Origin of the sequence: Penaeicola halotolerans (genome assembly GCF_016464625.1) — a bacterium.
Taxonomy (GTDB): domain Bacteria; phylum Bacteroidota; class Bacteroidia; order Cytophagales; family Cyclobacteriaceae; genus Penaeicola; species Penaeicola halotolerans.
Window position 1 is genome coordinate 403,700 of the sequence record NZ_JAEAGO010000003.1, and the last position, 57,671, is coordinate 461,370.

The window sequence follows — 57,671 nt, forward strand, 5'->3', positions numbered from 1 at the left end:
AACTAAGTTTTTCTGCTGCAAACTTCGGCTCCAACTCTCCTTGCTGATAGACTTTAGCATCATATGACCAATCTCCACTAGGGACTTCTTCTTTGTAAGCAGCCTTCAGAGATCTGACAATACTTTGCAGATCCACATCCACCTTAAAGTCTATGACATCATTGACCTTGACAGTATGCTCTTCAGAGATGTAAGACCAGTCTCCAGTCTTTTTACCGTTTTTGTAAGTACCTCTCACTTCAAACTTGTTGAAGATATTCTGATCTAATGAGTCAGCTTTTTTACTTTTAAAGATGAAATCTCCATCCAAAATACGGTCTCCATTTTTGGCTTCTATGTATTGAAAGGTAGCTGTTCCTTCTCTCCCATCTTTCCATTGATAAGGACCAGAAAAGGTCTTCTTGCTCTGTGAAAAAGCAGGATTTAAACCTGATACAAAGTGGATTAAAACCAAACTAACTAATATACTCCTGAATCTGTAAGTAGAATTTTTCATATCCATCGAGGTTAGATGCGCAATAATTGTTCAAAAAGACGTATTCCTGTCTATATATTCAATAGAATATTGCAAATATACTAAAAAGCTAAAGCCTCAACAGCTCATAAATGTTTATGACCGCTCATACCAAAAAGAAAACTCCACAAGTTGAAGAGTTTTCCCTCAACCTGTGGAGTCCTTTATTCCTCAATGTGGGTAACTAGTACCCAAGTGTCTTCAGCATAGAATCTGACGTCTGCTCTGGTGCAAAGAGCCAATGTTTGATCGTACCATCTGCTTCTCGATCAATGATCACATGCTTAGGTGCAGGGATCAAGCAGTGCTGTATCCCACCATAGCCTCCGAGCGATTCTTGATAAGCTCCTGTATGAAAAAATCCAATGTACTGCTTTTGTTTCTCTTCTATTTTAGGCAAAAAGACCTCATAGTTATGAGCTTCTGAGTTGTAATAGTCCATACTGTCACAAGTCAGTCCACCCAAACTTATCTTGTGGTATTCGTTTTCCCAGTTATTCACTGCGAGCATGATATACTTTTGGTTAAGACCCCATACGTCAGGCAAGTTGGTGATGAATGAACCATCTATCATATACCAGAGCTCTTTGTCATTTTGAAGCTTCTCATCCAAGATTGAGTAGATGATCGCACCGCTTTCTCCTACTGTATAAGAACCAAACTCAGTGATGATATCTGGTGTATCCGTATGATTTTTATCGCAGATCCACTTGATGTTCTTGATGATTTCCTCCGCCATGTAGTCATAGTCGTAGTCAAAAAACATATTGGTCTTGATCGGAAATCCACCACCAATATCCATCGTGTCTAGCGTAGGACAAACCTTCTTCAACTCACAGTACTTAGAGATGAATCTACTCAACTCACTCCAGTAGTATCCCGTATCTTTGATGCCTGAGTTGATAAAGAAGTGAAGCATCTTAAGCGTCACATTTGGATTATTCTTGATCTTCTCTTCATAGAGAGGCAAGATATCATTGTATCTCACTCCTAGTCTAGAAGTATAAAACCCAAACTTTGGCTCCTCATCTGCTGCTATTCTGATACCTACCTGAAAGGGCACTTTGACATTTTCAAGGTAGTAATCTAGTTCATTGAGATTGTCTAAAACTGGTGTACAATTGACAAAACCATCATTGAGCAACTCAGTGATGTATTGCTTATAAAGCTCTCTTTTGAAACCGTTACAAACAATCTTAGTCTCTTTAGTGATCAGTCCTCTTGCTTCAAGATTTCTAATAATGGGAATGTCATAAGAAGAAGAAGTCTCTATATGTATATCGTTTTGAAGTGCCTTTTCCATCACAAAAGAAAAATGTGAAGACTTGGTGCAGTAGCAGTACGTGTATGAACCTTCATACTTATGCTTCTTCATTGCATTGTTAAAAATGCGTTTGGCGTTTTGTATATTCTCACTAATCTTAGGCAAGTAAGTGAGCTTCAAAGGCGTACCATAAGTCTGGATAATATCCATCAAATTGACGTCATTGAAGTGCAACTCATTGTTTACTAATTTGAATTCTTTAGTAGGAAAATCGAAAGTTTGATTAATTAGATCGATGTATCTATTCATTCTTTGCCTAAGTTGTTTATTTGTGTTTTTAATGCGAAAATTGCATAAATAATTCATTAACCCAAATATGAGAGATATAAAGTTAGTAGAAGTAAGGTCTGAAATCGCTGCAGGGACACGTGGAGCCAGTCTAGGAGTGGATGCGCTCAAGATCGCAAGTTTGGATAAGAAATCGAATTATTTTACGCGCTTTGACCCAATCAGTGTCAAAGATGAAAACAATCGCTTGTTTCAAGGAATCAAAAATCCTACAGCAAAATATATAGATGGAGTATATGAAATGGTGAATCGCGTAGCTGAGACAGTCAAGTCTCTTCGCGCTGAGCGATTGTTTCCTATAGTATTGGCTGGCGATCACTCTACCGCTGCTGGTACCATCATCGGTATCAAAGCGGCTCATCCTAATAAGAAACTTGGTGTCATCTGGATAGATGCTCATGCTGATTTGCATACGCCCTATACTACACCTTCTGGCAATATGCACGGCATGCCTTTAGCCATGTGCATTGCTACAGACAACCTTGACTGCCAAGTGAACAAGCCAAATGATGATACAGTAGCTTACTGGAATAAAATCAAAAATATCGGTATAGAAGGCCCTAAAATAGATCCAAAAGACATTGTCTTCATCTCCGTAAGAGATACTGAAACTCCTGAAGATCATCTGATTAAAAAATATGGTATCCGCAACTTTCCTACACAGGAAGTGCGTGAGAAAGGTATCCAACAGATTTCCAAAGAAGCATTAGAAGTGCTTAAAGACTGCGATCAAATCTATATCTCATTTGATGTAGACAGTCTAGACACGGAGATCTCCGTAGGGACGGGTACACCAGTGCCAGGTGGACTCACTGTAGAAGAAGCCATTTCGCTCAATACCGAACTCATCAAAGACAAGCGCGTCTGCTGCTGGGAGATCGTAGAGGTCAATCCAACACTAGATACAGAAAATACCATGGCCGAAAATGCATTTGATGTATTAGAAGCTACGACAGCCTCATTGATTGCTAATTTTTAAGAAACCAAAATAGATGAATATACAAGAATCGTTACAAATCAGCATACAAGAAGCTCTTCAAGCACTATACAGTGTATCGCTTCCTCTAGAAGAGATCGCACTTCAATCTACCAAAAAAGAGTTTGAAGGAAGCTTCACATTTGTAACTTTCTCGCTGGCCAAAATTTCCAAGAAAAACCCTGAACTCACAGCCCAAGAGATCGGTGAATACCTTGTAAAAAATAATGAACTTATAGAAGGCTTTAATGTAGTCAAAGGCTTTCTCAACTTAGTCATCAAGGGACAAGCTTGGCTAGCGTTATTCAATGAAATCTATGCAAATGATCAGTTTGGTACCTATAAGTCCAATGGCCAAAAAGTCATCGTAGAGTACTCCTCTCCAAATACTAACAAGCCACTCCACTTAGGACATTTGAGAAATAATTTCCTAGGGTACGCTGTGGCACAAATCCTAAAGGCTAATGGCTATCATGTAGATATGGTCAACCTAGTCAATGATCGCGGTATTCATATCTGTAAATCAATGGTAGCTTACCTAAAAATGGGAAATGGAGAAACGCCCGAACAAGCTGGTATCAAAGGAGATCATTTGGCAGGCAAATATTACGTGCTTTTTGATAAAGCTTATAAAGAAGAAATCGCACAACTCATGGCTTCTGGTAAAACAGAAGAAGAAGCTAAAAAACAAGCTCCTCTCATCTTAGAGGCACAGGAAATGCTACTCAAGTGGGAAGCAAATGATCCTGCTACGGTAGACCTATGGAAAAAGATGAATGGATGGGTCTATGAGGGCTTCGATGCTACTTATAAAAGTATGGGCGTTAGCTTTGATAAGTTCTACTATGAATCTGACACCTATTTATTAGGTAAAGATATCGTAGAAGAAGGGCTCTCAAAAGGAGTATTTTTCAAAAAAGAAAACAACTCTGTCTGGGCTGATCTCAGTGCGGAAGGTTTAGATGAGAAACTTGTCTTAAGAGGGGATGGTACCTCCGTTTACATCACACAAGACTTAGGAACAGCAGATCTGAAATACTCTGATTTTGGTTTTGATAAGTCTGTCTATGTAGTCGGCAACGAGCAAGACTATCACTTTGATGTGCTTTTTAAGATCCTCAAAAAACTGGGCAGACCCTATGCAGATGGACTATATCACCTCTCTTATGGTATGGTAGATCTACCAAGTGGTAAAATGAAGTCAAGAGAGGGTACGGTAGTAGATGCAGATGACCTAATCCAAGAGATGATCGATACAGCTGCTAAGCAGACCGAGGAACTTGGAAAGATCGAAGGCTTCACTCCTGAGCAGGCAGCTGAGCTTTACAGAACTTTAGGACTAGGTGCACTGAAATACTTCTTGCTCAAAGTAGATCCTAAAAAGCGCATGCTATTCAATCCTCAAGAGTCTATCGAGTTTCAGGGAAATACTGGTCCTTTTATCCAATACACTCATGCCAGGATCTCTGCTATATTGAGAAAGGCACAGCAAATAGGCGCTGCTGGAGATTTCAGTCAGTTGGGAAATATCAACCCTGTCGAACAGGAAGTGATCGCTATGCTCAGTCTTTATCCAGCTAAAATCAAAGAAGCTGCTGAAGCTTATGCCCCATCGATCATCGCCAATTACGTATATGATCTAGCCAAAGAATATAACCGCTTCTATGCTGAAGTGGCGATCTTCAATGAGCAAGATAGTCAGGCACTTGCCTTTAGAATTGCACTTTCTCAAAAGGTGGCACAAACAATTCAAAAAGGAATGCGTTTACTCGGTATCAATTCACCTGAAAGAATGTAATCAAACTTTACACACTATGAAATTAACAATCATCGCACTATCAATCTTCGCTACAGTGGTAGCAGGATTTACAACCCAAAATGATATGGAAGAAAACGGTAAGTCATTCTACGACTACAAGGTAAATACCATCGATGGTAAAGAAGTGAGCCTAAGCCAATACAAAGGCAAAAAAGTATTAGTTGTCAATGTAGCTTCTAAATGCGGTTATACCCCTCAGTATGCAGACCTTCAAAAATTGCACGAGACTTATGGCAAAGATGTCACCATTCTCGCCTTCCCTGCCAACAACTTTGGTGGTCAGGAGCCGGGTTCAAATGAAGATATCCAAGAGTTTTGTGAGTCAAACTATGGTGTGAAATTCCAGATGTTTGAGAAAATCTCTGTAAAAGGGGTAGACAAGCACCCTCTTTACAGATGGCTATCAGATAAGTCGCTTAACGGTTCTAACGACCAAGAGCCTAGCTGGAACTTCTGCAAATACTTAATCGATGAAAATGGAAAATTGGTGAAATTTTTCCCTTCAAGAGTAAATCCAATGGACGAAGAAATCATATCTTTGATCAAAGCTTAAGAAAACCCTTGGATTCGTATTCATCTAATAAAAAAGAAGCCTGGTTGGAAGCAATCAGGCTTCGTACTTTACCCCTAGCCTTGTCCTGCATAGGTATGGGAAGTTTTTTAGCCGCCTATGATGGGCACTTTAGTCTGCCTATTTTGATCTTGGCGGCCATTACTACCATTTCTCTTCAGATACTTTCTAATCTCGCCAATGACTATGGAGACACTATCCATGGCGCAGACTCTGCCGAGCGGGAAGGACCTAAGCGCGCTGTGCAAAGCGGTGCGATCACATCGGCAGAAATGAAGCGTGCTATTATTATCCTTGCCATTGTTTCGCTTCTTTCTGGTATCGCACTGATCTGGTTGGCTTTAGGTGATCAGTGGTACTTGGCCTTATTATTTTTAGGTTTCGGATTAGCCAGTATTTGGGCAGCCATCACCTATACCGCAGGTAAAAATCCTTATGGCTACATGGGATTAGGCGATATTTCAGTTTTCATATTCTTTGGATTACTAGGCGTGGGTGGTACATATTTCTTGCATGCTGGCAGCATCACTTGGGATTTCATCCTTCCAGCTGTAAGTTGCGGACTTTTTGCCACAGGAGTACTCAATCTCAATAATATCAGAGACATCACTTCTGATATCAAAGCAGGTAAAAGGTCTATTCCAGTCAGACTAGGACGATCAAAAGCCATCATCTATCATTGGACTTTATTAGCATTAGGATTTGGTGCTGCATGTTGGTTTGTGGCATTAAATCAAGCCTCTCTTTTTAGCTGGTTATTTGTATTCAGCGCACCACTCTTTTTGATCAATGCCAGAGCAGTAGCTATCCATCAGACAGCCAGCACACTAGACCCATTTCTCAAACAGTTAGCGATTAGTACACTTTTGTTTGTCTTGCTTTTTGGAATAGGAATTCTCCTATAATTTTTCTAAATTTTAGGTGTTAAGCGATTGCTTCTAACCTAAAACAATATCTTATGAAAACGATCCTAGTGCCCACAGACTTCTCAGAAGAAGCTCATCATGCTACCCACGTAGCTGCACAATTAGCCAAGGCATCTGATGCTAAGCTAAAGGTAATTCACATCATAGAGATCCCTACAGGTTCTTCATTCAATACCATTGGGGAAGTAGATGCAAGTTCATTTATGCTAGACCGCATCATGATCTCTCGACTAGTAGAAGTCCGAAAAGAAAAGCTCAAAGAGCTTGAAAAATCCAGCGTTTTCAGAGGGGTGAAGGTTGAAAGTGAAATCATTTTTGGAAATCCATATGCTGGTATCTCCAAAGAAATCGCTAAAATAAAAGCTAATCTAGTCATCATGGGATCAAAGGGCTCATCAGGAATTGAGGAAGTACTCATAGGGTCAAATACTGAGAAAATCGTTCGCCAAGCCCTCTGCCCAGTCCTGACCATCAAAAAAGATGTTTCTATCAAGAAGCTTAAAAATATCGTTTTTGCTACGAATTTTTCTGAGGAAGTAAAGGGTGTCACCAAAGAAATCAAAAAGTTGCAAGAAATATTAGGCGCTAAGATCCATCTAGTAAAGATCAATACTCCTAATAGCTTTGAAACCGAAAGAGAAGTAAAAAAAGCAGCCCAAGTATTTATCAAAACCCATCAAATCTCCAATACTCAAGTACATATCTACAATGCCCTCAGTGAAGAGGATGGCATCATCCATTTTGCAGAAGATTATAAGATGGATATGATCGCTATGGCTACCCATGGACGAACAGGCTTTATGCATCTGCTAAGTGGCAGCATAGCAGAGGATGTAGTCAATCATGCGCAGCGACCTGTGTGGACGATGACGATCAAAAAATAAAAGAATCTTACACCTTCATTCAATCTACCCTACGTGAAGGTTTTTTCATTTGCTTCCCTTATTTTTGATTCATGGCAAAAGGTAAAAACAATGACTGGAAGAAAAGAGATGGTGTTGTCTACTCTACCAGTGATGATTTTGAGTTCAACTTAGGAGAGGATGATATCACAGAGACGCTTCCTCCGCAACAACAAAACTTAAAGGTATCTTTAGATAAGAAATCAAGGGGAGGCAAAGTTGTTACGCTGATATCGGGCTTTGTAGGAACAGATCCTGATCTTCAAGATCTAGGAAAAACCTTGAAAAATAAATGTGGAGTAGGTGGATCCGCTAAAGATGCTGAAATATTGATCCAAGGTGACCAAAGAGATAAAGTCTTACAGCTATTGCTAAATATGGGCTATAAAGCCAAAAAGGCTGGTGGTTAAAACAAAAAAAGTCGAGGATATCCTCGACTTTTTTATGGCTATTATCCTATGGATTATCTAGCGAAAGCACCTACAGTAAGGTAAGTAGTAAGATCTGTTGTACTTAGGTCTTGTGTTGGATCGTGAACTACAAAGAAACCAGCATATGTCTCAGTCAACTGATCAAAAGAGAATGATGAAAGGCTAGTTTGTGAAGCAGTTGCACCATTACCATTGATCATAGCTACCAAAACCTCTTGATTTGGCGTCTCATTGTAAGGAGTTCCATTTGGAGTAGTTGCTGGATCGGCACCATCGTGAGCGTGAACCATGTACATACGACCTTGTAGTGTGTTGTTAAGCGTCACAGTTACGTTAGTAGTACCATTAGCTTGCTCGCTTAGCGTGATAGAAGCGCTGAAGTTAGATGGGTGATCTCCACTATATGCAGTACCTTCACCTACTTGACCTGTATTGAATGCATAGTTGAATGTCTCAGTACGGAGCATTGGCTCATCGTCATCATCATTACATGCCATAAATACTGTAGCAGAAGCGATCATCAAAGCAACTGCAAAAAGCGATTTCATTTTTTGTGTCATTGTTTTCATTGTACTTTTAGTTTGATTTATTTGTGATCATATACGAAGCCCCTATTAAGCTTGGATCTAGTAGACTAAAAAAATATGACGAAAGAAGAAAAGATATACTATACTCCAAAGCAGGAACTCGCCAATGTACTATCACATGGTATAGGCATTCTTTTTTGCTGGATAGCTTTGCCTATACTATATAGTCTAGCTGCTCAAAAAAGTGTAAGTGATTTCACTTGGCTCACGATAGTCGTTTATGGTGTGTCTTTGATGCTAGTTTATATCAACTCCACCGTTTATCATGCTTTAGTTAATAAACAAACTAAAGCTGTCTTCCAAAAACTAGATCATATAAGCATCTATTTATTGATCGCTGGGACTACCTCCTACTTTGTCTATCACTACGCTCCAAAAAACACTGCCTTCATATTCATAGGCGTACAATGGCTTTTGGTACTTGGTGGCATCATTTTTAAAATATTTCTAACAGGTAAGTTCAAATACCTCTCTACCTTCATCTATCTAGCGCTTGGCTTGATGGTCATCGTGATTATCAGACCTATGTATGCCAATCTAACAGCTGACGTACTTTTTTGGATAGTTTCAGGAGGATTTTGCTATGTAGGTGGCACTTATTTTTATCTATCCAAGCGATACTATTATCAGCATGCAATTTGGCATCTCTTTGTCTTGGGTGGAAGCATCTCTCACTATATAGCCATGCTATACTCACTTAGATATCTATACCCTTAAGTCCTTACATTGATTTTTTGAAACAATTGCTTGTTGGCTCGGTTTCAATAATTAAATTTGTACATCTAATGAGCTATCTATTATCAAATATCGAATTCTCACTTTTTGCAGCACCACAAGTGTCTGTAGCTCATCATGCATGCCATCATTCCTCTTGATAGAGGAATCCATTTTACATATCGCCCCAAGCGGTCTTTGTCATATTTAGACCCTATATTTACAGCCTTTAAGCTGTTAACTCATCATTAATTATAGAAATTATTTATCCTAATGGACAATATTATCAGAATAGCAGTACAGAAATCTGGCAGGCTAAGTGACGATTCACTTAGCTTAATCAAAGAATGCGGCATCAAATTTTACAATGGTACTGGCAAACTAAAATCAACTGCTACCAACTTCCCCATAGAGTTTTTATTCCTCAGAGATGATGACATCCCTGGCTATGTAGCAGATGGTGTAGCCGATATCGGTATAGTAGGTGAAAATGAAATGGTCGAAAAAGACAAGCAAGTGACAGTGGTCAAAAAGCTGGGCTTTTCTAAATGCAGACTATCTCTTGCCATCCCAAAATCAAAGCACTATCAAAATCTTCAGGACTTTCAAGGAGCCAGTATCGCCACCTCTTACCCGAAGATCTTGCAGCAGTTTCTTGATAAAAATAAAATCAAAGCTGACATACATGAGATCAGTGGCTCTGTAGAAATCGCCCCTAGTATAGGTCTAGCAGATGCCATCTGTGATATAGTCAGCTCAGGATCTACGCTCATGATGAATGGGCTCAAAGAAGTAGAAGAGATCTTCAAATCTGAAGCAGTACTGATCAGCCATCAAAACCTCAGTACCGAAAAGCAAGATATCTTAGAGAGATTGCTCTTTAGAATCAATGCCGTACAAACAGGTAAAAACAACAAATACTTGTTGCTCAATGCCCCAAATGACTCACTACAGGAGATCGTGTCACTCATCCCAGGCATGAAAAGCCCAACGATTTTACCTTTGGCAGAAGAAGGCTGGAGCTCAGTGCACGCAGTAGTCAATGAAGATCGCTTCTGGGAAGTAATCGAAAACTTACGCGCAGCAGGTGCACAAGGAATCTTAGTAGTACCTATCGAAAAAATGGTCATCTGATAATCCCTGAACATGAAAATTATCAACAATCCAAAGAAAACTGAGTGGGAGTCTATACTGAAACGCCCTACCCAAGAGCTCAAAACGATTGAAAAAATCGTGAAACCGATCATGAAAAAGGTGAAAAGACAAGGGGACAAAGCCTTGAGAAAATTCGCTTTAGAGTATGATCATGTCGAGCTTAAAGAGCTATTGGTTAGTAGAGAGGAAATAAAGGCTGCCACTAATCAAATCAGTGAAGAGCTCAAACAAGCTATCCAAGTAGCCAAACAAAATATAGAAACCTTTCATGCAGCTCAAGTTCAAGACTTACTCACTGTAGAAGTCATGCCAGGAGTGACTTGTATGCGCAAGAGCGTTCCTATCCAAAAAGTGGGTCTCTATGTACCAGGTGGCACTGCCCCGCTTTTTTCTACAGTATTGATGCTGGGCATTCCAGCCAACATTGCTGGCTGTGAAGAGATCGTACTTTGCACACCTCCTAATAGAGAGGGGAAGATCCATCCTGCTATCCTCTATACAGCTGATCTGATCGGTATAGACCGTATCGTCAAGGTAGGTGGTGCACAAGCAGTCGCTGCGATGGCCTATGGCACAGAGAGTGTCCCTGCGGTCTACAAAATCTTTGGTCCTGGCAATCAATATGTGACAGCAGCCAAACAACTCGTCAGCCAAAAAGGAACAGCAATAGACATGCCTGCAGGCCCCTCTGAAGTACTTGTCTATGCTGATGCCAGTGCTATTCCAGCATTTGTGGCTGCAGACCTTCTATCACAAGCTGAGCATGGTGTAGACAGTCAAGTAGTACTGGTAGCCAGTGGTGAAAAAGTAGCTGAGAAAATAATGGCTGAAGTCAATACGCAAGTGGCACTTCTCCCAAGAAAAGAAATTGCTAAAAAAGCCTTAGAAAATAGCATAGCCATCGTGCTAAGTGACCAAGAGAAAGCTCTCTTACTCATCAATGAGTATGGCCCAGAACACTTGATTCTATCCGTAGAAAATGTAGATGAGGTCAGTCAGAGAATCATTAATGCTGGATCAGTCTTTATGGGTAACTATACGCCTGAATCTGCTGGTGACTATGCTTCTGGCACTAATCACACATTGCCAACCAACGGCTATGCGAAGTCTTACTCTGGTGTTTCTTTAGATAGCTTTGTGAAAAAGATCACCTATCAAAAAATCACCGCTGAGGGCATCAGATCGCTCGGTCCTACAGTAGAAATCATGGCAGCTAACGAGCTACTGGAAGCCCACAAGCAAGCCGTAACTGTAAGATTAAACTATCTAAAGAATAACAGCTAAGCGATGTTTGAACTACAGAAATTACTCAGACCACACATAGCTGCCATCAAGCCATACTCATCTGCCAGAGACGAATATTCTGGAAGTGATGGCGTGTTTTTAGATGCCAATGAAAACCCTTTTGGCTCTATCACACAGGAAGCCTTTAATAGATATCCTGATCCTTATCAAAGTGCCTTAAAAGTTGAAATAGCTAAAATTAAAAATGTCTCTCCGCAGCAGATCTTCTTGGGCAACGGAAGTGATGAAGCTATTGATTTATTATTCAGAGCATTTTGTAGACCTAGTATCGATGAAGTAATCATCCTGCCTCCTACTTATGGCATGTATGAAGTCAGTGCCAACATCAATGATGTCAAACTGAAAAAAGTAAATCTTACTGCAGATTTTCAAATAGACCTGAATGGAATCTTAGAGGCCATCTCAGCAAATACTAAGATCATTTTTTTCTGCTCTCCAAACAACCCTAGCGGTAATAAACTAAAGAGACAGGACATGCTTAGCATCTTAGCGCAGTTTGAGGGTTTGGTAGTCGTAGATGAAGCCTACATCGACTTCTCTGATGAGCCTAGCTTCACTACAGAGCTGGCAAAGTACCCAAACTTGCTAGTCATGCAGACATTTTCTAAAGCTTGGGGCTTGGCTTCATTAAGACTTGGGATGGCTTTTGCTTCAGTGGAAATTATCAAAATTTTAAACTTGATCAAACCACCCTACAATATCAGTGGATTGACGCAAGAGACTGTTTTGGCAGCTATCGGCAACGTCAGCGCCAAAGATCAAATGGTGAAATCACTTTTAGTAGAAAGAGCGAACCTACAAGAGTCGCTTGCTGCTATAAGCTATGTGCAGAAGATCTATCCTTCTGATGCGAATTTTCTATTGGTCAAAATGAAAGATGCTAGGAAAGTATATGAATATCTGATAGACCATCTGATCATCGTACGTGACCGCTCAAAAGTAGTGCTTTGTGATGACTGTCTCCGAATCTCAGTAGGAACTCCCGCTGAGAATCAACATTTGATTCAGATCATGAAAAAATTTCAAGCGTAAATAACAAAGGCTGATATTTAAATCAGCCTTTATTGTTTTAATAGTACATCTTACGCCTTTTCTTGATAAATATTGCTCTGAAGCTCTGCCCAGTAAGGGAAGAAATCCCTCCTATTAAGCCCCCTACCAAAAATGTAAGACCATAAATCACTGCCTGGTTTTGCCCTGGAAAAAGTAGTGCAATCTTATCTACTAACAAATCTCCATTGCTTGAGGCAACAAAAAAAGCTAGCAATACCCAAAGAATACCCACAGCGACAAATCCACTAATGAAAGCTGTAAAACCTTTGGTATCCATGATCAACCCTATTACCAAAGCTGAGACCATCAGAATCCAAAATGGATACATGTAGGTAAGAAAATAGCCTAAAATCAAAATCAATAATCCTTGATAAACTCCCTTATTCATTGCTCTCAGGTTTTATGATGGTCGTAAAAATAATTTTATCTTCTTGCTCACTAGGAGTGTGTAAAAACAAAGCTTCAAAGTATTTGCCTGCAGCCCAGTCTTCGATCATATTGTCATAATATTTACTCCCAGGATTCCCCGACTGGCCACCTGGATAAATGCCATAAGCCTTGACTTTATCACCTAACTCTACGATCATTCTCCATGAAGCACCATGTCTTCTAGAGTTAGCATTCACGATTCCTTTATTACCACCTACACGCACACCTTTTTTACTCAAAGGTTCTAACATGAGTAGATGCTGTATATAAGTATCCTTATATGTCGCCCAATCATAAGTGTCACTTCCTTGTTTTGACTTCCATTCTTCAATGGCTTCATTTGCTCCTAAGAAGGCAAATCTTACTAAGTCCATTCCGGTCTCTACTGTAGCAGTGCTATCGATATCAAAATACTGATTTAAGGAATCAGTCTGAAGCATCTGTATCGTCTGATAGCTATTTGGATATCTGACAGGTACCTCCATTGCTCTAAATTCATCCCAAACTGACCTATAAAAACCATCAAACCAAAGCTCAAATACAGTAGCCGCCTCAGCCTCTATCTCATTTCTGAAGTCCCAGTTATCCATTAGTCTCAATACATCAGCATACTTCGCGACTAGTGGTGTATCCATTTTGACCATACGAAGCATCATAGGCAATGCCTCAGCAGCCATCAGGTTGTAATTGTCATTTTGCAGTTTCATCATATCCTCGACAGTGATACTGTCTGAGCTAGTCAGTACTTGATCGATCCGCCTATTGCGGTAGTGCTCAAAGGTATGATCATAGTAATAATATGGGTAATTTTCATCCGTAGGATGCTGATTGGCAGAGGTAACAAAGCCTCGCTCTGGATTGAGCACATAAGCATTATGCTCAAAAGGAATATAAGCCTTCCATTCGTATGCAGGATCAGCCCCATCCATGAGAAACTTACCTTGCTCCTCCCATTTCACTGCAAATTTGCCTTGAACTGTCAAAGCGATATCTCCTTCATGACTAGCAAAGACAAAGTTTTGCGCTGGAGCAGTATAGCTTTGAAGTGCTGCTCTATAGTCAGCCAGATTATTGGCTCTATTGAGTTTTAGAAAAGTCTTTTGTTGATTACCTCCTTGATGACCGATCCACTTGAGGGCATAGTTGATTCGCTGCCCTTCACCTTTAAAGTTACGATCATAGACTACAGGCCCATGGTGGGTGTAGACTACCGTGTCATAAAAAGTCTCTCCTCCTTTGACCTTGATCTCTTCTATGCGCTTTTGTGTTTTTAGCCACTTGCCATCATACTTATACTCATCATGACTATCATCTTTAAAAGTAATGGCATACCAGTCTCTCACATCTCTTGTAGCATTAGTGACTCCCCAAGCCGTAGAGTCATTGAATCCTATGATCACACCCAAAGCACCAGGCAAAGTCGCCCCATAGGCATTGACATCTGGGGAGTTGAGTTGCATGACATACCAGATAGAAGGTAAGTTCAAACCTAAGTGTGGGTCATTTGCTAAAATAGGCTTGCCTGATTTGGTCTTAGTACCAGATACCGCCCAGTTATTAGATCCATTTTGCGGATGTGGTTTTTGGATCACCTCTCCTGTCTCAGAAAGCGGCCAAATGATATTTTCAGGTTTTTCTACTGTCACTGCTTCAAAATCCCACTCAGTACCATTCGGAATGACAGGCGAACTATCTTTAGGAAATTCTGGAAAAAGGAAATCGAACTGCTCTTTACCGATTTGCATGAGCAGATTGGTGTTCTCAAGATCTACATCACTACCAGCTAGCATATCCGCCATGTATTGTAAAAGCAAAGCAGTCTTTAGTAGCGTCCAAGGTTCAGGTTTGTAGCCTATGAGTTTATATTCTACCGGCAGATCTTTCATGGATAACTGCGCTATGTAGTCATTGATACCTCGTGTGTAAGCCTCCAACCATTTCAGAGATTCAGCATCTTCTTCCATGGTCTTTAGCACGTTTTCAGCTCCAAACACTAAGCCTTTACGTCTTTGTAGTTGATCAAATGGAATAGCTCGAGCTCCTGCTACTTCCGAAACTCTACCAGCAGCAGCAAAGGTCTGAAATTCCATTTGCCAAAGGCGATGCTTTGCTGTGATGTAGCCTTGTGTGTAGTAGAGATCCTCATTGTTTTGAGCAAAAAGGTGAGGAATCAACTGCCCGTCATATCGCACGACCACAGGACTTTTGACACCTGGAAGTTCTATTTCACCTTTGATGATATCTGTCTCGGCTGAAGTATTTTGCCAGAAGCCATGCCTTGGATCGAGGAAATATCCCAGTGGAGGAATTTGCCCTATTGGTCTACTTAAAAAATAATAGCATGCACTAAAAAGTGCCAAGCAGATAATCAGTTTTATAAATTTCATCGATGATCAGTTTGGAGTCTGTTTTCAACTGATGAAATATAAGTAAAATTCGATAAATAAAAACCAAATAATGTATAAGTATAGGCTATCTGTGGATAAATGAATAGGCTAATTAACCACAGAAATGATCTCAAGAAATGACTTTCGGTTTGTGATCTGGCTTAGCATAACTCAACCTAGCGATCTTTTCTACCCTATGGTATCCATCCAGACCAGAACAAGTGATCGTTCCTAGTGTCCCCAAATCAATAAAGCCATCCTCGCCAATCGCATTTTCCTGGACATACAACTCCCTGATAGCCCCGATCATGAGGATCGTCCCATTGATCTCCAGATCTTTGCGATCAACCCATTCTAAACCTATCTGAAGCGGACTTCCTTTGACATAAGGCGCTATGAAGTCATCTTTATACTCTTCCTCTAATCCACACGCAGCAAACTCTGATACGTCCCATCTAGCACTTGTGTGATGTGCCTCTTGGTAGAAACCTTCAGTTATATGATTGAGGGTGAAGTATTTTGTTTCAAGGATATTTTCGAGTGTTCCTCTCTCCACTGTGTGCGGTCTAAAGAGAACACCCACTAGCGGAGGATTGGCTCCAATATGAAACACTTGACTGAAAATCGCCAAATTAGTCACTCCCTCCTTACTAATAGTACCTAAGAGATTGACACTCTTATAGCCACTCAAACAGTTGATCAGATTTCTTCTAAAAAATGTATCTAAAACAGGGAAATCTTGTTCCGTAAAATGCTTCATATCAACTTTCAATGGCTTCATCTATGCTATTGCAGTATCTAATATCTAATTGTCCAATGATATTATCAGGAAACTCCTTCAGGATTTGATCTTTGGCAATCATGACAGTCTTCTCAAACCATGGCTCATCTGGAAGGATTTTTCTGTGTGTCTTGACACCATGCTCCATCATTTGCTTTTTCCAGATGATAAAATACCATTCCATAGAAGGCTGATGGAATGCTCTCAAAGCTCGTTTGTCAAAAATAAACTTTGTATATCCTCCACCTTTTACTAAGTCAATCATCTGCATGAAAGTCTTCTTAAACTCATCGATAGGAATATAATCTGCCGTCAGTTCGCAGATCACTATACCCAAAGATGGCTCGTGATAGATCTTCGCATACAAACTCTCTGCATATAAGGTCAAGCTGTAATTAGTCGAAAGTGTATTCATGATGGTTTTTGATTGACTGATTAGTGAAAAGTTTTTCTACCCTTATTTTTATCATCTTCCATTTTATGATTGAGATTTTTCATCTCCTCTTCTATCTTAGAAGCATACTGTATGGTAGTTTTCATCATATCTTGCTGAGCAGATATCTGTTCTTGCAATCGTAAGAGTTCTTGGTTCATCTGAGCTATTTTCTGCTCGTATTCTTCTTTGAGTCGCTTCTTCTCCAGCTCAGCCTTTTTCAGCTCTTCCCTAAATATCAAAAATGACTCAGGCGGGGTCTTCATACTTATTCATTTTTACATACATATTCATAACCTTTAGATAATTGAAAGGTTTGCAATCCTTATTCAAAAAAATGAATTTTCTCACAAAAAAAGGCACCCATAGGGCACCTTTTTCGTCTATAAATGGTTTGGTTAAATTTTCTTATCCTCTCACTACAGACATCCCACCATCTAGATGAAATATCTGACCTGTGATCCAGCTGGCTTGATCTGATAATAAGTAAGTCGCCATGGATGCAATCTCCTCTGATGTGCCAACCCTGCCAAGCGGATGTCTTTTATCAGAAGCTTCTTTGCGCTCTGGCGTAGAAAGTAGCTGAGCAGCCAGTGGCGTATCAGTGAGAGATGGTGCGATGGCATTCACTCTGATATTGCTCGCTACCCACTCAGCAGCAAGTGATCTTGTAAGTCCTTCTATAGCCCCTTTTGCCATAGCTACTGAAGCATGAAAAGTCATTCCACTCTGAACGGCTACCGTACTGAATAACACTACAGATCCGTTTTTTCCTTTTTTCAAAGGCTTCAAAGCTGCCTGAAGTATCTTAGTCGCACCTAGCACATTGACTTCAAAATCATGTTGAAAATCCTCTTGACTAAGTCGCTGAAATGGCTTCAAGTTGATAGTACCTGGACAATAAACAACCCCATGAAGCTCCTCTGGCAATCCATCTATCTCAGAAAAGTCACTAGTAATATCCAAGTTGATATGATGGGCACCTTCTGGAGATTCATCTCTTCTAGAAGCAGTATAAACTTCATGACCAGCAGCAATCAACTGCTCAGCCACAACTTTACCTATACCAGAACTAGCACCTACAACTAATATATTCTTTGACATGCTATCTTAGTATTTTGTTTCTAATGATAGATAATTCAAAAATTCCTTCTTGACATCTTCATTTTGAAACTTTCCACTAAAGTGAGAAGTCACTGTAGCACTATTTACATCTTGTATACCTCTCGAAGAAACACACATGTGCTTAGCATCGATGACGATGGCTACATTATCTGTACCTAAGGCTTCTTTAAGTTCATTAGCGATTTGTACAGTCAAACGCTCCTGCACCTGTGGGCGCTTGGCATAATATTGTACAATCCTATTGAGTTTAGAGAGTCCTATTACACTACCATTGCTGATGTACGCTACGTGCGCTTTACCATAAATCGGCACAAAGTGATGCTCACAATTAGAGAAGAAAGTAATGTCTTTCTCTACAAGCATTTCATTGTACTTGTATTTATTTTCAAACAGTTTCATGGCAGGCTTATTCTTTGGATTCAATCCACTGAATATCTCCTTTACATACATTTTGGCTACTCGGTGTGGCGTGCCTTTTAAGCTGTCATCAGTCAGGTCAAGGCCTAAGATGTTCATGATCTCTTTAAAATGTTTTTGAATCATCTCGATCTTCAAATCATCATCCATCTCGAAAGCATCTTCTCTGAGAGGTGTATTGATAGAAGATAGAATGTGCTCATCACCCATCGCATCAAAAGCTTCGTTTGCGAGTTTCTTAGTTTCCACTGCCTGAGTATTCAACGTAATTTCTCTCTGTTTCATATAGGGTTACAGTTAGTTCAAATTTTTGGTCAATGACCTTTCTTAAAATATTCCAAATAACCACAGAGATGTTCTCTGCGGAGGGGTTGAGATCACGAAATTCATCTGTATCTAGGTTTAAATTTTTATGATCAAATTTATCTAATACATGTTTCTTGATCGTATCACTGAGGACTTTCATATCATATACATAGCCCGTTTCAGGATCTACTTCACCAGTCAGCTTGACGATCAACTCATAATTATGACCATGAAAGTTCGGATTATTGCACTTACCAAAAACAGCTGCATTCTTATCTGCGGACCATTTGGGGTTATTTAATCGGTGAGCTGCATTGAAGTGCTCTTTTCTAAAAACGGATACTTTCATTTACTTTTTTGTGTTCGAAACTTAAACAAAACAATGACCAAAATTAATTCCTTCAAAGCTATTTTGCGAATTCAACATATTTCAAACAATGACTTTTTTATATTTGTTTAATATTTGTAAAAAATTATTAAACAAAATACATAAATGACTGACAACGTTGATGTTGCTGTGATTGGAAGTGGAATGGGTGCCCTGTCAGCCGCTGCACTTTTAGCCCAAAGAGGATTGAAGGTACACATTTTTGAGCAAAATTATTTGCCCGGAGGCTGTACGAGTGCTTACTGGCGTAAGGGATTTGTGTTTGAAGCGGGAGCTACTACCCTCGTTGGATTGGATGAAGGCATGCCACTCCGTCAAGTTTTAGACCGTACAGGAATCTCGCTTCCTGCCAAACAATTAACACTTCCTATGCAAGTGCACCTTTCAAATGGGCAAGTCATCAATAGATACCAAGACCTAGAACAATGGATCCAAGAAGCAGAGCGAGTCTTCGGACCAAAAAATCAACGCGCATTTTGGGAGTTTTGCTATCGCGTCAGTCAGTTTGTCTGGGATACATCTGTGAAGCAAGTACACTTCCCTCCCAGCTCGATCAAAGATCTACTCAAATCAGCTCAGAGAGCTAGCCTGAAGCAGGTCAACTATGCTAGATACGCGCTATTTTCCATGAAGTGGCTTTTAGAAAAATATGACTTGCTAGAAAATCAGACTTTTGTGGATTTTGTAGACGAGCAGTTACTCATCACTGCGCAAAATCAACATCCAGAAGTCAATGTCCTATTTGGCGCTACGGCCTTATGCTATACCAATTATGGTAATTATTATTTAGATGGCGGACTGATCTCTCTAGTGCAGCCATTTGTAGATTATGTGGAAGCAAAAGGAGGTAAACTTCACCTAAGAACAGGCGTTAAAAATGTAGCTAATACAGCTAAAAACTATCTTATCACTACAGATAAGGGGGATCAGTACAGTGCCGAATATGTCATCTCTGGCATACCGATCAATAATACACTTCCACTTTTTGAAGGTAATTGGAAAGGGAAATTAGAAAAGAAACTCATGGTTTCCGAGCAGCTTAACTCTGCCTTTCAAATGGGAATAGGCTTCAAACCGCATCGTGAATTTGAAGCCCTTCATCATCAGATCCATCTAGACAAACCTCTAGCCGAGACTGGTTCTCATAGCATATTTATTAGCTTAAGTGACCCTGATGATACTTCTAGGAGCGATGAACCTGGCTTGAGAGTCATGTCGATCAGTACGCACGTGCCCAATCCTAGCAAACGCATCATAGACAATGAAAAAGTAGCACAAGAGATCTTGAAAAAGCTCTTTGAAGATGACATCCTTTTACCCGAAAATATCATCTATCAGCACCATAGCGGACCAAAATCTTGGCAAAAGTGGACAGGCAGGGCTTTTGGATTTGTGGGAGGCTATCCACAGTTCAGACATATCAAGCCTTGGCAAATGCTCGATGCTAGACTAGACGGACACAAAGCCTATATCTGTGGTGATACGACCTATCCTGGACAAGGCATCCCAGGCGTAACCCTCAGTGGACTGATTGCTTTTGAAAAACTCAAGTCTGATTGGCTCTAAAGCATATTGAATCGTATATTGAAGTGTAGGATTCTTTGAAATAAAGTAGAAAGAAGTTATGTTCGTTTTGCACTGAAAGACTAAGCATATGCCTAAATCTACTAAGCCGAAAAGAAAACTCGATGGCAACCTTTTGATCAGTTTAGCCGCTATTTTTTTGAGTGCTGGCACGCTTTTCATTTTGATCTACCAATCAAATGTTATCAGCAAACAATTTGATTTACAAAAGAAACAACAACTTGCCTCAAGCTATCCTTATTTGATGCTAGCTAGTGGCTATAATAATGGAGATAGCTATCGAGTATTTTTTATCAATCAAGGACTTGGCCCAGCTTTTATCAAAGAGATAAGTATCACTTATAAGGACTCCCTTTATAAGGATTATGACTATATAACTTTCCTCAATGAGCATCTCGGCAAAAAAGACTTCCCTCATAACATAGGCGAATATGCTGATATAGTAAGTGGTTTGGCTATACCTGCTGGTGAAGAATTTACTCTTTTAGAAATCATTCGAGACCCAGAAGTAAAAAGCCAAAACGATATTATTTCATCTAATGAAGTGAGACTAAAAGTAGTCTATAAGTCCGTTTATGATGAAGAGTGGGTGATCGATGGACTTTTTGATATCCCTACTAAGATCAAGGAGATGGAAGACTAATGTTCAAAACACTACTTCAATCTATTTATGATCTCTTCAAATAAATCAAACCATTTGATCAAAGACGAGATACTTGAGATTCAATATATCTCAGGCAATGGTGCTTGGACTTATCATCTCATCATCCCTCATACCAAAGATATCAAAGGAAAGTGGGGCGATATCAAGGTTTCTGGCAGCATCGATGGCTATGTGATCGACTCTAAAAATCTCGCTCCTACCAAAAATGCTGATAAGATACTTGCCATCAATGGCACTATTCGCAAAGCTATCGGAAAGACAGGTGGAGATAAAGTTACTGTGACTTTGACACTAGATCAGCCAACAGAAGAGGCGCTCGAAGAGGACTACATCAGGATCAGTTTTGAAGAGGCGCAGGTCTTGGATCAATTTGAAGTACTTAGTCAGCATGAACAACAAAGTATCCGAGAGCAAATCACTTCACTGACAAGCGAAGAAGCCCAAGTTGAAAAAATTCTTCATTATATCAATTGGCTACAAAGCAAAAGCCTCTGAAATTCAGAGGCTTTTTGTACGATTTACTATTTATTTCAAATTAATATTCTGGTACTTTCTACCGAGCTCCCATGACTCCTTCAGCATGATGAGAAACTCACGCATATGGTGTAGCGGGATGAGATTTGGTCCATCACTTAATGCCTTTGATGGATCAGGATGTGTCTCTATGAAAAAGCCATCGATCCCTGTAGCCGCAGCCGCTCTCGCTAAAAATGGTGCAAACTCACGCTGACCTCCTGAGGTACCTCCAGCACCACCAGGCTGTTGCACACTATGCGTGATATCAAACACGACAGGAGCATATTGACGCATAGTAGGCAAAGCACGCATATCTACTACTAGATTATGATAGCCTAGCGTAAAACCACGCTCTGTCAAGCATACATTGTCGTTTCCAGTGGACTTGACCTTTTTGACCGCATACTGCATGTCCTCTGGCGCCATAAACTGCCCACGCTTGACCTTCACTGATTTGCCACTCTCTCCTGCTGCCAAAAGCAGATCTGTCTGACGACAAAGGAATGCAGGGATTTGAATCACATCGACCACCTCTGCTACATCTTTGACTTGATAGCTCTCATGCACATCCGTTACCAATGGTACAGAGAGTTCACGACCTACACGCTGCAAGACTTCGAGGGACTTATCCATCCCGATACTTCTAAAAGACCCCGCTGAAGTACGATTAGCCTTGTCAAAAGAAGCTTTGAACACATACTCGATCCCTAGCTCATCTGCTAGTGCCTTGACAGTAGCCCCGATCTCGCTACAGATTTCATAACTCTCCACGGCACATGGCCCGGCAAACAACACCATCTTTTCTGCACCCAACTTAATGTTTGGCGTGAGCTGTATGGCTTTTTCAAACTTGTCCATTAAATATCTTTGGTTTTGATGATGTCTATAAATTTGTTTTGAGCTGAAAGAATCAAATCCGCTACCTCTCTCACTGCTCCTTCTCCACCTTTGACCTGCGTCACTAAGTGAGCTTCTCTGCGTACATAGCTCAAGGCATCCACTGGTGCACAAGCTAGTCCACACTGCCGCATGATATCTAGATCTATGATATCATCTCCTATGTAGGCAATCTCGTGAGCAGCTAATTGATAAGTCGCTTGCACTTCATGCAGCTGGGCCAGTTTATCCTTCAGCCCATGATAGTGGAAATCCATTTTGAGTTCCTCACAGCGTTTCTTCACCACTTCTGAATCTCTACCAGTCAGTACGCCCACGATGATCCCGCTGCGTTTGAGATGACTAATGATCTGTCCGTCCTTTACGTTGAAACGCTTGTACTCAACAAAGTCATTGTCATAGATGATCCCCCCGTCTGTCATCACGCCATCTACATCCATCACGAGAGCTCGGATGGCTTTGGCCCTACTGACCTGATCAGGAGTATATTGATCTAATATTTCTTTCATTATTTCTTGGTCTTTTTACCCCAAGTGATCTGATAGAGGTCTGTTCTACGCTGCTCAAGGTTACGTACGCTACCTTGCATACGCTGCTTCATGAGGAGTTCTAGATCGACATCTGCGATCAGTGTAGTCTCCGTATTGGCAGAAGCCTCTGCTACGATGGCATCATGAGGAAATGAAAAATCTGATGGAGAAAATACAGCTGCTTGAGAGTACTGAATATCCATATTTTCTACCTTTGGCAAGTTACCTACCGAACCTGAAATCGCCACATAGCACTCATTTTCAATAGCCCTTGCTTTAGCACAAGTACTTACACGCAAGAAGGCATTCTTAGTATCTGTCCAAAAAGGCACAAAAAGAATATCCATGTTTTGCTCGGCTAGCAATCTGCCTAGCTCTGGGAATTCCACATCATAGCAAATCAAGATACCGATCTTACCAGCATCCGTGTCAAATGTGCTGATCTTGTTTCCACCCTGCATACCCCAGTAGAGTGCTTCATCTGGTGTCACATGTAGTTTATATTGCTTCTCATAAGTACCATCTCTACGACAGAGATAACTCACATTTCGGAGCTTTTGCCCATCATACTCAGGCATAGAGCCTGCGATGATATTGACATTGTAAGAAAGTGCCAGCTCCACCATAGCGTCTTTGATCTCCTCTGTGTAGTCTGATAGTGCACGTACTGCATCTGAAGCACCCATGTCGTTGAACTGCGCCATCAGGGGGGCATTGAAAAACTCTGGGAACATACAGAAGTCAGAATTATAGCCTGCTACGGTATCTACAAAAAACTCTACCTGTTGCATCAAATCGGCTACTGATACGGTCCTACGCATCTTCCACTGGACGATCCCAAGTCGAACAACCGACTTTTTGTTACCAATGAGCTTTTCATCCTTTTCGTAATAGATATTGATCCACTCGAGCAAGGTCGCATACGAGCGAGAGTCGGTATCCTCAGGCAAGTACTTGGTGATGACCTTACGTACGTGAAATTCATTGGCCAACTGAAAGGACAAAACAGGATCGTAAATTTCCTTATTCTTGACGAGTTCGATGTATTTTCTAGGGGTCAACTGATCTGCATACTTGCTATAGCCTGGGATCCTACCTCCTGCGATGATCGCTCGGAGGTTAAGGTTTTCACACAGCTCTTTGCGGGCATCATAGAGTCTTCGACCGAGACGCATGCCTCTATAGTCTGGATGAACAAATACATCTGTTCCATAAAGTGTCTCTCCTTCATAGTCGTGAGTATCAAATTGCCCATTGCCCGTGATCTCATCATAAGTATGGTTATCTCCAAACTTATCATATTTCACGATCAAGCTGAGCGCTGCAGCGACCACCTTGCCATTATCTTCTATACAAATTTGTCCCTCAGGAAAGGCATTCAGTTGCTTCTTAAACTCTTGCTTGGTCCAGGCGCCTAAGTCCGAATAGATGGCGGTCATGATCTCTTTGATGTCTTGATAGTCAGCCAAGCGACAATTTCTCAGCTTTAGTCGATGCTCTAATTCCTGATTTAAACTCATGCAATGATTTTTTTTCGAAGGACAAAAATACCAATTTTTAAGCAGAAATCCTGATAGATCTCTCGCTTAAGGATATAATAACAACGGGTAAGTAGCAGAAAACATCCCCTAGCGGACATTCTCTCTTGCCTATCATGAGCAAAGCTATTAACCTAGCATCATAGCTTGAATAGATTTTAATCTAGAATTTTATTTTTAATTCATCAGCACACTCGCTATTTTACGCCCCAATTTGAAAATAACCTAAAAACAAATCATAATGGAGAACTTAATGTACATTTTGCCACTATTTGGCGTGGCAGGATTGCTGTACATGGGCTACTTAGCCACATGGGTCAACAAGCAAGATGCTGGAGATGATAAAATGCAGGGAATCGCGAAAAGCATCCAAGAAGGTGCTATGGCTTTCCTCAAAGCTGAATACCGCATCCTAGCGATATTCGTAGTGATCGCATCTATTGCTTTATTTGCCATTTCTCAAGTCGTAGCTACTTCACACTGGATGATCGTCATCGCCTTTGTGATTGGAGCACTTTTCTCAGCGCTAGCAGGTAATATCGGAATGCGCATCGCGACTAAATCAAACGTCAGAACAACACAAGCAGCCAAAACTAGTCTTCCACAAGCCCTCAATGTCTCTTTCAAAGGCGGTACTGTCATGGGTCTAGGAGTAGCTGGACTAGCCGTGCTTGGATTGAGCTTATTTTTCATCCTCTTCGTAGGCATGTTCATCAAGTCAGAAGCTTCTTTCTACATGGAAATGACCATCGCCCTAGAAGCCTTGGCGGGTTTCTCTTTAGGTGCTGAATCTATCGCGCTTTTCGCACGTGTAGGCGGTGGTATCTATACCAAAGCAGCAGACGTAGGTGCCGACCTAGTAGGTAAAGTAGAAGCAGGTATCCCAGAGGATGACCCTAGAAACCCTGCAACTATCGCGGATAACGTAGGTGACAACGTAGGAGACGTAGCCGGTATGGGAGCTGACCTTTTTGGTTCTTATGTGGCCACAGTACTCGCTTCGATGGTACTCGGTAACTACATCATTAAAGACATGTCTGAGACACTCGGCACACAGTACACAGATGCCTTCAACAATATGGGACCTATCGTCCTTCCCTTGGTGATCGCAGGCGTGGGAATCATCGCTTCGATCATTGGTACTTTCTTCGTTCGAATCAAAAATAACGAAGCCAAAGAAGCGCAAGTGCAAAGTGCGCTTAACCTAGGCAACTATGTATCATTAGCCTTGACAGTCGTTGCTTGCTGGTTTTTGATAAAATGGATGCTTCCTGAGACTATCTATATGAACTTCTTCGGAGAGGGTATCCTTGAGATCCCAAGCATGAACGTCTTCTATGCGACATTAGTCGGTTTGACAGTGGGACTTTTGATCTCTGCTTTCACAGAGTATTATACTGCTTTGGGTAAAAAGCCAGTACTTAACATCGTACAAAACTCATCTACGGGTGCTGCTACCAACATCATTGCTGGTTTGGCGACAGGGATGATCTCTACTTTTTCTTCTGTACTTCTATTTGCAGCAGCGATCTGGGGGTCTTATGAACTTGCCGGTTTCTATGGAGTAGCGATCGCAGCTTCTGCCATGATGGCCACGACTGCTATGCAATTGGCTATTGATGCCTTTGGCCCTATCGCGGATAATGCTGGTGGTATCGCTGAGATGAGTGAACTGCCTAAAGAAGTGAGAAGCAGAACAGACGTATTGGACTCTGTAGGAAACACCACTGCCGCAGTTGGTAAAGGCTTTGCCATCGCTTCTGCTGCCTTGACAGCTTTGGCCCTATTTGCAGCTTATGTGACATTCACAGGCATAGATGGGATCAACATCTTCAAAGCAGACGTACTAGCAGCCCTCTTCATCGGAGGTATGATCCCAGTAGTTTTCTCTGCGCTAGCCATGCAGTCAGTAGGTAAGGCTGCTATGGACATGGTAAATGAAGTGAGAAGACAGTTTAGAGAAATCCCAGGTATCTTAGAAGGAACAGGCAAGCCAGAATATGGCAAATGCGTAGACATCTCTACTAAGGCAGCCTTGAGAGAAATGATGCTCCCAGGAGCCATGACGATCATCACTCCTATCATCATTGGATTTGTGATGGGTGCAGAAGCACTCGGTGCCTATATGGCTGGTGTAGCAGTATCAGGAGTACTCTGGGCGATCTTTCAAAACAACGCAGGGGGTGCTTGGGACAATGCTAAGAAATCATTTGAAGCTGGTGTCATGATCAATGGCGAGATGACTTTCAAAGGTTCTGATGCGCACAAAGCAGCTGTAACAGGTGATACAGTAGGTGACCCTTTCAAAGACACTTCTGGACCATCGATGAACATCCTCATCAAGCTTACTTGTCTCGTAGGACTCGTGATCGCTCCGATCTTAGGAGAGATGAGCGGCAATGGCCATGCGGAAACACCAGCCCCAGAAGCCAAACAAATCACAGTGGAGGCACCAGACGAAGCCCTCAGCCTTCAAACAGTCAAATAATACCAAAGGCTGTCTCGATTGAGACAGCCTTTTTTCTTTCCCTTTTTTTATTATCAATCTATTTTTGAATCATCCTCCGTTTGTAACCTCAATCGTAGAGACGTCCATTTATGGCGTCTCTTTTATATACAATCTTCCTTCATTTGCAACGTCATCCTACCTTCGGCAGGCAAGTGCGAGGGCTTGACCCGAAGCAATCCAGATCATTATTACCCTATCATTTATCCTACCCACCTCATGATCATAATGCTCTCTCAGCGACAATTTTGCCCTATCAGACCAAACAACCCGTTTCACATTATTAAATTTCACCAATTTTCAGACTCCTTTTCCAAGTCATCAATAGAGGAAGGTTTATCTCCTGAAGGGAGGCCCGCGGGGAGGAAGGTTACCGTACTAGATGCACAATGACCTACTTAAGCAAGTATAAAAAGAATTGGGCAACCAAAAAATCCAATTGATTTGAACATGGTGTCTTTGGAACTATGCGAAATTTGATAGGGTTGTGATGCTTATCTAACAATTAATGTTGGTAAATACTATCACTAAAACTAAAAAAATATGTTTAACGTATAGAAATACCAACACGCCTATTTTTAAATGTCAGGAAATGCTTATCTTTGTTGGTAAATACAAGCATAAAGCTTTATAAATACACATAGCGATGGTAAAAGCCAACAAACACTACACTCAAATGTCCGATGGTGCTATTGTGGCACAAATAGGTGGTTTTATCAAACATACAAGAGTCCAACAAAGTAAAACACAAGCGCAACTGGCAGAGATGTCTGGCCTAAATCGCTGGACTTTAAGTCAAATAGAAAATGGTGAATCTATAACACTGTCAAGTCTCATACAAATACTCAGAGCGTTAGATTGTCTTCACGTACTAGATGGGTTTAATTACTCTAACGAAATAAGCCCGCTAGAATATGCTAAACTTAAAAAAAAGCAAACCAAAGAGCGCGTAAGGAATAAGACCAAAGATCAAGAGGATAAAGAGGCATTAGGATGGTAGACGTAGCTGAAGTGAAAATATGGGGTGAATTGGCTGGAGCTGTACGCTGGGATGTGGAACAGCGACTTGGCTATTTCCAGTATGATGCTAAGTTTCTTCAAAAAGGTTGGGACTTATCTCCAATCAAAATGCCTATTACAAACGGTTCACGCATTTACAGCTTCCCTGAATTAAGACAAGGAAGAAGCGAAACAGAAGACACCTTTAAAGGCCTTCCTGGGCTATTGGCTGATGCACTACCAGACAAATACGGGAACAGGTTAATTAATATCTGGCTGGCGCAACAGGGGCGTCCCGAAGGCAGCATGAATCCAGTGGAGAAATTATGCTTTATAGGCTCAAGAGGCATGGGTGCCTTAGAGTTTGAACCTGCCCAAATTAAAACAAGCAAAAACAGTTTTTCTCTAGCGCTTGACAGTTTGGTGGATGTGGCAAAAAGAATGCTCAATGAGCGAGAGACCTTTCTAACCAATATAGGTAAAGACGAGGAAAAGGCCATGATGGAAATTCTAAAGATTGGAACCTCCGCAGGTGGTGCCCGCCCCAAGGCAGTCATCGCTTACAATCAAAAGACCAAAGAAGTGCGATCGGGTCAAGGAAACGTACCCAAGGGATTCGAACATTGGTTAATTAAATTAGATGGTGTCAGTGGTGAACAATTTGGAGAGAGCTCAGGCTGGGGTCGTGTGGAGTATGCCTATTATCTGATGGCAAAGGAATGCGGAATTAGCATGAGCGAGTGTGAGCTACTGGAGGAAAATGGTCGTGCTCACTTTATGACCAAACGATTTGATAGGGAAGGAAACACCAAGCACCACATACAGTCATTGTGTGGCTTACAACATTATGATTTCAATGACATGGATGGTTATAGCTACGAACAAGTATTTCAAACCATGCGCTTGTTGCGATTAACCTATCCTGAAGCAGAAGAAATGTTTCGAAGAATGGTGTTTAATGTGCTGGCCACCAACTATGATGATCACACCAAAAACTTTTCATTCATCTTAAAAAAAGGCGAATCTTGGAGACTAGCTCCTGCTTATGATTTGTGCTTCTCATTTGATGCAAACAATCATTGGGTAAGCAAGCAAACCTTAAGTGTAAATGGGAAAAGACGGAATATTACCAAAGCAGACTTAATGACCATCGCCAAAGACAATAACATCAAAAAAGGCGAGAAGATAATCAATGAAGTTAATCTAGTGGTAAGATCGTGGCATAAATATGCAGAAGAAGCAGGTGTCAGAAATGACTTGAAGGAAAGAATCCATCAAAACCTAAACGCTTTATAATAACTAGATTTAGCATCTACTACATAGCACGCCATCTTAGATTTTGCCATGCTAAATTGAATCATTTTACATTTATTGATGGGTAATCCTTCCCTGATGATTTGACCTATTGTTAAATCGTTCTCCGTTTTGTAGCCTCTATCGTAGAGATGTTCATTGATGACGTCTCTTTCCATATACAATCGTCCTACATTTACAACGTCATCCTACCTTCGGCAGGCAAGTGCGAGGACCTAACCCGAAGCAATCCAGCCAAACTTTGAAATCCATCACCCGTAGAGACGACCTACAGGGCGTCTCATTTCATTTTAAAAACCTCACCAATTACAATTAAGACTATGCCATGAACCCGCCTGCATTGTCACCCTGAAGAAGGAAGGCTTGCCTCCCGAAGGGAAGGTCTCAAAGCAGAAAAGCTACTGACCTACTGCTACCCACTGGTCGCATTTACCTCCCGAAGGGACGGCCTGTCGCACCAAGGGATGATTCACCTCCTAAAGGGAGGCCTGTCTCACGAAGGGAGGATATGCTTCAAACTAAAAGAATATGATCTTACAATTACACCATAGCCCACGGTTTAAACCGTGGGCTAAATCATATCACCTTAATCAATTTTCAGAGTTAAAACAATTTTTTTTAAACCCAAGCTATCCTCTCGATAAACTCTAAGCACATCTGAACCTGCTTTTTTTAAAACAATATCTCCTGCTTTTACATCATGCGAACGATAAAACACAACACGTTGTAAATCTAATTTATTATTATTTTTATCATATAAAACAGCTCTCAAAGCAGGGGTTATTTCAACTCTAGATACTTTAAAATTAATTTCCAAATTTCTTTCATACTCAATTGCTTTCTTTGAATAAAAAATAGTTAAAACTATAACAGATATAAAAAATAATAATAACACAATTGATTTAATTTTCATATTAAGATCATTTTAATGTTGACTTGCAAATACTGGTCAGCTATCACTAACACCTCCTGTTACACCACTACCACTAGTTGCATCAAAATATATCCAGCCAATTATCAATATGGAGCTATTAATAAATGGTGTTGAAATCAATGGAACAAAAGTTCTTGGCGTTTATATGCCTTAAGGTCACTCTGAAGGGCAGTCTTGGAGAGATTCTGTCTGGATGAGGAAGCAAGCGCACAGCCTTCGGGCTGGCGCTTGTGATTTAAGTTTAATCTCGATAATTATATGTAAATGAATTAATGATATTACCTTTATCATCTCTTATTAAAATAAGCCTATTAAGACTGTCATAATAATAGTGACTCGCTTGGTTATTTTCATTTATTATAGATCTAACAAAAAAATTTTTGTGGTAGTTATAAGTATTGACCAAGGCATTTTTTGGGAAAATTCTAACTTCATCAATTCTTGATCCATTAGTAAGATTAACTGAATTAACAAAAGGGATGGGTTCTTGATATAACCACTTACCATCAAAATACCAATAACTCATTAATAAATCTTGCCCATTTGGTATGGAAATAAAGTCATTAAAATTGATGGATGAACCTGCATAGTATTTATTTCCTGCAAATGAATCACCAACAGTTCCCAAACTATCTTCAAAACTCAAATAGAATATCTCATTATGTGCAGCATTTAATGCTGAATACGCGATTAAATTGGTATTAAGTAAATAATCAAATGAATATTGTGTATTATTTTCTCTCATACTAAGTATATTTCCTGTATTAATGTCATACTTATCAAAATAAATCAACTCATAAAGATTTTGATCTAATTGGCCATTTAAGGATGAGTACCTAGGGCTATATTCATCTAATAAGAGATTACTCGCACTCCATAAGACATTTTGAAAAATATTATCTTCTTGAAATTTAAAAGTCATATACTTAACATCTTTTAAATATTCTAAGCCATCTAAAACTGTTGAGCTTAATGTCTCAACTGGAACTCCAGTATAATTTTTATCATAAAGAAATTCTTCTGTAGTACTTTTTAATATGAAATCAGATAAGTAAAAGTAATATGTAGAGTTTAATAAATTATTGTTATATAATCTCTTAACTTTTACGTTTTGCAGATTGTCATCATATTCAAAGCTCTCTTTAATATTTAAGGTATCTCCCGATGTATAGATATAGGTATCATTAGATACTACTTTTGTAAAACCAAAAATTTGTTTATACCTACCAAAATAAAAAGAACTATTTGTTAATAATACGCCTCCCTTAAATTGCAATTTCAATGAAGAATTCTCCACACTATCAAACTGATATGATTTCGAAACTTCTTTAATAAGCATTCCTTGGCTATCAAAATAAGCTTCATTAATTAAGTTACCAGTAAGGAAGGAATAATCATCACTAGGCTGAAAAGGTGGAGTATTATTACTAAAAAACAAATAATCTTTAGGAGTTGTGTAAGTATATACAATCTTACCATTATTGATGCTATCATTTGAAATTACAGTAACTCTTTCATAGCCTACATAATTACCCCTTGTAGTACCTAACAAGGATGGGTTAACACTAAGTCTTAGTTGTAGTGAACATAGATAATCCAATTGGTAATTTTCAATTTGTTTAAAGTTTTCATAATTATAAGTATAGATAGGTTCATTATATAAAACACCGGAGGAAATACCTTGATCATCCTTATACTCAAATTGAGTAGAGCTTAATAGACTATCGGTATAATCATAATTTTTAATTGACTTAATCCTAACTCCCCCACCAAATCTCTCTACAATTGGTTGATTTAAGTCATCATATAAATAACTAACACTAATAGACGCTACATCATTATTCCCATTACAATCTGACCAAGTAGCCTCTGTTCTAATTTTATAGTTACCGGGACTCAACATAATGCTAAAATAACTAGGGCTTAGGCTATTAAACTCATATATGATATTTTCAGCACTATCTAATATGAATGCCTTTGGAGGACCATTTCCACCAAAGTAAGGATCATTATATAATTGAAAGTTTAAGCTCACATCTACTGGTATTTGAGAAGCACTAGCACTTGTTATAGTAAAGATCATTTCCGATGTAGAAGCATTTTGTCCATTACAATCAGAACCGAATGAACTTGTGGAAGTTAGAAAAGGAATTCGCTCAAACATGTTTTGATCAGAAACAGCACCTCCATTAGTAAAGCTGTAAGTATTAGCTTCATATATAAACTCACTCTTCCCACCTGTTGGATACGTAATTGACTTCAATAACCCATAGATGGTATATCTATCATCTGGCTCTCGATTTGTATTGCTATTATAATACGTCCCAAACACATTTGCAGAGGGCAATAATGTAGAGTTGTTTACACCATTGTAGTATCCCCAATGATCTATACTTTTTGAATTCCTTTCAGGTAGAGATGAATAATATGAAAAACTATATAGTGGAATTTCCTCCGTAATACTATATTGAACTACATTTTTTAAAGTTAATCTATTTGTGGAATAGTCATGCTGTAACCTCAATTCTCTTATCAACTCACCGTTGGACTTAACAAGAATTTTACTCAGAGCTTTATTATTGACACCTTGTACATCTAATCTTGAATTACCGCCCGAAAATACGACTTGTAAGCCATTTGAAGTATTTATTTCATTAATAATCTTTCCACTCACTTCAAGGCTATCATACCCTGCATTGTATATTCCTGGAATACTTCCTGGACATGATTGATCGCTTATAGGATTTCTATGCAAAATAGTTTCCGAATTGAGAATTCTATATTTCATGCTGTAGTCACTATAGGAAAAATCAATGAACTTTAGTCCATTAATATCTTCAATCCTAGATAAATACCAAGAAGACACTTGATTTAAAGGTTGACTTGCATAACAAACACTATTAAATGAATCTGATTGTGTTATCTCCGTATGTTCAAAAATATATTTATTGCCTTTATCATCCCAAACATTCCAGCCAAGAATGGATGAATTAAAGCCATTTGACCAAACAATCTCAACCTTGATCTTTGTTTCTGAACTTACAATAAGATTACCATCCAAATCAAACATAAATTGTGCGTTGATCCCATTTACATTTATAGTAAAAATATCAGGTTGAATATCATAACATCCAGATGAAATATCTTTTAATAAATTTAACCTTAAAGAAGATTCATCAGAATAGTCTTCTAGCAATTGTTTAGTGATTCCTAAATCTTTTAGTCCTAAATAACTGATGTAGGCATTAGAAATATTTTCATCTGCATAGCCATGAATGGTTCTTGAGATTACACCCCCAGCATTTAAACTCCAACCTATTCCCACCCATGAGGAAATTTCCTCTACTTTCACCCCAGAAGAATGATACTTTAGCATAATAGGTAACTGAAGATCTCCATTGATAATTTCAAAAACAGGTACAGAAATATCAGGGATACCCGTGTAATTAGACACAGGAATTTCAGTATACTTCCCTAAAGATGAGGCTTCAGGTGATGGGGGAATTATATTTTGTCTATAGTCTTCTTGGCCATGTAGTTTTGTAAAAAACATTATTAAAAGAAGTGCCATTAAAGGAGCTTTTACTTTATTCATAATCATATATTTATTCGCTATTAAATATAATGAATTAATGATTTAAAAATCATTGAATGACAGCTATTTATTTTATTTAACATTTGGATTGGTGGTGTAGCTCACCCGTACATTGCCCAAGTGATCCTTGAGGAAGTATTCATAGCTCAGCCGATTGTCAAAGGTGATCTTTCCCTCTTAATGTAAGATCAATTGTAGCGTATTAGACTCGAACTCATAAAGAAGACATATCATTTGAAACTCATCGATTTCCTATAGTTTATAATTTGTAGTATTAGCTAATACTATTAAAAAGTAAAAAAAGTTTATTAAACTATTTTTTATTTCTTAATAGAGCTTATCATTTGTTTTGATAATGGCTGCCATTTATCTAAATCATTCATTGTGCAATTAAATGTGCCTAAAAGCAATTTTCCATCTAATACTGTTATAAACATCTTATTGTAAATTTTTGTATCAATCGCATTCGACATAAATTCAATAGTCAAAAATTCAGAGTTGTTCGATGTTAATTTGTCAGTCTTTAGTATTTCTATACCATTGGTTGCTGATAACTGTTGTTTGATAGCTGTCTGCACTTGGTTTAACTCTTGCTCACTTATTGGATTGGACGTGTGATTAAAAGCAATATTAATGCTTCCTTTATCATTGGTATAAACTTCTGTTGGTCGATTTGCTGTGTTTGGATATTTGATCAATAAAGTTGATTCATCCATTAGAGTAAAATCTGAAGGCAATAACAAAGTTATTTTTTCATTTAAAACTTTACGCTCTTTTAATTCAGTATCAAACGACATTACCATAAAGGATAAAACCAAAACAAATAATAATTTACTTCCCTTGGTTAAGTTTATCAATTTCTTCATTTTTATAATTATAATGTTTTCTATTTTCAAACGCCACTTTTTGTATTCCAATACAAGGTGTCATATCTCCATCTTGTATAGAAGTATTACCCCAAAAATCAAACCATTTTAGTTTTTTCAAACCTCTTATTGGACTTAAGGACTTTATTTCTTTACAATTATTTAACCCTAACTTTTCAAGACTATAAAGCTGACTTATTTCTTCTATTTCATCAATGTTTTTACACGATTCTACATCTAAATATTTTAGTGTTTTTGATAGTTTATCAACTCCTTTAAGATTGTCCAGTTTTGATAAATGATACAATCCCAACCTTTCCAACAGTAAATTCTCTATACCAATCAGAGACTTAATAGAAGATTGTCTTAAGCCTAAAGTTTTAAGGTTAACCAAATGCCTTAAGTCCTGTAAATCTTCTTTGTTAAACTTAATTATATCTAAACGCTTTAAAGAAGTGCAATTAAAAATGGTCTTTGCTTTTGGTCTCCAAATAAACCTACAATCTTCAAGTTTAGGAAACATATTAAAATCAATTTCTTGATTGTCTTTGGCAAGTACATTTATTGCTAAAACTTTTAGGTTTTTTAAATGGCGTAGAGCTGTATAATCAATTGCCTGATAAGATGATATTGTAATTCTTTCTATAAATGTGTAATCCTTTAAAAAGTCTACATTGTCCAATTTATAGCCTTTATCAAAAGAAAGTATAACACCTAGAATATTACTTTTCTTCACTGCCTCCATATCACCAGCAATATTATCTGATGATATGTAAGCTGATTTACCCCATTCAGTATTTACAATTTCTATTTTCTTTTTTAACAACATATTTACATTAATCCATTTTATAAGTTTTCCCAGTAGTTACGGTTCTTGACATCTCACTTGCTCTATTTGAACCTATAGGATTTCTAGTATTTAAAACTTTATCACTTTGAGCTCCAACACCATCGGTAGCATTATTTAGTTGGCGTTGTTCAAAAACTTCCCTGTCAACTTTTTGTCCCTTGACTTCTGTAACCTTTACATCTACTATTTCGTCAGATTTGAACTTTGCAGATTTATTGTGTTGCTTCAATCTCTTACCAACATCTTTCGATTGTCCAATGTATTTTTTACCACTTTTGGTAGTAATCTCATAAATACCAGAAACACCTTTTGTTGCATCTATAAGATTATATAATTTTTTACCAAGTCTTACACCTTTGCCTAAATCACCAACAACAGGTATCATTGCAGCAGCACTTATTCCTGCATTGACATAATCTCCCTGTGCTAAATAAATTAATGCATTGGCTCCATCAGCTATTTCTCCAACAACAGGAATAAAGCCAACAATATCCAAACCTGTTTGAACCCAACTAACCCAATTTGAAGATTCTTTCTTTTTCTTCGCAACTACAACAACTTCATCTAACAAAATAGGTGCAATTTCTGGTTCTGGGTCAGTATCATTGATAACATCATTCCCTGAAATAGCATCACTAACCATCATTCCATCAGGGTCTATATACCTGATAGGATTATTCATAGTATAATTGTAAGGACTCCAGCTTTCGTATAAATCAGCTAAAGGGTCTATAGTCGTCCAACGTGCTATTATTGGGTCATACATCCTAGCGCCATAGTCTAGCCAGCTAGTCTCCTCTTGCTTCTCTTTCCCATTGTAGAGATACCTCTGAGCAGTCATCCCACTGGCATTGCTCTGATAAGTCTCCAAACCAAATGGATAGTAACCTGTCTCTTGCAGCAGTGGCCCATGCGCCAGCTCCACCCGCATATCGTCAAAGAACACCTCGGACACCTGTCCGCTCTCATTCGATAAATATACAAAAACAAATCCAGATTTGCTGATCGTGAGGTCAGCCGATAGTGTCTCATGTGTGCCCGTAGTCCCATCCGTCTGTCCTGCCACACTCACTTGTCTAAAGCCCATGTCCACTAAGGTCATCTGCTCATCAAAGACGAGGTAGTTGAGATAGGCTCTCGGAATACTCGTATCGCTATTGCCCGTAAAGATAGGCCCTGACATAAAGAGATCTCCAAACAACTCATACAGGTCTGACTGCTCTGGCGCACTCTCTATCCCAAAGCTGTTCAAGAAGCCTGCTGCCATGTAGCTACCAATATCCGTACTCGCTGCTCCCGGATCTATCTGAGGATAGATGGCTTTCACACTGAGCTTGACCGTATCTCCTGCCATCACTTGCAGGGATTTGCTCAAGCCTATGATCTCTCCTTCTACACCACTGAGTCGTAGGGATTGGTTACCGCCTGGGGTGCTATTGTAGTGGCTGTTAGAGATGATGGTTCCTCCGTCTCCAAAGTCCTCAGGGGTTTGCTCTAAGTCTGCCTGTGCCACTTCCACACTTGGATTGGTGGTGTAGCTCACTCGTACATTGCCCAAGTGATCCTTGAGGAAGTATTCATAGCTCAGTCCATTGTCAAAAGTGATCCTTCCCTCTTCATGCAAGATCAGCTGTAGCGTGTCTGACTCATAGACCAGCTCCCCTGTATAGTCGGTCTTGCGATCCGTATCAGGCCCCACACTCCACTGCTGTAGCTTCTGACCTGTCGCACTGTAGAGGTAGTTGATCTGTCTGCCATCTCCGAAGTACACCGTATCAGGGAGGTTGAGATGGTTATAGCTGATCTCTACGATGTTTTTATTAAGGTCTGCTATGAGATTGCCATTGCTATCATAGACATAGTCATCATTAGTCGTATTGCCATCTTTAAAGCCCTTATCGTTTTGACTATAATCCGTTACTGCCAATAGTTGATTGCTATAAGCCGCATTAGTCCCATAGTCATAGCGTAAGCTATCGATCACAGTTCCAGCCTGATCTTTTCTATTGAGTGTTAAGATATTGCCATTGGCATCATAGCTGTAGCTTGTTTGTAAAGCCGTAGTCGTACTAGTCCAGTTGCTTGAAGTTCTAAGATCAGCGTTGGTCAATCGATTAAGGAAGTCATAACTGTAGCCATAGCCTAGGGAGACATCTCCCAAGTCTCTACTCCACTTCATCGCACTGATGTTACCATTGTACTGACCTTGACTGCCTAGTCCTAGGTTATCATCATAGCCCAGTTCCATTCCGAAGTAATCCGCTGCCGCAGCACCCTCTTGACGGAGGTCTGCATGGTTGATCCTCGTCAGCCAGCCTCTGATATTATAGCGATAGTCGATGCTTTGAGCATAGCTGCCAGAAGTACCGTGCTGGTGTTTCGTCACGACTTCTCCTAGTGCATTGTACTCATTAGCCGTGAGTGTCACAATATCACCATTATCGACTTGGTGCTGTACGCTGAGCAGTCTACCTGCTGGATCATACTGGAAGCCACGAGTGATGTTTACCGCCCCACCATAGGTTGTCTTACTAGCCATCACCTGTGGATTGATGAGGTTTTTGTAGCGAGTAGAACTACGCTCTTCTTCATCTAAGTGATTGTTCTTCACCACTTGCACCACTCTTTGACGCTCATCATAGTAGTTAACTACTTCAATAAACTTCTCAGTAGCTAGGACACGCTCTTTACTACCTGTTACCAGATTGATTGTTCTTGTGCTGAAGCTATTTGGAAGACCTGTCAGGTGAGTGCCCTGATAGTTCATATTCAAGCCGCCTGTATTCTGTAGTTTGCTCTTGAACTGATAGTCATCATAGTAGCTCACTGTATAGACTGTTACATCTTGTGTAGGGAAGGCATCATTGCTATAGCCATGATCTCCTGCGCCTGTATAACGTTCGCTGATAGTAGCAGCTACCTGTGCGGCCATGTCTGCTTGACTCATCACGCTTGCTGCCTGATACATACCCGTCATGACAGCCCTATTCAGTCCATCATATTTGGTATAGAGCCATAGACTATCCTTTCTTTGCTCAGCATCTTGGGTCAGCACCAGTCTATCTCTTTTGTCATAGACCATATAGGTCTTACCTGCCCCAGGAACTTCTTTGGTGATCATGCGCTTTCTGCCATCATAAGTATAGCGATATGCCCACTTGCTCAGGAAGCTTTGCTGATCAGTCACTGACTGCCCATGATACTGGGTATCCAACAGCTTCACAGCTTGCGGAGGAATCACCACTGCCAATTGATCAAAGACATCATAGACATAATAGGTCATCGTTTCCTCTCCAGCCTTCTTGATTTTCTTGGCCAGTGTTTTACCCATCTTGTCTACATAGCTGATTGTGATGGTTTGCTCCTCATCGATCATTTGATCTGCCTTGAGCTGATTGGCTGCATAGTAGTTGAGGTTACCTACTGTTCCCGCAGTCACTACTTGATAGACTGGGTCATAGCTAAACTGCAATACTTCTTGTGCTTGATTGAAAGCATACACATAGCTCATTGCATGCGTTCCATCTGCCTGCCACGCTGCCCCAGGATTACCCTGCTTCAGTGGTCTGTTGAGCGGAGATGGCTCAAAGATAGTCGTAGCATAAGGCATCGCATCTGCTGCTAGCTTAGCAGTTTCCCCTAGGCTATAGAACGCTTCATGAGGACTTCCTGTATAAGTACCAGTTGGCCCAGTCAGGATATCGGATTTGAAGAAGCCATTAGATTGGTTGCTCACCATTGGTAAGTATTTCTTCGCTTCTCTTCCTAGAGCATCATAGACCGTTGGTGTTACGATATCATGACCCGTTGGAGAACTCGCAGTACTTACTGTCTGCATCAGCCTACCCAAGCCATCAAAATATTGGATGGTCTGCTCATTTTGTGAGCGATCTAGGGAGGCAATCATCCCTTCATCTTTGATACTGTCGGCTAAGATGGTATTGCTGATGATATAGTTTAGGTTTTGAGCACTTACCCCAGCGCTCACCGTGATGCTAGGCGTTGTGTAGCTTTGTCCTGCTTTGGTTACACTCAATGTATAGACGCCTGGCTGGGTAGCCGTGTAGGTGGCACTTGTCCCTACTACTGGTGTACCTTCTCTAGACCATTGATAGCTGTCATAGGTGTAAGTCGCAGAGGAGCTCAACACGGTGGCTTGTCCCATAGACAACACGCCACCATTAGTGGCTGCTATAGTAGTCGTTGGATAGACCGTCACCGGTACGGCTACCCGAGCACTCACACAATTATTGGCATTCTTAGCACGTACGTATCTAAATGTAGTACTGCTTGCACTGGCTGTAGCTGTATAAGAGGTTCCTTCAGCCAAGACTGTCGTACTAGAGCTTGTGCTAAACCATTCATAAGTAACCCCAGGCTGTGGATTGCTGATGCTTATTGTAACAGAACCTGCGCCAAAACGACTATTACCAGTAAAGCTGATGCTATTGGATGGCAAGGCATTTACGGTGATAGTTGCACTTCCTGACATGGTGCGAATACAACCATTTGTTGAAGTCGCTACTACAGTGTAAGTACCAGCAACAGTTTGATTACCAAAATTCAGAGCACTCCCTGTACCTGAAAGTGTAGAAACTGTAGTGCTTCCTCTTTTCAGGGCATAACTAATACCACTTTGCGAACCTGATAGCGTGACTGGTAAACCAGCATCACCCGTACAGAATGCGCCTCCTCCTCCAACACTGAAATTAGTCGGTAATGTATTGATAGTAATAGTCGCAGAACCACTCATCGTTCTCACACAACCTGTAGTAGCATTCGTAGCCACTACGGTGTATGTACCTGAGCTTGGCTGTACCCCAAAGTTTAAGGCATTCCCTGTACCAGGAAGGGTAGTAACAGTAGTACTTCCTCTTTTCAAGGTATAGTTCACCCCGCTCTGCGAATCAGATAAAGTAACAGCGGGCGGACTCTCTCCAGAACAGATAGTTCCTCCTCCTCCTACCGTATAGGCGGTTGGCAAAGGATTAACCGTAACCGTAGCCGTGCCCGACATCACCCTTGTACAACCAGTATTTACATTGGTAGCTTCTATGGTATATGTACCAGCGTCATTATGACCTGTAAAGTTTAAAGGATTACCCGTTCCTGCAAATTGATTGACAGTAGTACCATTTCGTTTCAAAGCATAATTCACTCCAGTCTGAGAACCAGACAAAGAAATGGTCAATCCACCACCTCCAGAACAAATAGTTCCACCACCACTAGTGGTGTAATTATTAAGTGGGTCATACATTCCTATTGATGCACTACCCGTCATATCAACACTACAACCAGCAGCATTTGTAGCGACAACTGTATAGGCTCCAATGCCAGATTGTACCCCAAAATTAAGAGCACTTCCATTTCCTGGCGCTGAACTAACAGTCTCACCCCAAAGCTTTAATAGATAAGTGACTCCACTTTGAGATCCTGATAATGTAATTGGTAAACCTGCATCTCCAGAACAATATACACCTCCGCCTCCTACTGTGAAGGCTGTAGGCAATGAGTTAATAGCCACACTGGCTGAACCAGTCATAGTCCTTACACAACCAGTTGATGAATTACTAGCGTCTACTGTGTATGTACCTGCAGTTGTCTGATAACCAAAATTAAGAGCACTACCTGTTCCACTTAGATAAGACACTATTGTACCGTTTCGCTTGAGAGCATAAGTAATTCCAGACTGTGAGCCTGATAGTCTCACTTCATTACCATCTTCACCAGCACAATGTGCACCTCCTCCAAATACAGTATAGTTAGTTGGCAATGCATTCACTGTGATTACTGGTGATCCACTCATCAGGATCGAACAGCTTGTAGTCGCATTTGTGGCTAATACGGTATAAGTACCCGCAGTTGTTTGAGGATCGAAACTAAGCGCACTTCCAGTACCAGACTTTGTAACGACATTAGTCCCATTCCTTCTCAAGGTATAATTGACCCCTGATTGTGACCCTGATAGGCTGATTGATAGACCTGCCTCTCCTGAGCAGATGCTTCCTGCACCGCTAACAGTATAGGACGTAGGGGCATTATTAATCGTAACATTTACAGAGCCCGTCATATTGCGAGCACAGCCCGCTGAACTTGATGCTACAACAGTATAAGTACCTGATGTATATTGCTCTCCAAAATCAATGACGCCTCCTGTTCCAGAAGCATTCGTTACCAAAACACCATTTCTTCGAAGACTATAAGTAACACCGATTTGAGAACCTGATAAAACTATGGGATTTGTATTTTCCAATGTACAAGCAGTTCCCCCACCACTTAAGGTATAAACATTGGGTAGAGGATTCACCGTGATTACTGGTGATCCACTCATAACCCTTGTACACCCCGTAGTCGCATTTGTGGCTAATACCGTATAAGTCCCAGCAGTTGTTTGGGTAGCAAAACTTAATGCCCCGCCATTACCCGATAATGTAGTCACATTACTGCCATTCCTTCTTAATGTATAGTTTATTCCACTCTGAGAGCCTGATAGTGAAAAGCCAAATCCACTCCCACCTGAACAGTAACTACCACCACCACTCAGTGTATATAAGTTAGGTGTTGGATTAATCGTCACAGAGGCAGAACCACTCATCGTACTGGTACATCCCGTTGTTGCATTGGTAGCAATCACCGTGTAAGTCCCACTAACAGTTTGAGCTCCAAAGTTGAGAGAACCTCCTGTACCTGACATATTTTTAACAAATGAGCCATTCCTCCTTAAAGAATAGGTTACTCCTGATTGTGAGCCTGAAAGTGTCACACCCACACCACTATCAGACGCACAGACTGTACCACCACCGCCAACTGTGTAAATGGTAGGCCTTGGTTGGATAACAACAGAAGCAGATCCAAACATTAGAATATTACACCCAGCTGGGCTTATTGCTTGAACAGCATAGGTGCCAGATACAGATTGTGGACTAAATACTACTATTCCTCCGTTGCCTGTTTTAGATTCTACTAACCCACCAGATCTAATTAACTGATAGGTATAACCACTTTGAGATCCTGACAAACTAATTGGAACACTTCCTCCAGAGCAGACTGACCCTCCTCCTTCTACTGTATATCTTGTTGGAGGACCACTAATCGTAACTTGAACAGGTATTTTAGTAGTTGTACAAGTACCCGCAGCATAAGCTAAGTAATATGTTTTATTGGATGATAAGCTAGGCGTGGTAAAATTTTGACTACTTGACAACAAAGTCGTTTGATTGCTATCATACCACCTGTAACCAAATCCCGAAGGGGCATTCCCTGCCGTTAATGTTACACTCCCAGTACCACATCTACTACCAGGACTTGCTGTGGGTGTTATTCCATCACATGAGGGGCCCACACTGACTTGATAGCTAGCATAGTAGTAGTCATAAAAATCTGAAGCCTCATACATAATAGTAGAAACTCCTTGATTAGGAAAAATAATATTAACGTTACCATATCCACCACCAAATGGATCCTGATAAGCTCCATTGGTTGCTAACCAAGATTCTGTCAAACCAAATGGAGGCATTACTGTGCTTCCAAATTGATCCATGTAATAAGCATAATACGTGTTACTCGTATTCTGACTTACTGAACCATTTCCGAAGATATAGACCGAGTAACCTTGCCCCCCTCCCCCAGGATCTCCTCCTGGGTCAATCTCAAATTGTCTTGCATATACATTTGTTGCTTGAAGAGATGCCAGCAACACTATGGTTAATATATAAAGCTTTCTCATAAATCATCCCTTTTAAAAATCAACAAATTGGTCATCCCACGACCTTCTCTTTGCGGTTTAAGCACCAGCTTTTTATCCTCTACAGAAAGAATGTCAAAAAGTACTTCCTGCGCTCCAAACTTCACCTTTAATACTGCTCCATTGAGCTCCCAAGTACCCTCTTGGCTATTAGTTTTTCCTGCTGCATACCAAGTAGACCGGAAAGCACTTTCACTAAAAATGAATTTCCTAGAAGCAGTAGTCTCTCGAAAATGAGACTTCTGTACCGCAGGAATCGTATCATACTGTGCCTTGATCGCTGGCTTCATAGAAGCAATGACTTTATCAACATCCATTTGCCACTCCCCAAATAGATCTGCACGTTCGTAACTTGTTCCCTGCGCTTGTGCTAATATGGTTGTGAATAAAAAAAGCACTAAAAAAAGGTAAATCTGTCTCATATTCGATGTTTCTTTAAGTAATAGCCAATTTTAAAATTTAACCTAGGACCCAACTGTGGACTGGGTTCTTTGATCAAGCGGTACAAAGCTCCCATGTAAAAGGTCTGACCTTTTACTGCTATCTGCTTCATATATCCCACTTGATAGTTGAATGGACGAAGATTCAAGCCTTTATCCAAGGCATGTGATCCTTCTTGATAGGTATTGATGATTTGAAACCGTAAGAAATTTGCTTTCGCCACGCGGTAGCTAACACTCGCTCCTAAGCCATAGATATATGGATCAAAGTATGCTTGCTCAAACTGTTGCGAGTAAGTCATGCGATAATGACCAAATAGGCCAATCATCCAATTTTTATCGAGGTAGTAGCTAAACTCTGGACCAATCTCTAATGCCATATCTTCTCCAAAATAGGGCTGTAAAAGAAGCCCAGGATAGAAGCGGTCTTTGAAAGGCTTATCTGCTAAACTTTGTCTTTTCTGAAGCTTCAACTCTCCTTTAGCATCTTGCACCATCTGATACTTCATCTTCAATTCTGCCAGCTGCTGCTGTGCAGCCAAAAGCTGCTGTTGATACTGTGCAAAGTATGGCTCATTAGACAAGGATTTCATCGCCTCTTGCTGGGTATAACTTTTGAAATAATCTGCCCCAACAGCTTCCTTTTGTATCTGTGCAGGCAGATAGCGACTGGTCTTTTGCGCTACCGCTTGATCTATATTATCCCAATCCAATTCTTTGAGTTGATTAAACTCAGAAAGCCCCTGCTGACCAATGGATTTTCCTTCTACATACCAGTCTTGGTCTAAGGCTACCCTGGATTCTAGGGTATTAAAAGCTCGTCCAGATTTACTGAATTGATTCTTGATGAAATTTCTCCTTGCAACACTGTCAGGCCATTTCAAAGTCTTTAAATCGTTTAACTTATCTGCATACCCTTCATACTGCTTCAATACAGCTGGCTCTTGGCTAAGCACAGACTGTTGTGCATAGCCAGTATGATAGCCGAAAAGCAAAAGAACGATATAGCTGAACAACTTATTCATTCCCAGCACTGTAATAGTTGTATTCAAACTGTTGCAGGATATTCCCCTTCTCATCCTTGATGCACTTCAATCGCTGGGCATAATCATACTCATAGTACACCGTCACATGATTGGCATCTGTCATGCTAGTAACACCGACCAAGGGATCATAGGTATAAGTAGACATTTGTGAACCTACTGGATGTAGCCTTACTTCATCTATTAAAATATTATTGCCTGATATAGTGATGGATGCACCTGTAACTTGTCTTCTAATCAATTGCCATTCACTGGTAAGCGTCTCCGTCTGACCCATAAAAGTCCATGGCTGGGATCCTGAAGCTGCCTTAGCCCAAAAACTTAACTCATAGGTAGCTGAGGCTAAGCCACTTTTTGAAATCGCACCACTTGATAGATCATAAACTCGCCTTCCCGTTTTAGAGGAAGAGCTCTCTATTGAAGAACCCGTATAGCTCCAACCACCCTTTTCCTGAGTCTCAAATGATGTAATTGCCACGGTAGCATTAGTACAGTTGCTACATTGCATGACAGGATATAGTCCATTATAATCATATAGGTTTGTATAAGGCACATCGTCTACTCGGTAACTAATCAAATTCCCAAACCTATCATCAAAAACAGTATTTGAGAGCTTCTGCTCAAGGTTACTAGAAGATGAAGCAGGATTATCAGAAGGAAAAGAAAAAGACACTGGCTCCGTGATATCAAATATATAAGACCCTGATGGAACGAATCTATTTGATCCTATTCCTTGTACTTCTTTCATTGTTTTCGCAACACCTTGATAAACCATTCCATTGGTAGCATAAGTCTCTATAACAGGTTCGGAATAAATATGATTATTGACCATATTTTGATACACGGGATCATCAAAATGATAGGCATATCTTATAGACTTTGAGTATTCAGTGCCATCACTGTTATTTACTTTCTCTGAAATGAGCGTTGCTTGAAGTGAATCATAGCTTAAGTCAACAATAGATTCTAGATAGCTTCCATCACCTGTTGAACTATAAGACCTAGAGATCTTTTTGACAGGTGCCAAAAATGCAGAGTAGTAATAATAAAACCTCCAATCAAATTGAGCTGGATAAAAAATGTTGTCAAAAGTAGCCTCAATTTCTGGCTCTCTTTGTGTTGCGCGAAGGGCTCTTCTTATTGGCTGATTATGAGAAGGAACTAGACTTGGAGGAGAACCTTCCAACTCGGTATGAAGACGGTATACTGTACTATCAGAACTTACCAACCGATAGCCAAACTCTTGTGAATAACTGTAATATTCATTTTTAAGTGGGAGACCAGAATAGACTGATTCGTCAGTTTCAAATACCAATGCATTGGGTAACCCAATAATATTATGTTTAGAGGTAAAATAGTGACTTATTTTCCCATTACTTTCACCTGTGATGTATTCATCAACTTGAGCATATTTGATTGATCTTGGCCATATAGCTTCCAAAGCAGACGGACTGCTAGTGATAATCGCGTAATCACATGCAAGAGCTAAATACCCCAATTCATTATGACTTTGTCTTTGTCTTTTGGTTTGTACGAACATATAGTCAAACAACATCCCCTGAGATATATCACCGTAATATTCGTAGCCTTTTGATAATAACAAAGTATTGTCTTGATCATAATTATTGATAGTCTTAACCCTTGCACCCCCTACAGGATTTCCTTCATATGCAAAGGTTGAATAGCCGCCAGTAGGATAAATGATTTTATTCATTAAACCCACAGATGCAAAGATTTGGTTTACCTGTCTATTTGCTCCACTATATGTGATAGGATAACCATTAATGCTAGGCAAAAAGGTGCTTGACCCAAGACCGTTATAATAGCCATAATAGTCTTGAGAAAAATTTAATCGACCTGGTAATCCTCCATTATAATCAAACTGATAAACTTGTTCACTATCTACTACAACAGAGTCTAAAACAAGGCGTTGGGCTGTATAACTAGGTACTTCAAGGGCTGGATGACTTAACAGGGGGCCATTAACATAACTTTGATATAAATCTACAACCTTGATAATTTGATTGTACAAAGAATCACTCAAAACGTCAGGAGTTGCATCATACTTTACAACTATTTGTTTTAATGCATTAGTACCTGGTAAATCTAATCTAGATTCGGTGTTGTATTTAAACTCAACTAAATGCCCTCTAGTTGACCTAATTTGTCTAAGTCTACTACTTGAAACGCTATTGTTTACTACACAAATAGTGTAATCATACTCTGTAGGAATCTGACAACCTAAACCTAGAGTGGTCATTTCATAGACCGTCTCATTTACTGAACTAGCATAACTGTAAAAAATATTTTCATAATCGAACCAAACAGTATCTTGGCTAGCAGTTATTACTTTTGTTAAAAAATTCGCATTGCTTGAATATTCAGTCAAGCAAGTCGTATTTAAAGCTCCTGGGCAGAGACTTGTTACAAATGCCCCTTCACCTGCCTCAAAAAAATATTGATTACCTTTATCATCAATAGCTGAATACTGAGAAAACTTCATATTCTCAAATGGGTAAGGAATTAACGAGCCTTCATCATCGTAAAATAATTTACCCGATTTACCCAAAAAATTAAAGCTAAACATGTCTGGCTCTAGATCCTCACAATACTCTAATCGGTACTTCATCCATTCATAATCTTCAAAATTGGATGAATAGTCATTTGGATTAAAAGATTGGTAAGAATCTGGAAAAACATAATTAAATCCATCATAATCAACTCTTCCTTTTGAAGATTTATTGATTACGCCACCAGCATTCAAACTCCAACTGAGTCCTACATCAGAAGAAACCTCTTCTACTTTTACACCACCTGAAAAATAATCTAAGGAGATAGGTACTGTTAGACCAGGAAGTGAGATTGTGTGAATAGTTACACTGATCTTGGTAGTACCGCTAGCAATATCTACGGGAGTATTACTGAAGTTTAGTAAACCTGATACATTTGGAGTGGTCACATTAACTTCTGTAACTGGACTAAGTAAAGGATCTCCAAGTCCTTGTCTAGCCATTATAGAGCCCATAATCGAAAAAGAAAAGATAATCGTCAATAAAAGTCTCATCATATCATTCCTCATTAGAACTGTAATAGTTGTATTCAAACTGTTGCAGGATATTTCCCTTCTCGTCCTTGATGCACTTCAATCGCTGGGCATAATCATACTCATAGTACACCGTCACATGGTTAGCATCTGTCATGCTAGTTACACCCACCAAGGGATCATAGGTGTAAGTAGACATCTGTGAACCTACTGGATGTAGCCTGACTTCATCTACTAAAATATTGCTACCTGATATAGTGATGGATGCACCTGTAACTTGTCTTCTGATCAATTGCCATTCAGTAGTAAGCGACTCGGTTTGACCCATAAAAGTCCACGGCTGGGATCCTGAAGCTGCCTTAGCCCAAAAACTTAACTCATAGGTAGCTGAGGCTAAGCCACTTTTTGAAATCGCACCACTTGATAGATCATAAACTCGCCTTCCCGTTTTAGATGATTCACTCTCTATTGAAGAACCCGTATAACTCCAGCTACCTTTGTCTTGGGTCTCAAATGATGTAATTGCAAAAGATAAAGCCTTGTCATGATTCACTAACTTTGCTAGCAAATAATTACCTGTTTGATCCCAAGAATATGAACTTTCGTTTCCTTTGGAATCAATGTTTATTGGTATAGCGTCTACACCATATGTTATAAAGTAATCATCATAAAAAGACAAATCACCCCTATCTAAATTGTCTAAAAGCTGATAACTATTATCATTTGGCTCATTTAGCTCCCAGCTTTTACTTAAATTTAAATTATCAAATTCCTTATAACTTGATCTAATAAGAGAATATCCAGATACAGAAGATTTAAATTCATAACTCTCTACCATTTGATTTATCATAAAACTACTTTTTAATGAATCGAGAGTAGTATCTTCAAGATCAATAGAGTATTTATTGATTAATATTAGATCTTGATCATTTGATAAACTAGAAACTATCTTCCTAGGTAAAAAATTAACAGGTTCATCTTCGTATGTAAATTGCTCTTCAAGAACTAATTGGCCATCCGAATGATATTCAGTCGTTACTTTACTAAGCAATCGATTCCAACCCGACTTCAGGATATAGGTTTTATCTAAATAACAATTATATACACTATTATCTGACTGTTTTTGAAATCCTGCAACTACAAAACTAAATGGAAAACTGTTAAAAGACTCTTCATATAAGTAGTTTTCCTTATTTAAAAGGGTGAAATTGGTGCCACTAGTTTTATAAAAAGCTGTCTCCAATAAATTACCTGATTCCCAGAAAGAATAATAAGAGGGCACAAACGGATAATTTCTAGGATCAGATATATCTTGATCTAATAATAACTCATTAGGTGGGACGGTCTCATACTTATAAGAAACATAACCATTCGATGTAGAGTCACTATTAAATATAGTTACATTAGAATAACCAATAGGAGATCCGAAATGAACAAAATTATTTTTTGAACTTTGGAAAACATAGGGTAAATTATCATTAGCATAAAAAATATGATTGAATATCGGCAAATCGTAGAGTACACCTGATTCTTTCCCCAAAGAATCTAAATAATTGTATCTAAGTGTTTTTAAAGTATCTAAGTCTGAATCCAAATGCGTTATAGATTTTACCCTCAAGCCAGGGCCTAAAATACGATCTGGTAAAGAATCCCCCTGAGTGAAATATGTTACTCTCCCTCTGGCATAATCAGAAAAATTATTATCACTATATATAGCTCTTGTTTTAAGTTGATATTCTCCTGATTGAAGATATAAAAATTCTTGAGATGAACCTACCTCACTAAAAGTATTTATGACATTATAAATATTATTTTCTTTTTTTTCGAGTATTACAGCAGGAAAATTATTGGGATTAATGTTTTGAGAAATACCCGAATTATTAATAATAATCTCTAACTTTATTGTTTGATCATTATCTAAGGAAAAATTCAAAGAATCTAAAGTGAAAAATTCCCCCTCGCTACTACCAAAAGCCTCACTTACATTTACTTGATCAATTAATTCAAAGTTTCCAAAGTTCTCCTCAACATAGTCATGAGTCAATTCAAATTTGATTGAAGGAAAGTTACCACAATAATCAAAGTCTGTAAAAAGTAAACCATCAAAAAGCCGATGATAATTAGACTTGGATAAGTAATTATTTTCAAATTCAAATACAGTTGATCCTCCAGTTGGATACGTTATCTTATTGAGAGTACCAATCTTAGTATAATCAGCATTAGGAGATCGATCTCCTCCATTCGCTCTATACTTAAGATCAATAATTTGGCCTCCATTAATGGAATAAGCCAGAAACATAGTCGAGGTATTCAATAAAGAAGTATTATCCGCTCCATTATAATATTCCCAAAAGTCTCTGCTCAAAGAATTAGTAGCTGGTGTAATACCTTGCTGATAATCAAAAATATAAGGTGGGCTTATTTCTGCATTATTTTGCAGTGGCTGTATTGATAACAACCTGAGTTTTCCACTCCCTTGATAATAGTCAAAATGAAAATCGAATCCTTGTTTTAATTCAAAAGACATATCATAGAGATCCTTTGCATAAAAACTGATATTTTGAAGAAATTTAGAACTAGGAAGATCTTGTCTAAAATTTTCTGATAGATTAAATACCACTTTTGATGTTGGTGAATTGATTTCCCTCAATACCTTAGAGTTATAAGAGAGAATAATATCGTATGGACTTGTATATGTTTCAATTTGATTTGATAATGGTGAGGTACTTCTATTCTCTGTCTTTATTTTGTAAGCATCATACTCCATTTGATCACTGTAAACAAATGTAATTTTATGATCTGGATATCTTGGAGAAAAAATTTCCGATAAATACCAAGAAGAAGTAAAGGTTAGTGAAGGCTTATTACCACTACTTGGAATTGTCGTTTGTTCTAAATCATTAAATGTATAGACAGTTCCAGATGGCGCAGTGATCTTAAACCAATCTGTAACTCCTGGTTTACCCTCTATTTTAAAGCTTTGCTGAGGGACTATAACTACATCTCCAAGCTCGTTATAAAAAAACTTCCCTTGTCCTTCAGGAAAATTAAAAATAAAAATATCAGCTTCTTTGTCTACTAAGCCTTCTTCTATCTCGTCCAGTAAATTGTTATATGAAAAAGGGTCTAATACTTGTGGAATGCTTATACCTTGATTAAAGTATCCATCAATATGTTCATCTGGAAGTTTTCTCATCACTCTATTAATCACCCCTCCTGATAATAGACTCCAGTTAGTCCCAACCCAGCCTGACACAGATGTCACTTTTATACCAGATGCATCATATGAAAGGGAAATTGGAACCGTCAGATCGCGATGAGTAATCTGACCTAGAGGAATACTGATATTAGGCTTACCTGAATAATTAGATACAGGAATGTCGCCAAAAGCACCTAATGAATTCGCTGAAGGAGAAGTTGGAACCTTATCGGTAATTCGACTACTCTGAGCAATAGCATTATTGGATACGACAATAGATATTAATAGAAAATAAAGGTATTTCATGAATTAATTTCGCATTAATATTTCCTCGTAATTATGAAAAATATTTTATGCATCAAAAAATATTTTCTCACTTAAACAATATTTTTTCTCAAAATACGTATTCCTTAAAATTTAGAGGGTTTTCGAACTTAAAAAAAAAAAATATAATTTTATATAGACAGATATAAATAGCCTTATAATAGGAATAATTAGACATTTACAGGATAAACAAGGGAATATACCCCTTGAACAAAATGCTTATTCACTTAGAATTTGAATACCATTACTAAAAAATATGAAAATGAAATTTTGAATTATACAAATTCATCCAACTCACTTTTCAAAAATTTCACCCGTCTAACACCCCTTTACACCACCTCGTAGAGACGACCATTGATGGCGTCTCTATTGATGGCATTTCCATCCATATGATCCCCTTTCATTTTAAAGACCATACCAATTGCAATTCAGCTAGTTCAATGAAACCCCGCCTGCATTGTCACCCTGACGAAGGAAGGGTCTCGGACTACCGAGGCTGCTGACCTACCACCATCAACTGGTCGCATTTATCTCCCGAAAGGACGGCCTGTCTCCCTAAGGATTGATTTACCTGCTAGAGGGAGGGGTTTAAACTGATGAAACTATTTATAAACGTACAATACATCGTCTTCGCAGTGGAGCTCCAAAATACCAAGAGCGAATAACTGATAGTTATTCCTTTGAGAGTTGGTCTGAGATAAGAAGTATTTTATTACTAATTTATATTTTACCCACGGAAAATCTAAAGCTATAAATCCAAAGAGAAATGCAACTAACCACAAATAAAAATGAGATCAATGCAAATTTCCATTTCTCATTTGTTGACAGTTTATCGAGCTTTTTGAAGTATTTAATATATTTATCATGGCGAAACACCAACATGTAACATACTAAAAATGATATCAAGCCATATACTAAAACATGTATAGGTTTGACTAAAAAACGTACTTCTAAAAGTCCAAAAAAAGTGCTTGATAAACCCCAAATTAAAAAGGATGAAATAATTACTATTCCACAACCCGATATAATTATACCAAAACCGAACCTTTCATCTGTCCAAACTTTATTTACAACATTGAGATAAGTTGTCCCTTTTTCTTCAAATTTTCTTTTAACAGCAGGGATCTTTCCTATTAGTGTAAAAGGATTTATTTTATTAAACAGTATGTGAAGCTTTTTATCTGTCTTGAATATACAATAATGCAATATATTCAACCATATTTCAATCTTTCTCATAATATCATTTACTATTTTAACGACCATGATATTGATTTACTTCTTTTTACCCATTTCTGCACAATAATAGTCTCCTGCTAGGCCGAAATCATAATCAATATAAATAGAATCTATTAAATATTCAGCACTCCAACTAGACTTATCCCCTAGTCTTCCCCTACTTATCCCCTAGTCATCGGCTAGTCTTCCTCTAGTCATCCCCTAGTATTAGATTACTTTCCAGGATTTTTGACTCGTCAATTAGGCGAACTTCTTTACCCAAAAGCCAAACACCATAACTTCTTTTTCTCTTATCAACCAAAATATCCTATATTGAAACCTATACCTTAAAAACATGGAAGAAATAGATCAAATCATAGATGAAGGAGGCTCTGAGATCATCGAGTGGATACAAAGCGTCCTCGATTACACCTTATTCAATCTAGGCAAAACACCTATCACCGTCAGCTTTTTAGTCTTTTTCCTAGCCAGTATCTTTTTTGTTTTTTTCTTGGCAGAGCGCCTACGAAGACTCATCACAGGTAGACTACTTAAGCGCTATCAATTAGATCCTAGTACCAACCAGTCCATTGGCACCATCACCAAATATGTATTTGTGTGCCTCGGTCTTTTCATCGTATTGCAGTCTTCGGGCATTGACCTGAGTTCATTGACTGTCCTAGCAGGTGCACTAGGGGTAGGTATCGGTTTTGGCTTGCAAAACATCATGAACAACTTCATCTCAGGGATCATCATCCTCTTTGAGAGACCCATCAAGATAGGTGATCGCATAGAAGTCAATGGCGTCTATGGAGACGTAGTACAGATCAATGCCCGCTCTACAGAGATCATCACCAATGACAATATTTCCATCATTGTCCCAAACTCTGAATTCATCTCCTCCAATGTCATCAACTGGAGCCATAATGAACGAAGAGTAAGATTCAACTTCCCCGTAGGTACTGCCTACAACTCGAACCCTACACATGTCAAGCGCATCCTCATAGAAGTGGCCATGCAAAATGAAGGCGTGCTCAAAGAACCTGCACCCGATGTGCTTTTTGATGAGTTTGGAGACAATAGCCTCAATTTCATCCTGCGTGTCTGGTCTATCGAATACATCAACAAACCCGCAGTACTCAAAAGCCAGCTCTATTACGAGATATTCAAAGCTTTCACAGCAGAAGGAATTGAGATCCCATTCCCACAGAGGGATATCTACATCAAGTCAGGGGCTGAAAACTTAAAAGGGTAAAATTCTTATATATTGGATAAAATGTCTTTTATATCGAAAAATTGCCATTTTATCCGAATGAAATTTTATACCACACTTAATTGCATATTAAATATATAAACCTAATTTTGTAAGAGGTACAACCCTAAGCATTGCCAATGAAAAAGCATTTACTTTTAGTTTTAACCTTTCTGACGATCACCACCCTTTCAGCCTATTCCCAAAACTTTTATAGTTTAAGAAAAGACAGAAAATTTTCAGCAGTATTTGGCCTTGGTTCTGCGATCTATTTTGGGGACTTGTACGATCCTATTGATGGTTTTCAGTCACGCTATGGGCTCAACATCGGAGCAAAATACCGCGCCAATGAAAGAGTAAACCTTCGTGGAAACCTATTTTTCTACAACATCGCTGGAGATGATGCCAAAGCAGCTCCTCAAAGCTTAAGACAACCTAGAAACCTGAATTTCACCTCCAACAACATGGAGATCACAGGGATGGTAGAGATCAATCTCCTACCTACCAACAGGGGTTTTATTGATAGAGCTGTAGTCAATCCATACCTATTACTCGGTGCGGGGATCACGACTGTCAATCCTACTACTGTCATCGAGGGAGAAAGGATCAAACTCAGAGATGTAGAAACAGAGGGCGTACGCTATGGCCCTATCGCCATCGTCCTACCAGTTGGTCTGGGAGTCAAATACAAAGCTTCTCCATACATGGATGTATTTGCTGAGGCTGTGTATCGATTCACGACTACTGACTACCTAGATGATGTCAGTGCTTATGATTATAGTTTTATAACAGATTTCTTGGATGATACAGAGCGTGTATCCGTATCTTACAGATGGATAGGGCCGCAATACTATGAAGATGGTACCTATCAAGGTCCTGGGCAAGGATTCCCTGACCTAGAAAATATAAATGAAAGAAGAAGAGGTAATCCTGAATCAAAAGACGGCTATCTAGCCATCACTTTTGGAGTAGAGATCTTTATTCCACAAGGCTTCTTTAGCGGAGGGGTTTGGGGTAGCAAGTACAAAGGTCCCAAGTTCAGGTAAATCCACTCCGCACAGACGATATTTTAAGCCTTCTTCGGAAGGCTTTTTTCTTGGTTTCCTAAGCCAAATAAAACCAAACTACTATTTTTGCAAATCAAATCAACGCAACTCACAGATGTCAGCATACAATTTCAGCAGCATAGAAAAAAAATGGCAAAAGTACTGGGCAGACAACAGCACTTTCAAGACTGCCGATACCTCAGATAAACCTAAATTCTATTCCCTGGATATGTTTCCCTATCCTTCTGGAGCAGGGCTGCACGTAGGCCACCCACTAGGATACATAGCTTCTGACATCGTCTCTAGATATAAGCGCCAAAAGGGCTTCAATGTCCTACATCCCATGGGATTTGATGCCTTTGGTCTGCCAGCAGAACAGTACGCCATACAGACAGGGCAACACCCAGCCATCACGACAGAAGAAAACATTGCGCGCTATAAAGAGCAATTGAAAAATATCGGTTTCTCCTTTGACTGGGACAAAGAAGTGAAAACCTGTGATCCGAGCTATTACAAATGGACGCAGTGGATCTTCATGCAGTTATTTGATAGTTGGTATAACAGTGCGACTGACAAAGCGGAACCGATCACTACACTCATCCAAGAGCTAGCGCAAAAGGGCAATGCCCATATCCAAGCAGCCTGCGATGAAGACACGCCTACCATCACAGCTGCAGAGTGGAATGCCATGTCTGAAGCAGATCAGCAGCGTTTACTATTGAAATACAGACTAACTTTCCTAGCCAATACTACCGTCAACTGGTGTCCAGCACTAGGCACCGTACTATCCAATGATGAAGTAAAAGATGGCTTCTCAGAGAGAGGAGGACATCCTGTCATTCGCAAGAACATGATGCAATGGTCTATGCGCATCACTGCTTATGCTGAGCGACTGAGAAGTGGGCTAGACACCATCGATTGGCCAGAGCCTGTCAAGGAAATGCAGCGCAACTGGATAGGTAAATCTCTCGGTGCAGAGCTAGTATTTGAAGTATTGAATAGTACAGAAAAGATCAAGGTATTCACTACCAGAATAGATACCATTTTTGGAGTAACCTTTCTAGCACTAGCACCTGAAAGTGAATTGGTAGATGCACTCACTACCCCAGAGCAAGCCAAGGAAGTCAATGACTATGTAGCCATAGCCAAAAACAGGTCTGAGCGTGAGCGTATGACAGAGGTCAAGCGCATCTCTGGTGCCTTCACAGGTGCTTATGCGATCAATCCTTACAATGGGGAGCAAATTCCAATCTGGGTAGCGGATTATGTCCTAGCAGGCTACGGTACAGGAGCAGTGATGGCCGTCCCTGCGCATGATAGCAGAGATTATGCTTTTGCTAAGCATTTCAACTTGACCATCAGACAAGTAGTAGCCGGTGGCAATATCGAAGAAGAAGCGCATGATGCCAAAGAAGGTAAAATCATCAATAGTGACTTCTTGAATGGATTAGAGGTCAAAGAAGCCATCCAAAAAGCCATCGAATTTGCTGAGGCAAAAAAGATTGGTAAAGGGAAAGTCAACTTCCGCATGCGTGATGCCATCTTCACCAGACAGCGTTACTGGGGGGAGCCACTACCTGTATATTTCAAAGAAGATATCCCTTATCTCATCGATGAAAAAGATCTACCACTCATCCTACCTGAAGTGGACAAATACCTTCCTACAGAAGAAGGCGAGCCTCCACTAGGCAGGGCTAAGAATTGGGTGTATAAAACAGCAGAAGGTGAATTTCCACTAGAGCGGAGCACCATGCCAGGCTGGGCAGGATCGAGTTGGTACTTCTTCCGATACATGGACAGTCAAAATGATAAATCATTCTGTGCGGCAGATATCCAAGCTTATTGGCAGAATGTAGACCTCTACATCGGAGGTGCAGAGCACGCTACAGGACACTTACTATACGCCCGATTCTGGACCAAATTCCTCTACGACAGAGGCTTTGTGACAGTAGAAGAGCCTTTCAAAAAGCTCATCAATCAGGGCATGATACAGGGCAGATCCAACTTTGTGTACAGGATCACTGGCACCAATACTTATGTAAGCCACGGACTAAAAGACCAATATGACACTACACCTATTCACGTGGATGTCAATATGGTGGAAAATGATGTCCTAGATCCTGAAACTTTCAAAAAATGGAGACCTGACCTAGCCAATGCAGAATTTATCTTGGAAGATGGCAAACTGATCTGTGGATGGGAAGTAGAGAAAATGTCAAAGTCTAAGTACAATGTGGTCAATCCAGATGATATCATTGAGCGATTTGGAGCAGATACCTTGAGACTTTATGAGATGTTCTTAGGCCCACTGGAGCAGTTTAAACCTTGGAATACCAATGGTATAGATGGCGTGCACAAGTTCTTGAGAAAGTATTGGAAGTTATTCCATGATGAGCAAGGTAACTGGTCTGTAAGCGAAGCTACCCCAAGCCAAGAGGAACTCAAATCCCTTCATAAAACAATCAAAAAAGTAGCTGAAGACATAGAGCGGTACTCCTTTAATACTTCTGTCAGTACTTTCATGATTTGTGTCAATGAACTGAGCGCCTTGAAGTGTAATAAGCGTGCTATTTTGGAGCCTTTGACCTTAGTGATGGCTGCTTATGCGCCACATATCACAGAGGAAATCTGGTCGCTACTGGGTCATAATAGCTCTATTTCAGAAGCACCATATCCAGCTTATGAAGAGCAATATCTAGTAGAGAATGAACATGAGTATCCTGTCTCTATCAATGGCAAAA

Annotated in this window: 43 protein-coding genes (2 of these 43 running past the window's edge); 19 read left to right on the forward strand and 24 right to left on the reverse strand. The window is 39.6% G+C overall.

The window, feature by feature from the left end:
• Together I5349_RS09355 and I5349_RS09360 are read right to left on the reverse strand one after the other, a co-directional pair.
• Positions 1 to 496, reverse strand: partial view of a hypothetical protein gene (locus I5349_RS09355; protein WP_226390497.1) — the beginning only. 1,496 nt of this gene lie to the left of the window's left edge; the window shows 496 of its 1,992 coding nt (coding positions 1-496); its start codon is at positions 494 to 496; the stop codon falls past the left edge of the window.
• Between the two features lie 202 nt (positions 497 to 698).
• Complete coding sequence (locus I5349_RS09360; RefSeq protein ID WP_226390498.1) at positions 699 to 2,087, reverse strand: arginine decarboxylase; 1,389 nt, start codon at positions 2,085 to 2,087, stop codon at positions 699 to 701.
• A 67-nt stretch (positions 2,088 to 2,154) separates the two neighbouring features.
• Between I5349_RS09360 and rocF the strand changes: the two genes are divergently transcribed.
• The 6 genes from rocF to I5349_RS09390 all read left to right on the forward strand — a co-directional run bounded on the left by rocF (position 2,155) and on the right by I5349_RS09390 (position 7,730).
• On the forward strand, positions 2,155 to 3,105 hold the full coding sequence (gene rocF, locus I5349_RS09365) for an arginase (protein WP_226390499.1): 951 nt from the start codon (positions 2,155 to 2,157) through the stop codon (positions 3,103 to 3,105).
• A gap of 13 nt (positions 3,106 to 3,118) precedes the next feature.
• Positions 3,119 to 4,900: an arginine--tRNA ligase gene (gene argS / locus I5349_RS09370; protein ID WP_226390500.1), complete on the forward strand. Its 1,782-nt coding sequence runs from the start codon at positions 3,119 to 3,121 to the stop codon at positions 4,898 to 4,900.
• A gap of 16 nt (positions 4,901 to 4,916) precedes the next feature.
• Entirely contained in the window at positions 4,917 to 5,474 is a 558-nt protein-coding gene (locus tag I5349_RS09375) for a glutathione peroxidase (protein ID WP_226390501.1), read from the forward strand.
• Positions 5,475 to 5,518: 44 nt separating this feature from the next.
• The gene (locus tag I5349_RS09380) at positions 5,519 to 6,397 is read left to right on the forward strand and encodes a 1,4-dihydroxy-2-naphthoate polyprenyltransferase (RefSeq protein WP_438865897.1); all 879 of its coding nucleotides are present in this window, start codon (positions 5,519 to 5,521) and stop codon (positions 6,395 to 6,397) included.
• Between the two features lie 53 nt (positions 6,398 to 6,450).
• The gene (locus I5349_RS09385; protein ID WP_226390503.1) at positions 6,451 to 7,302 is read left to right on the forward strand and encodes a universal stress protein; all 852 of its coding nucleotides are present in this window, start codon (positions 6,451 to 6,453) and stop codon (positions 7,300 to 7,302) included.
• 71 nt (positions 7,303 to 7,373) lie between these two features.
• Positions 7,374 to 7,730, forward strand: coding sequence for a translation initiation factor (locus I5349_RS09390; protein ID WP_226390504.1), 357 nt, complete (start codon positions 7,374 to 7,376; stop codon positions 7,728 to 7,730).
• Between the two features lie 53 nt (positions 7,731 to 7,783).
• Here the strand turns inward: I5349_RS09390 and I5349_RS09395 are convergent, their stop codons facing one another.
• Positions 7,784 to 8,320 carry a hypothetical protein gene (locus I5349_RS09395; RefSeq protein ID WP_226390505.1) on the reverse strand — a complete coding sequence of 179 codons (537 nt, stop codon included), beginning with the start codon at positions 8,318 to 8,320 and terminating at the stop codon, positions 7,784 to 7,786.
• Between the two features lie 75 nt (positions 8,321 to 8,395).
• Between I5349_RS09395 and trhA the strand changes: the two genes are divergently transcribed.
• From trhA to hisC, 4 genes are all read left to right on the forward strand, one after another.
• Entirely contained in the window at positions 8,396 to 9,055 is a 660-nt protein-coding gene (trhA, locus tag I5349_RS09400) for a PAQR family membrane homeostasis protein TrhA (protein WP_226390506.1), read from the forward strand.
• A 270-nt stretch (positions 9,056 to 9,325) separates the two neighbouring features.
• The gene (gene hisG / locus I5349_RS09405) at positions 9,326 to 10,186 is read left to right on the forward strand and encodes an ATP phosphoribosyltransferase (protein ID WP_226390507.1); all 861 of its coding nucleotides are present in this window, start codon (positions 9,326 to 9,328) and stop codon (positions 10,184 to 10,186) included.
• 12 nt (positions 10,187 to 10,198) lie between these two features.
• A complete protein-coding gene (gene hisD, locus I5349_RS09410; RefSeq protein WP_226390508.1) occupies positions 10,199 to 11,491 on the forward strand; it encodes a histidinol dehydrogenase in 1,293 nt (430 codons plus the stop codon).
• A gap of 3 nt (positions 11,492 to 11,494) precedes the next feature.
• Entirely contained in the window at positions 11,495 to 12,544 is a 1,050-nt protein-coding gene (gene hisC, locus I5349_RS09415; RefSeq protein WP_226390509.1) for a histidinol-phosphate transaminase, read from the forward strand.
• A 37-nt stretch (positions 12,545 to 12,581) separates the two neighbouring features.
• Here hisC and I5349_RS09420 read toward each other — a convergent pair whose 3' ends face one another.
• The 8 genes from I5349_RS09420 to I5349_RS09455 form a co-directional block, all read right to left on the reverse strand.
• Positions 12,582 to 12,953, reverse strand: a complete 372-nt coding sequence (locus I5349_RS09420; RefSeq protein WP_226390510.1) for a hypothetical protein — start codon at positions 12,951 to 12,953, stop codon at positions 12,582 to 12,584.
• Complete coding sequence (locus I5349_RS09425) at positions 12,946 to 15,381, reverse strand: penicillin acylase family protein (RefSeq protein WP_226390511.1); 2,436 nt, start codon at positions 15,379 to 15,381, stop codon at positions 12,946 to 12,948. Before I5349_RS09425 ends, I5349_RS09420 begins: the two co-directional genes overlap by 8 nt.
• 130 nt (positions 15,382 to 15,511) lie before the next feature.
• Positions 15,512 to 16,141, reverse strand: a complete 630-nt coding sequence (locus I5349_RS09430) for a flavin reductase family protein (protein ID WP_226390512.1) — start codon at positions 16,139 to 16,141, stop codon at positions 15,512 to 15,514.
• Position 16,142: 1 nt separating this feature from the next.
• Positions 16,143 to 16,577, reverse strand: a complete 435-nt coding sequence (locus I5349_RS09435) for a hypothetical protein (protein WP_226390513.1) — start codon at positions 16,575 to 16,577, stop codon at positions 16,143 to 16,145.
• Positions 16,578 to 16,597: 20 nt separating this feature from the next.
• Positions 16,598 to 16,861, reverse strand: coding sequence for a hypothetical protein (locus tag I5349_RS09440; protein ID WP_226390514.1), 264 nt, complete (start codon positions 16,859 to 16,861; stop codon positions 16,598 to 16,600).
• Between the two features lie 142 nt (positions 16,862 to 17,003).
• The gene (locus I5349_RS09445) at positions 17,004 to 17,699 is read right to left on the reverse strand and encodes an SDR family NAD(P)-dependent oxidoreductase (RefSeq protein ID WP_226390515.1); all 696 of its coding nucleotides are present in this window, start codon (positions 17,697 to 17,699) and stop codon (positions 17,004 to 17,006) included.
• Between the two features lie 6 nt (positions 17,700 to 17,705).
• Complete coding sequence (gene folE / locus I5349_RS09450) at positions 17,706 to 18,422, reverse strand: GTP cyclohydrolase I FolE (protein WP_226390516.1); 717 nt, start codon at positions 18,420 to 18,422, stop codon at positions 17,706 to 17,708.
• Positions 18,376 to 18,792, reverse strand: a complete 417-nt coding sequence (locus I5349_RS09455; protein WP_226390517.1) for a 6-pyruvoyl trahydropterin synthase family protein — start codon at positions 18,790 to 18,792, stop codon at positions 18,376 to 18,378. The genes folE and I5349_RS09455 overlap by 47 nt, the downstream gene beginning before the upstream one ends.
• Positions 18,793 to 18,936: 144 nt before the next feature.
• On the opposite strand from I5349_RS09455, the gene I5349_RS09460 reads away from it, so the two are divergent.
• The 3 genes from I5349_RS09460 (at position 18,937) to I5349_RS09470 (ending at position 21,574) form a co-directional block, all read left to right on the forward strand.
• A complete protein-coding gene (locus I5349_RS09460; RefSeq protein WP_226390518.1) occupies positions 18,937 to 20,397 on the forward strand; it encodes a phytoene desaturase family protein in 1,461 nt (486 codons plus the stop codon).
• Between the two features lie 88 nt (positions 20,398 to 20,485).
• Positions 20,486 to 21,058, forward strand: coding sequence for a hypothetical protein (locus I5349_RS09465; RefSeq protein WP_226390519.1), 573 nt, complete (start codon positions 20,486 to 20,488; stop codon positions 21,056 to 21,058).
• A 27-nt stretch (positions 21,059 to 21,085) separates the two neighbouring features.
• Positions 21,086 to 21,574 carry a DUF1905 domain-containing protein gene (locus tag I5349_RS09470; RefSeq protein ID WP_226390520.1) on the forward strand — a complete coding sequence of 163 codons (489 nt, stop codon included), beginning with the start codon at positions 21,086 to 21,088 and terminating at the stop codon, positions 21,572 to 21,574.
• 30 nt (positions 21,575 to 21,604) lie between these two features.
• Here I5349_RS09470 and kdsA read toward each other — a convergent pair whose 3' ends face one another.
• The 3 genes from kdsA to I5349_RS09485 are packed head-to-tail and all read right to left on the reverse strand — an operon-like array spanning position 21,605 to position 24,542.
• Positions 21,605 to 22,453: a 3-deoxy-8-phosphooctulonate synthase gene (kdsA, locus tag I5349_RS09475; protein ID WP_226390521.1), complete on the reverse strand. Its 849-nt coding sequence runs from the start codon at positions 22,451 to 22,453 to the stop codon at positions 21,605 to 21,607.
• A complete protein-coding gene (locus I5349_RS09480; RefSeq protein WP_226390522.1) occupies positions 22,453 to 23,001 on the reverse strand; it encodes a KdsC family phosphatase in 549 nt (182 codons plus the stop codon). The genes kdsA and I5349_RS09480 overlap by 1 nt, the downstream gene beginning before the upstream one ends.
• Positions 23,001 to 24,542 (reverse strand): bifunctional GNAT family N-acetyltransferase/carbon-nitrogen hydrolase family protein, encoded by a 1,542-nt coding sequence (locus I5349_RS09485; RefSeq protein WP_226390523.1) that lies wholly within the window; start codon positions 24,540 to 24,542, stop codon positions 23,001 to 23,003. Before I5349_RS09485 ends, I5349_RS09480 begins: the two co-directional genes overlap by 1 nt.
• Positions 24,543 to 24,801: 259 nt before the next feature.
• Between I5349_RS09485 and I5349_RS09490 the strand changes: the two genes are divergently transcribed.
• The 3 genes from I5349_RS09490 (at position 24,802) to I5349_RS09500 (ending at position 29,361) form a co-directional block, all read left to right on the forward strand.
• Positions 24,802 to 27,048, forward strand: a complete 2,247-nt coding sequence (locus tag I5349_RS09490) for a sodium-translocating pyrophosphatase (RefSeq protein WP_226390524.1) — start codon at positions 24,802 to 24,804, stop codon at positions 27,046 to 27,048.
• A 664-nt stretch (positions 27,049 to 27,712) separates the two neighbouring features.
• Positions 27,713 to 28,066, forward strand: a complete 354-nt coding sequence (locus I5349_RS09495) for a helix-turn-helix domain-containing protein (RefSeq protein ID WP_226390525.1) — start codon at positions 27,713 to 27,715, stop codon at positions 28,064 to 28,066.
• The gene (locus I5349_RS09500; RefSeq protein WP_226390526.1) at positions 28,060 to 29,361 is read left to right on the forward strand and encodes a type II toxin-antitoxin system HipA family toxin; all 1,302 of its coding nucleotides are present in this window, start codon (positions 28,060 to 28,062) and stop codon (positions 29,359 to 29,361) included. The genes I5349_RS09495 and I5349_RS09500 overlap by 7 nt, the downstream gene beginning before the upstream one ends.
• Before the next feature lie 604 nt (positions 29,362 to 29,965).
• On the opposite strand, the gene I5349_RS09505 is transcribed toward I5349_RS09500, so the two are convergent.
• The 10 genes from I5349_RS09505 to I5349_RS09550 form a co-directional block, all read right to left on the reverse strand.
• Complete coding sequence (locus I5349_RS09505; RefSeq protein ID WP_226390527.1) at positions 29,966 to 30,292, reverse strand: hypothetical protein; 327 nt, start codon at positions 30,290 to 30,292, stop codon at positions 29,966 to 29,968.
• A gap of 262 nt (positions 30,293 to 30,554) precedes the next feature.
• Complete coding sequence (locus I5349_RS09510; protein ID WP_226390528.1) at positions 30,555 to 33,908, reverse strand: hypothetical protein; 3,354 nt, start codon at positions 33,906 to 33,908, stop codon at positions 30,555 to 30,557.
• A gap of 320 nt (positions 33,909 to 34,228) precedes the next feature.
• Positions 34,229 to 34,774: a hypothetical protein gene (locus I5349_RS09515; protein WP_226390529.1), complete on the reverse strand. Its 546-nt coding sequence runs from the start codon at positions 34,772 to 34,774 to the stop codon at positions 34,229 to 34,231.
• Entirely contained in the window at positions 34,740 to 35,603 is an 864-nt protein-coding gene (locus tag I5349_RS09520) for a leucine-rich repeat domain-containing protein (RefSeq protein ID WP_226390530.1), read from the reverse strand. Before I5349_RS09520 ends, I5349_RS09515 begins: the two co-directional genes overlap by 35 nt.
• Before the next feature lie 7 nt (positions 35,604 to 35,610).
• The gene (locus tag I5349_RS09525; protein WP_226390531.1) at positions 35,611 to 43,350 is read right to left on the reverse strand and encodes a DUF6443 domain-containing protein; all 7,740 of its coding nucleotides are present in this window, start codon (positions 43,348 to 43,350) and stop codon (positions 35,611 to 35,613) included.
• On the reverse strand, positions 43,347 to 43,790 hold the full coding sequence (locus I5349_RS09530) for a hypothetical protein (protein ID WP_226390532.1): 444 nt from the start codon (positions 43,788 to 43,790) through the stop codon (positions 43,347 to 43,349). Before I5349_RS09530 ends, I5349_RS09525 begins: the two co-directional genes overlap by 4 nt.
• Positions 43,787 to 44,833, reverse strand: coding sequence for a hypothetical protein (locus I5349_RS09535; protein WP_226390533.1), 1,047 nt, complete (start codon positions 44,831 to 44,833; stop codon positions 43,787 to 43,789). The genes I5349_RS09530 and I5349_RS09535 overlap by 4 nt, the downstream gene beginning before the upstream one ends.
• Positions 44,826 to 47,918: an RHS repeat domain-containing protein gene (locus I5349_RS09540; RefSeq protein ID WP_226390534.1), complete on the reverse strand. Its 3,093-nt coding sequence runs from the start codon at positions 47,916 to 47,918 to the stop codon at positions 44,826 to 44,828. Before I5349_RS09540 ends, I5349_RS09535 begins: the two co-directional genes overlap by 8 nt.
• Position 47,919: 1 nt before the next feature.
• Positions 47,920 to 51,399 (reverse strand): hypothetical protein, encoded by a 3,480-nt coding sequence (locus I5349_RS09545; protein ID WP_226390535.1) that lies wholly within the window; start codon positions 51,397 to 51,399, stop codon positions 47,920 to 47,922.
• Between the two features lie 738 nt (positions 51,400 to 52,137).
• On the reverse strand, positions 52,138 to 52,653 hold the full coding sequence (locus I5349_RS09550; RefSeq protein ID WP_226390536.1) for a hypothetical protein: 516 nt from the start codon (positions 52,651 to 52,653) through the stop codon (positions 52,138 to 52,140).
• Positions 52,654 to 52,987: 334 nt separating this feature from the next.
• Here I5349_RS09550 and I5349_RS09555 point away from each other — a divergent pair, with 334 nt between their 5' ends.
• The 3 genes from I5349_RS09555 to leuS all read left to right on the forward strand — a co-directional run.
• The gene (locus tag I5349_RS09555; protein WP_226390537.1) at positions 52,988 to 53,887 is read left to right on the forward strand and encodes a mechanosensitive ion channel family protein; all 900 of its coding nucleotides are present in this window, start codon (positions 52,988 to 52,990) and stop codon (positions 53,885 to 53,887) included.
• 137 nt (positions 53,888 to 54,024) lie between these two features.
• Positions 54,025 to 54,930, forward strand: a complete 906-nt coding sequence (locus I5349_RS09560) for an outer membrane beta-barrel protein (RefSeq protein ID WP_226390538.1) — start codon at positions 54,025 to 54,027, stop codon at positions 54,928 to 54,930.
• Between the two features lie 115 nt (positions 54,931 to 55,045).
• Positions 55,046 to 57,671 carry the 5' portion of a leucine--tRNA ligase gene (gene leuS / locus I5349_RS09565; RefSeq protein WP_226390539.1) on the forward strand. 152 nt of this gene lie beyond the right edge of the window, so 2,626 of the gene's 2,778 nt are visible here — the first part of the coding sequence; its start codon is at positions 55,046 to 55,048; its stop codon lies off the right edge, out of view.

Bases quoted from the DNA above. Each gene is read 5' to 3' on its own strand.
- I5349_RS09395 (WP_226390505.1), bottom strand. From the start codon at position 8,320: ATGAAAACAATGACACAAAAAATGAAATCGCTTTTTGCAGTTGCTTTG.
- I5349_RS09495 (WP_226390525.1), top strand. From the start codon at position 27,713: ATGGTAAAAGCCAACAAACACTACACTCAAATGTCCGATGGTGCTATT.
- I5349_RS09435 (WP_226390513.1), bottom strand. From the start codon at position 16,577: ATGAATACACTTTCGACTAATTACAGCTTGACCTTATATGCAGAGAGT.
- I5349_RS09420 (WP_226390510.1), bottom strand. From the start codon at position 12,953: ATGAATAAGGGAGTTTATCAAGGATTATTGATTTTGATTTTAGGCTAT.
- I5349_RS09460 (WP_226390518.1), top strand. From the start codon at position 18,937: ATGACTGACAACGTTGATGTTGCTGTGATTGGAAGTGGAATGGGTGCC.
- I5349_RS09375 (WP_226390501.1), top strand. From the start codon at position 4,917: ATGAAATTAACAATCATCGCACTATCAATCTTCGCTACAGTGGTAGCA.
- I5349_RS09545 (WP_226390535.1), bottom strand. From the start codon at position 51,399: ATGAAATACCTTTATTTTCTATTAATATCTATTGTCGTATCCAATAAT.
- I5349_RS09360 (WP_226390498.1), bottom strand. From the start codon at position 2,087: ATGAATAGATACATCGATCTAATTAATCAAACTTTCGATTTTCCTACT.
- I5349_RS09520 (WP_226390530.1), bottom strand. From the start codon at position 35,603: ATGTTGTTAAAAAAGAAAATAGAAATTGTAAATACTGAATGGGGTAAA.
- I5349_RS09385 (WP_226390503.1), top strand. From the start codon at position 6,451: ATGAAAACGATCCTAGTGCCCACAGACTTCTCAGAAGAAGCTCATCAT.
- I5349_RS09470 (WP_226390520.1), top strand. From the start codon at position 21,086: ATGATCTCTTCAAATAAATCAAACCATTTGATCAAAGACGAGATACTT.
- folE (WP_226390516.1), bottom strand. From the start codon at position 18,422: ATGAAACAGAGAGAAATTACGTTGAATACTCAGGCAGTGGAAACTAAG.
- I5349_RS09530 (WP_226390532.1), bottom strand. From the start codon at position 43,790: ATGAGACAGATTTACCTTTTTTTAGTGCTTTTTTTATTCACAACCATA.
- I5349_RS09440 (WP_226390514.1), bottom strand. From the start codon at position 16,861: ATGAAGACCCCGCCTGAGTCATTTTTGATATTTAGGGAAGAGCTGAAA.
- I5349_RS09550 (WP_226390536.1), bottom strand. From the start codon at position 52,653: ATGAGAAAGATTGAAATATGGTTGAATATATTGCATTATTGTATATTC.
- I5349_RS09555 (WP_226390537.1), top strand. From the start codon at position 52,988: ATGGAAGAAATAGATCAAATCATAGATGAAGGAGGCTCTGAGATCATC.
- I5349_RS09500 (WP_226390526.1), top strand. From the start codon at position 28,060: ATGGTAGACGTAGCTGAAGTGAAAATATGGGGTGAATTGGCTGGAGCT.
- I5349_RS09540 (WP_226390534.1), bottom strand. From the start codon at position 47,918: ATGATGAGACTTTTATTGACGATTATCTTTTCTTTTTCGATTATGGGC.
- I5349_RS09485 (WP_226390523.1), bottom strand. From the start codon at position 24,542: ATGAGTTTAAATCAGGAATTAGAGCATCGACTAAAGCTGAGAAATTGT.
- I5349_RS09455 (WP_226390517.1), bottom strand. From the start codon at position 18,792: ATGAAAGTATCCGTTTTTAGAAAAGAGCACTTCAATGCAGCTCACCGA.
- I5349_RS09465 (WP_226390519.1), top strand. From the start codon at position 20,486: ATGCCTAAATCTACTAAGCCGAAAAGAAAACTCGATGGCAACCTTTTG.
- trhA (WP_226390506.1), top strand. From the start codon at position 8,396: ATGACGAAAGAAGAAAAGATATACTATACTCCAAAGCAGGAACTCGCC.
- I5349_RS09510 (WP_226390528.1), bottom strand. From the start codon at position 33,908: ATGAATAAAGTAAAAGCTCCTTTAATGGCACTTCTTTTAATAATGTTT.
- I5349_RS09515 (WP_226390529.1), bottom strand. From the start codon at position 34,774: ATGAAGAAATTGATAAACTTAACCAAGGGAAGTAAATTATTATTTGTT.
- argS (WP_226390500.1), top strand. From the start codon at position 3,119: ATGAATATACAAGAATCGTTACAAATCAGCATACAAGAAGCTCTTCAA.
- I5349_RS09560 (WP_226390538.1), top strand. From the start codon at position 54,025: ATGAAAAAGCATTTACTTTTAGTTTTAACCTTTCTGACGATCACCACC.
- I5349_RS09535 (WP_226390533.1), bottom strand. From the start codon at position 44,833: ATGAATAAGTTGTTCAGCTATATCGTTCTTTTGCTTTTCGGCTATCAT.
- I5349_RS09480 (WP_226390522.1), bottom strand. From the start codon at position 23,001: ATGAAAGAAATATTAGATCAATATACTCCTGATCAGGTCAGTAGGGCC.
- hisC (WP_226390509.1), top strand. From the start codon at position 11,495: ATGTTTGAACTACAGAAATTACTCAGACCACACATAGCTGCCATCAAG.
- hisD (WP_226390508.1), top strand. From the start codon at position 10,199: ATGAAAATTATCAACAATCCAAAGAAAACTGAGTGGGAGTCTATACTG.
- I5349_RS09490 (WP_226390524.1), top strand. From the start codon at position 24,802: ATGGAGAACTTAATGTACATTTTGCCACTATTTGGCGTGGCAGGATTG.
- I5349_RS09390 (WP_226390504.1), top strand. From the start codon at position 7,374: ATGGCAAAAGGTAAAAACAATGACTGGAAGAAAAGAGATGGTGTTGTC.
- I5349_RS09430 (WP_226390512.1), bottom strand. From the start codon at position 16,141: ATGAAGCATTTTACGGAACAAGATTTCCCTGTTTTAGATACATTTTTT.
- kdsA (WP_226390521.1), bottom strand. From the start codon at position 22,453: ATGGACAAGTTTGAAAAAGCCATACAGCTCACGCCAAACATTAAGTTG.
- I5349_RS09445 (WP_226390515.1), bottom strand. From the start codon at position 17,699: ATGTCAAAGAATATATTAGTTGTAGGTGCTAGTTCTGGTATAGGTAAA.
- I5349_RS09425 (WP_226390511.1), bottom strand. From the start codon at position 15,381: ATGAAATTTATAAAACTGATTATCTGCTTGGCACTTTTTAGTGCATGC.
- I5349_RS09525 (WP_226390531.1), bottom strand. From the start codon at position 43,350: ATGAGAAAGCTTTATATATTAACCATAGTGTTGCTGGCATCTCTTCAA.
- I5349_RS09505 (WP_226390527.1), bottom strand. From the start codon at position 30,292: ATGAAAATTAAATCAATTGTGTTATTATTATTTTTTATATCTGTTATA.
- rocF (WP_226390499.1), top strand. From the start codon at position 2,155: ATGAGAGATATAAAGTTAGTAGAAGTAAGGTCTGAAATCGCTGCAGGG.
- hisG (WP_226390507.1), top strand. From the start codon at position 9,326: ATGGACAATATTATCAGAATAGCAGTACAGAAATCTGGCAGGCTAAGT.